The following is a 57,671-nucleotide window of genomic DNA, read 5'->3' on the forward strand; positions in this document are numbered from 1 at the left end:
GGCCGCTACCGCCGAACTCTTAGATTTGACGCCACCAGTGCAAGAGACACCCAAGCAAATTCCTGCTGAGGAGTCTCAATCCTCAGCACCAGTAAATCCCAAATTTGCGGAACAGGGATTTCAAGAACAAGCCAAACAAATTCGCCGCACCCTCGATCAATATCGCACCCTCCCCGACTACTACGGCCCCCCTTGGCAACTTCGCCGCACTTTTGAACCCATCCACGCGGAACGAGTTTCTAACTGGTTTTTCACTCAAGGAGGAAGGGGTGCTTTGCGGACTATGGGTTCGCGCTTGCAAAATATCTTGATTACTTCGACTATTATTTCTGTACTCAGAAGCGTCTACGGTGGACGGGTGCGGACTTTGGTACTCGCCAACAGTCCCGAACGTTTAGGAGAGTGGCGCCGGGGTTTGCAGGACTGTTTGGGCATTACTCGCAGCGATTTTGGCCCGGAACGGGGGATTATTATGTTTGAGTCTGCGGAAGCTTTAGCTCAAAAAGCCGATCGACTGGTGAAAGAGGGCAAATTGCCACTAATTGTCATTGATGAAACTGAGGATTTAATTAGTTTGTCACTGCTGCAATTTCCGCTGTGGTTGGCTTTTGCTTCTGACCCGCAAACTTTGACGACTGCTAAGGATTTTTGAGCAAGTCCGGGCGAATATAATTCGCTGCTATACAAACTTTCGTCCGCCTGCGCGGACTGAAGAAACTCAGAGGGAAATTAACCGGAATTGGTTGTTTCTTCTTCTTCCTTCTTCCTTCTTCCTTCTGCTGTACACGAAATCTCAAATTAAAAAATGGCTAGCTGGATAATTTTAAATGGGGCATTGCTAATAGCAGCTTATCTGCTGGGTTCGATTCCGACTGGGTACGCCTTGGGGAAATGGATGCTGGGAATTGATATTCGAGAGGTTGGTTCGGGTTCGACGGGTGCGACTAACGTACTGAGGACTTTGGGGAAGTGGCCGGGGTTGGGGGTGTTGCTGGTTGATGTTTTGAAGGGGGTAAGTGCGATCGTCCTAATCCGCTACATTTACTCTCTCAGTTTTACCCAGCAGCTAGCAACCGCGGCAGGTTTAGAAAATACTGCAACTGTCATCCCTTGGATGGCAACTTGGGCTGGTTTCTCTGCTGTTTTGGGCCACAGCAAATCAATCTGGCTGGGGTTTACCGGCGGTAAATCGGTGGCTACGAGTTTGGGAGTTTTGCTTGGTTTGTACTGGCCAGTAGGTTTGGGAACTTTCGGAATTTTTGGAATCGTATTTGCGGTATCGCGAATTGTCTCTTTAAGTTCAATTATCGGAGCAATTAGCGTTGCTGGATTGATGTTTGCTTTACATCAGCCGCTGGCTTATGTATTGTTTGGAATTGCGGGCGGTGTATTTGTAATTGTGCGGCATCGGAGCAATATTCAGCGGCTTTTGAACGGTACTGAACCGAGGATAGGAGAGAAATTGGAAACAGCAGCTAGCGAGTGATAATTAGTTTGATTGAAGTGCGATCGCGCCTTAAAAATCCCACAGTTTAGCGCGCGGGCGATCGCTAGCAGCATCTCCAATTAAGCTTTTATAGCAGGCATGGCAGCGCATTATATAGCTCAGAATCCCTGAACAGGGATAATGCTGTTTAGAATGCTGTTTTGCAGTTGCACAGGCGTTACACCCTCAACAAAACCGATTGCATCTCCTGAATTCCTGACTTTGATCAGAGTGCCGGAACTCACTATAGATACGGGTCTTAATAGCTGTGATTGCTCTGGCGTGACAACAGAACCCGCAACTTGCGGAAATTCTACCTGTATCGTAATTGGCACATTTGTCAAGTTTTCCAAAACTATATCATTCACAGTCAAACCGCCTGCTAATCCAATTTTATCAAAAGGTTGTCGGAAACCTACAATGAAATCGGCATTATTGATATCTCTAACTCCGGATTCTGCTTGAAGGACGTACAAGTTGCTGCCCCCGATTTTGAGTGAACCACTATCACCCAAACCTGTTAAAAGGTCGCGACCCAAACCTCCAACCAGAGTGTCATTTCCGCTACCGCTGACTAAAAAATCATTGCCTTTACCTCCCAATAAAATATCATTGCCACTCTCACCAAAAAGTACATCTCCATCTTGACCTCCGTTTAGAGAGTCATTGCCTTCATTTCCATTTATTGCGTCTTTCCCTCTTCCCCCAAGTAAAGAATCGTTGCCAAAATTCCCTCTGATAATATCTTCCCCTTCATTGCCATAAACGAAATCGTTAGCTGTTGAGCCTATGACTGAATCGTCACCTCCGAGCATCCATACTCCCGAGGGGAAATTAGTTACACCTCCGAATCGGGAATTAGCGACGGATAACTCAACAGATTCAGATGTATTGTCGCCAACTAAGCGAGGCACTCCTGATGGGTCTCTTTGTAAAGCCATAAAATATTTTGTCCCTAAAATCTCAGATGCCAAGATTATTAAATAAGCTACTCTCAAAATCAATTCATATATTCATAACTTTGAGTTCATAAAAGTCATAACTTTGAGTTCATAAAAGTCATATTTGTGGTACGATCGACCTCAACGAGTGCAGCGAGTTAAGGCATTGTAAAAATTTATGTGTCTGAATCCAGGGGATATTCTGCGCGATCGCTACCGAATTATCGCTAAATTAGGTGAGGGAGGGTTTGCTAAAACCTATAGGGCTAACGACGCTTTGGGCAGCCCCGAAAATCCCCTGTGCGTCGTCAAGGAAATTGGGCCTCCTCAATCGAACGATCCGGAGGTTTTGCAGGCGGCGCAGGTGCAATTTGAAAGAGAAGCTAGATCCCTGATATCTCTGGAAGAGTGCTCGCGCATTCCCAGGTTAATCGAGCACTTTCAAGAACAGGGAAAATTTTACTTAATTCAAGAATACATCGAAGGAAATCCGCTGAACGAGGAGATAGGTTCAGGCAGGCTGTTTAAGGAATCAGAAGTTATTGAGTTATTGCAGGACATTTTAGAAGTTTTAGATTGCGTCCACAAAAAACATATTATTCACCGCGATATTAAACCGTCAAACTTAATCCGGTGTAACCGCTCCGGCAAAATTGCCGTGATTGACTTTGGGGCAGTCAAAGGTATTAGCAATTTGGCGATTCAGGGCGGTCAAATAACTCAAACTCGCATCATCGGTACAGACGGTTATATGCCGGCAGAACAGTGGAAAAATCAGCCAAGATTTAACAGCGATATCTATGCTGTGGGAATCATCGGCATTCAAGCGATCGCAGGTTTAGATATTGAAGACTTTTTAAATCATAAAAAAACTGGCGAACTTGTCTGGCACTACTCAACTGACGATCGCCCGATGGTACAAATTAGCGACAAGCTGGAAAAAGTTTTAAATAAGATGGTGCGCTACCACTTTAACGATCGCTATCAATCCGCTGCTGAAGTGTTACAGGATTTGCGATCGGTGGTGCTATCGCCCTCACCGCCGATTGAAACTGCGACGCAGGTGGGAGTGGAATATTCGATCACCAGTGACAGCAGGACACCTGTGAGCTCAAACCCTGGTTTAGTCCTCCCAGATAATTTAAGTGCCGGAGAAAGAATTCTCTTTACCAGTTCTCGTCCTCGGTTAAAGCAAAGAGGAGTTGAAAAATTTGCAGCTTCAAATTCAGAGCAAGCTTTTAATTTATTCACACAATCGTGGCATAGAGAATACGGCAAAGATCCAGAAACTTTAGTTTACCTGAACAATGCTTTTCTGGAGGTCAGCAACGCTCCTTATTACACAATTGCTGTAGCCATTCCCATTTGTGGGAGAAGGCCGGACAGTTTTGCTCTGCTTGGTGCTCAGGCAAAAGAATTTCTGCGCGGAGTGGCTCAAGCGCAAACAGAAGTTAATTTGGGACTGTCCAATGCTAGCGATCGGGACTTTCCCGGTCGAGATTTTTTACCAAGTCAAGCCATTAACGGCAAAGGACTTAAGGTAATTATTGCTGACGATGGGAACGATGAAAGAAAGGCAAGACAAAGAGCAATCTCACTGGTAAATCAACCGGAGATTTTAGCAGTTGTCGGTCACGCTAGCAGCGAGATGACGATGTACACGGTAGATATTTACAATAACAATAATCTGGTTTTGATGTCTCCGGGTGCAGCCACGCAAGAGCTAACAGATGAGCCTAAAAAATATTTCTTTCGGACTCAATATACGAGCAGTTTAATCGCTAAAGATTTAGCGGACTACCTCCTCGCAAAAAATCAAACACAAGTAGCAATTTTATACAATCAGGAAAGCCCATTTAGCGCATCTTTTAAGGAAGAGTACACAACGTATTTTCGAGACCGCAAAGGGGGGGAAATAGTCTGCATTCGCGATTTCGATTTATATCAAACAGACTTCAACGCCCAAAGAGCGATCGAGGAAATCCAGGCCAACCCAGAAACTGCGATCGTGCTAGTTCCAGACCCTCATGTTAGGGGAGCCTTAAACAGCGCATTTGAGATAATAAAACTTAACGCCGATCGCAATTGGATTGCCGGGGCATGGATGCTGATGTGTCCGCAAATGTTAGAATTTGTATCTGGGCAACCGCAAATGTTGTTTGAAAAACTAATCCTTTCTGTCGGCTGGCATCCCTTAAACAGCCCCAACGAAGAATTTCCTCAACAGGCTCGATCGCTGTGGGGAGAAGAGGGAAATACTCGTATAGCTTCAGGTTACGATGCAGCGCGCGCACTCATAAAGGCATTGGAAATGCAGCAGGAACCCAGTCGCGAAGGAATGCAAAGAACGCTTTCATCTCCTGATTTTAGGGCTTGGGGAGCAACAGGAACCATTCAGTTTAACTCGCCGGAAAATGGCGATCGGAAAAATCATCCCAGCGATTTAGTACATATTGTAGAGTGTCCAAAAGAGCAGTTCGGCCTCGCTTTTGTTCCCGTCAAGTACCCGACAGCGGCAGCGGCAGGTTTAAATTGCGATTGAACTCGTTTCTGATTGATTCAATTTTCTTGCGTTAGCCGCCCTCGCTCGCGATACATGAACCGCCAGAGGGCGGCGTTACATACTCGTGAGTAAACTATATAAACCCGTTCCCGCCGGATGGTAAAATCAACGTCAACGAGTGCAGCCAGTCGGGGAATCGGAGAATTTATGTGCCTAAAACCAGGGGATATTCTGCGCGCGCGCTACCGAATTATCGCTAAATTAGGTGAGGGAGGGTTTGCTAAAACCTATACGGCTAACGACGCTTTGGGCAGCCCCGAAAATCCCCTGTGCGTCGTCAAGGAAATTGAGCCGCCTCAATCTAAGGATGCGCGGCTGTTGGAAGAAGCACAACAGCAATTTGAAAAAGAAGCTAAAACCCTGAAGTATCTCGATAAGTGTCCGCGCATTCCCAAGTTTATCGCTCGCTTTCTGGAAAAGGGAAAATTTTACTTAATTCAAGAATACATCGACGGAAATCCGCTGAATCAAGAACTAATTTCAGGCCAGCAGTTTCAGGAGTCAGCAGTTATTGATTTATTGCTGGACATTTTGTCAGTTTTAGAGTGCGTACACTCTCAAGGTATTATTCACCGAGATATTAAACCGTCAAACTTAATCCGGCGCAAGCTAGACGGCAAAATTGCGGTGATTGACTTTGGGGCGGTAAAAGCGATCGGCACTTTGGCGATCGAGAACGGTCAAATAACTCAAACTCGTGCCGTTGGTACAGACGGTTATATGCCAGCCGAACAGTGGACAAATCAGCCCAGATTTAATAGCGATATCTATGCTGTGGGAATCATTGGCATTCAAGCGATCGCAGGTTTAGATATTGAAGACTTTTTTAATGATAAAAAAACTGGGGAACTCGTCTGGCACTACTCAACTGACGATCGCCCGATAGTCCAAATTAGCGACAAGCTAAAAAAAGTTTTAAATAAGATGGTGCGCTACCACTTTAATGATCGCTATCAATCCGCTGCTGAAGTGTTACAGGATTTGCGTGAAGCGAAGCTATCCCGTAGGGAATCGCTAACAGCATTGCACTCACCTGCGCCCCCTCCACAACAACCTCTGCTGCCGAAGCCTCAGTGCCGGCAAGATACATTGAGAGTTTGCTTGCCGATCGCGATCGCAGGATTCCTCGGGCTAGCAGTATTTTTAATACACAAAATTTTTACACCTAAAACTTGTCCTTTAATCAAGGGAGATGCTGCGAGTTGTGGCGAGGAAATCCTGATAAAAACATCGGCTTCTCGCTTAAAAGAAAGGGGAATAGATGAGTTTTTTAATGCAAATTATCAATCAGCTTTTAATTTATTTAAGCAATCGTGGAACGAAGAAGAACGCAAAGATCCCGAAACTTTAATTTACATGAATAATGCCCTTTTGAAAGCAAAAAAAGCTGATTATTACACCCTTGCAGTTGCCGTTCCCATTAGCAACAGCGAAGGAGGTACTGTCAATTCTGATTTGGCTAGAGAAATGTTGCGCGGCATTGCCCACGCCCAAACAGAAGTCAACCTAGGACTCTTTAATTCCGATCGCAATAACGACTTTCCCGGTCAAGGTTTTTTAGCAGGGAAAGCCATTAAGGGCAAGGGTATTAGAGTCATTATCGCTGACGATGCCAATCTGAAAGCAGAGGCACAAGCTAGAGCCTCTTCACTCGTGAAGCAAACCGAGATTTTGGGCGTCGTCGGTCACTATACTAGCGAGATGACTGTGCATGCAGTCGATATTTATGACAAAAATAACTTAGTCTTAATTTCGCCGGGGAGTACAACGGAACAATTAACAGAAAAACGTCGGAAGTTTTTCTTTCGCACTGTCCCTAGACATCAAATTACTGCTGAAAACTTCAAGAACTATCTGATTGAAAAGGCAGGTTCCAAAAAAGCGGCGGGTTTCTATTGTCCTGAGATTCAAGCTACTTCTTCATTGTGGGAAGAATTCAGAAAAGAGTTTAGACAAGCAGGAGGAAATATTTTTAGCATCACTGAATTCGATTTATGTAAGAAAAATTTTAACGTTGAATTAGCATTACAAGAAATCGAGCGAACTGAGAAAACAGCGATTGTCTTAAGTACGAGTCATGTCCCGAATGCAGTCAAAAATGCGATGGCACTTATTAAAGCCAATGGCGATCGCAATTGGGTAGTGGGAACCGGGGGAATCTACAGCCAGAAAACCTTAGAAACTGCCTCCCAGTTACAGTCTTTTAATAAACTGGTGACATCATCCTCTTGGCATCCCTTAGCTGCTCCCAACCCCACATTTGCCGAAAATGCTCGAAAGCTTTGGGGAGGAAACGTCAACCACCGCACAGCTTTAACCTACGATGCAACTCGGACGCTAATTACAGCAATAGAAATGCAACAGCAACCCAGCCGCGAAGGGATGCAGCACACTATTGCGAGTCAGAATTTTAGCGCCACAGGAGCAACCGGAACTATTGAGTTTGATGCCAAGGGCGATCGCCAAAATTTTCGACCGGACTTAGTACATATTGTCAAGTGTCCAAAAGAGCGGTTCGGCCTCGCTTTTGTTCCCGTCAAGTACCCGACAGCAAAAGCGGCAGGTTTAAAGTGCGATTGAACTCGTTTCTGATTGATTCAATTTTCTTGCGTTAGCCGCCCTCGCTAGCGGTACATGAACCGCCAGAGGGCGGCGTTACATACTCGTGAGTAAACTATATAAACCCGTTCCCGCCCGATGGTAAAATCAACGTCAACGAGTGCAGCCAGTCGGGGAATCGGAGAATTTATGTGCCTAAAACCAGGGGATATTCTGCGCGCGCGCTACCGAATTATCGGTCAATTAGGTGAGGGAGGGTTTGCTAAAACCTATACGGCTAACGACGCTTTGGGCAGCCCCGAAAATCCCCTGTGCGTCGTCAAGGAAATTGAGCCGCCTCAATCTAAGGATGCGCGGCTGTTGGAAGAAGCACAACAGCAATTTGAAAAAGAAGCTAAAACCCTGAAGTATCTCGATAAGTGTCCGCGCATTCCCCAGTTAATCGATCGCTTCCAAGAACAGGGAAAATTTTACTTAATTCAAGAATACATCGAAGGAAATCCGCTGAATAAAGAACTCGCTTCTCTCAGGCAGTTTAAGGAGTCAGAAGTTATTGATTTATTGCTGGATATTTTGTCAGTTTTAGATTGCGTCCACTCTCAAGGTATTATTCACCGCGATATTAAACCGTCAAACTTAATCCGGCGCAAGCTAGACGGCAAAATTGCGGTGATTGATTTTGGGGCAGTAAAAGCGATCGGTACTTTGGCGATCGATAACGGTCAAATAACTCAAACTCGTGCCGTTGGTACAGACGGTTATATGCCGGCGGAACAGTGGAAAAATCAGCCCAGATTTAACAGCGATATCTATGCTGTGGGAATCATCGGCATTCAAGCGATCGCAGGTTTAGATATTGCAGATTTTTTCAACCATCAAAAAACTGGCGAACTCGTCTGGCATTACTCCACTGACGATCGCCCGATGGTACAAATTAGCGACAAGCTAAAAAAAGTTTTAAATAAGATGGTGCGCTACCACTTTAACGATCGCTATCAATCCGCTGCTGAAGTGTTACAGGATTTGCGAGCGATCACAGCATTGCACTCACCACCACCGAAACGCAGGCTGTTTTCTCGATCTATCTTTGGCTTGTTGCCATTGGCAGTTGCGGGAATGACAGCGGGACTGGCAGCCCCTATTTTTTTACGCACAATTACACCTAAAACTTGTCCTTTAATCCAAGGAGATGCTGTGAGTTGCGGCGAAGAAATCCTAGTAAAAACTTCTTCGCCTCGGTTAAAGCAAAGGGGAGTTGAGGAGTTTGCCAAATCTAATTATGAATCTGCTTTTAATTTATTCAAAAAATCCTGGAACGAAGAAGACAGCATCGATCCCGAAACTTTAATTTACATGAACAATGCTTGGCTTCAGGCTAAAAATGCTGATTATTACACAATTGCTGTTGCCGTTCCCATCCTGAGAACTCAGGAGGGTTCTGTAATTAATGCAGATTCGGCAAAAGAAATTTTGCGCGGCGTTGCCCAAGCCCAAACACAAGTTAATTTAGGATTAAGCGCTGCTAATGAGAGGAAGAAAAGCTTTCCCGGTCACAGCTTTCTCGAAGCCAAAGCTATTAACGAAAAAGGTCTGAAAGTCATCATTGCTGACGATGCGAATTTAAAAACAGAGGCCATTAAAACAGCAAATGCACTGGTTAAACAGCCGGATATTTTAGGAGTAGTCGGTCACTATGCCAGCGAAATTACCCTATCAGCGGTAGATATTTATGACCAAAATAACCTGGTTTTGATTTCTCCGGGAAGCACAACGGAAGAACTGACAGAAAAGCATCGAAAAATTTTCTTTCGCACATCCTATTCGAGTCGGTTTGCTGCTCAAACTTTAGCAAAGTATCTGCGGTCAGTAGGCAAAAATCAAGCGACAGTTTTATACAATCCCGGCAGTTCGTCTGGTTCTTATTTTACACAAGCTTTCAAACGGCAGTTTCAAGATGACAAAAAAGCAAAAATAGTCAGAAGTCGCGAGTTTGATTTATCCAAAAATGAATTCAACGCCCAAACAGCTTTAAATCAAATCCAGCGCACAGGGGAAACTGCGATCGTGTTATCTCCAGACGGTCAAATTACTAATTCATTAAATAACGCGATCGCAATGGTTAAAGCCAACGGCAATCGCAATTGGATAGCCGGAATTTGGGTACTCTACAAGTGGAGAACTTTGGAAGCCGTATCCCAGTTAAAATCTTTTGAAAAACTAATCGTCTCTGTCCCCTGGCATCCCTTAAGCAGTGTTAATAAAAAATTTCCTCAACAGGCTCAAAAGTTGTGGGGAGGAACGGTAAATACCGATACCGCCTTAGCTTACGATGCAACTATTGCACTGATTAAGGCAATGGAAATGCAGCAGCAACCCAGCCGCGAAGGAATGCAAAAAACGCTTTCTCTTCCGAATTTTATTGTGGAAGGAGGAACAGGAACTATTCAGTTTGATGCGAAGGGCGATCGCAAAAATTCCCCCAGCGAATTGGTGCATATTGTCAAGTGTCGAAAAGAACAATTCGGTGTAGCTTTTGTTCCCGTCAAGTATGCGACAGCAAAAGTGGCAGGTTTAAAGTGCTATTGAACTCATTTCTGATTGTTTCTGGGCGTCATTCGTGAGTTATTTCCCTAATTCTTGAGAACGCAAACAAGCTGCTTTCACTGCTTCGATTAGGGCCGATCGAAAGCCGCTACTCTCTAATTTCGCAATTCCCGCAATAGTCGTGCCGCCGGGACTTGTAACTTGATCTTTCAATTGTGCCGGGTGCATTCCCGTTTCTTGCATTAGCTTCGCCGTACCGAATACTGTTTGCAAAGCTAATTGAGAGGCGATCGCCCGTGGCAGTCCTGCACAAACTCCGCCATCTGTCAAGGCCTCAATTAAAATTGCTACATAACCAGGCCCGGAACCCGAAAGCCCCGTCACCGCATCCAGCATACTCTCAGGCACTTCTACCACTTCTCCCACGGCCTGAAAGATGCGCTTTACCAATTCTAAATCAGCCGGTTGCACGAGTTTTCCCGAGGCGATCGCGCTCATTCCCGCTCCTACCGTTGCTGGGGTATTCGGCATCACACGCAGCACTCCCCGCCCCGGGAAGGCTGGTTCGAGCTTGCTCAGTGGCACTCCTGCCAAAATCGACACTACCAGCGCTTCTGGCTCAGAATTAGCCGTTTCTCCATTATTGCCCTGTTGGCGATCGGCAGCCACGGCCAACTCCAAAGCTACCGTATCAAAAACTTGCGGTTTAATCGCCAAAAACAGCACTTCTGTAGCGGCAGCAACTTCTAGATTGCTGGCTGTTGTTCCAATCCCGTAGGTTTCCGTCAAAAATTGGCGGCGTTGAAGTTGTGGGTCGCTCACCAATATTTCTGAAGGCAAATAAACTTTTTGTGCAATTAAGCGGGATAAGAGAGCTTCTCCCATTACCCCGCCGCCGATGGTACCAAATTTTATGTTAGTCATTAGTCAGTTGTCACTTGTCACTTTTGAGTTATCAGTTGTCAGTTGTCAGTTGTCAGTTGTCATTGGTTACTTAGTTGTTAGCTAATGTTATTAATCCGCAGTGTTTATTCCACAGTTATTAGTTGTTAACTATTGACTACTGACTACTGACTACTGACTACTCACCACTGTCAACTGACTACTAACTACTGACTACTGAGCGATTGGAGCTTGTTCTGCAGGCCAGACTGTTGGTGCAGGAGCAGCAGCACGAGGGCGTCCTTGAGCAGGAGGCACTTCGTGAACCACACCAGACTGAGTTCTCACCTGCACGCAGCTAGGCGTAAACAAGAAAATACTTTCGCCAATTCGCTCTTGATGACCGTCAAGGGCATAAGTACCGCCCGCCACAAAGTCCACAGCTCTTTGCGCTTGGTCTGGGTCCATCACCGTCAGGTTCAAAACCACAGACTTCCGTTCCTTAAGCGCTCGAATTGCTGCCGGCATCTCTTCAAAAGTGCGCGGCTCCATTACTACTACTTCCGAAATCCCGTTCATAGCTCCAGGCATTCCAATCACGTTATTCATTACTGACCCTACTCCCCCGGTTGGTGCAACGACATCCATACCTGTCGATCCTACTACTGACCGCTCTCGCATTCTACGATTTTGACGACGTTCTTCTTCGGCTGCTGCGACTGCAGCGGGGTTCGGTTCAGGCGCTGGGTAGAAGTTCTGATAGCGCTCCCCTTCGGTTTCGTCGTACACGTCATCGTACTCAGGCTCATTGTTGATGCCTACAAAATCTCGCAGTTTAGAAAAAATATTCATGATTCACTCTCCTTCACGACTTTGCTGCCCCGACTATACTCGCGTCGCGCGTTAGTCGCGGGTGGCTGACTACTATATATTTAACCTAAATTGTCTTTATTAGAAGATTTGAATTATTTATCCCCTCCTAGAGCCAAATAAGGTTTGTCCTAGCCGTACCATAGTAGCACCTGCTTGAATGGCCAAATGATAATCTCCCGACATCCCCATCGAGAGCTGCTGCATTTGAATGCAGGACAAATTTTGCTGTTGGATTTTGTCAGCAAGTTCGCGGGTGCTGTTAAATAATTCTAGGATTTGCGAGTCATTTAACCCCAGTGGGGGTATTGTCATCAAACCTTGAATTTTGATATGCTGACATTTGTTGAGTTCTGGAAGGTCTGCAAGCAGTTCTGGAACGCTCCAGCCGTATTTGTCCGGGTCGGGCAACATTTTGACTTGCAGGCAGACTTGGGGAGAGCAGGACTGTTCGCCCGCCAAGCGCGAAAGTCGCTGAGCGATTTTTAAATTGTCGAGAGAATGAATCCACTGGAAGATCTCTAGGGCTTTGGCGGCTTTGTTGGCTTGCAAGTGGCCGATCAAGTGCCAGTTGATATCCGGTAAATCTTGCAGTTGCCTTTGTTTGTCGGCAGTCTCTTGAACCTTACTCTCGCCAAAATCCCGGATACCGGCGTCGTATGCTTCCCGGATAGCATCAGTTGGTACCTGTTTGGTAACGGCAATTAACCGCACTGATTCCGGCAAGTGTTGGCGAATGCTGTTAATTCGAGAGGCAATGCTCATGGGTGCTCAACGCTGGGAAGGGGAGGGAAGGAAAATTAAGACAGTTACCAATTACCAAGTTACTGATTTTCGCTATTGAAACGTGCGCTGGTGAATGGTCTGCAATTGGTCGTACTCCTGATATTGACCGCTGCGACGCAGGGTTCGCAGGCGAATTTCGACCATGAGGCGAGCGTCGGAGCGGCTGATTGGTTCAAATCTCAGCCCGCCTGGGCCGTTTGTCACCAAAAAAAACAGGCGCTGGGCGTATAGGGTGGTAAATAATTCTTGGCTGTCTTCAACCTGGGATACTCTGAAGAGGAGGCCAAAGTTTGGATGATTCAGGTAAGTTTCGGTAGTCATTAACGCTCACAATCGATCCATTTTAGATTAAAGATTTAGATTTTAGTTTCGCTCGATCGCCCGACGGCGTTGTTTGACGGCGGGGTACAAAGAGCGATCGCCGTAGCCGTGCAATAGTCTCCGTCGTGGCTGAGGCTCAATTGCCACTGGCAATTTCCCCAAACAGAGGCCTGTGCTGCTGCGGTTCCGTGCAGTTGCACGTTTGGAGCACCGTTTTCGGAGCGCCGAATCTCCACATCTGCATACCGTATTCCCCGCCATCCCGTGCCTAGAGCTTTGACAACGGCTTCTTTTGCTGCCCAGCGCCCCGCTAGTTGGTTGCAGGAAACTCGATTCATTTTACCTTTAATGCTGCTGTGTTGAGAATTTAGTGACCTACAATCCCTTTGTTCGGCGGGCGTGTAAACTTTTTCGAGGAAGCGATCGCCAAACCGGTCTAATGCGGCTTGTATGCGCGGAACATATACGATATCTGTCCCAAGATAGATGTTCAAGGTCTTGGTTCTCTAAATATTTGTCTCCATTACTTTAGCAGGACTGTCGCGCACCAGACAAAACTTACTCAAATGTAGGCCAGTGCTCAAAACGACGAGCTTCATCAGTCATTCCCAATTCTTTAATATTCTTCAATCTCAAATCTAATCAATAAATCTAAAATCTAAAATCTAAAATCTAAAATCTTAACTGTCCCAACCCCAAACCAAGCGGGCGCTCCAGAGGACGAGCAAGCAGCCGAGGGCGATCCAGTCTCGGATTTTCAAGTGCAACTGGTGCCATTCTACACGGTGTCGATCGGGACTGGTGAAGCCGCGAACTTTCATGGCGCTGGCTATTTGTTCAGCTCGCAGGAGCAAGTTTTCTAACAGTCGCTCGGCTATCATCAACCACACTTGAGCTGCGCTGCGAAATCCGAGTTTTTTCCAGTTTATCGCTCGGGTTCTGACCGATCGCACTAGATTTTGTATTTCTTCCAATACTAGGGGAATGAACCGCAAAGATAAAGTTAATGTTAGCGCTATTTCGGTGACTGGCCAGTTCAAGCGGCGCAGAGGCTGCATTAAGTTTTCAATCGCGGCGGTGATTTCTTCGCTGGCTGTGGTGAGAAGGTAGAGGTTGGTGCTGTAAATTACTGTGAAAAATAGGGTACTGACGTTGATAGCTAAATCTAGGGATTGGCGGGTGATTTTAATCGGGCCTTGTTTGAATACAACGTAACGGTAGTTTGTGGGTTGGGGGAGTTGATTTGGGCTTTGGGCTTTGGGATTGGGGATTGGGGAGTTTGAGCCTAAGTTAAAAGGTTTGTACCAGGGTTTGGGTTCTTGACGGGGTGGAAGGGTTGCGGGCTGTTGGGAAAAGGTTAATTCGTCGGCGGGGATGCGGGGCTGGTGTTCTGAGCGGAGTCCGTCGGGGGCGATCGCGCTGAGACCAAATACTAATAGACAGAATAGCAGCAGCAGTCCCATTTGCTGTTTCCACACGCGCAAGGGAATTGCTGCTGTTAGTGTCAGTACGATTAACATTCCTACTAGCATCAACCGCCAGATGGGATTGGCGAGTATTGGCGCAATCAAAAATGTCATCAACCAAGCTAGTTTTACGCGGGAGTCTAGCCGGTGCAGCCAGGTTACTGGTTGTTCTAGGTAGAGTCCTATCGGGAGCGATCGCAATAAATCCATTTTGTCGATTTGAGATTTTTAATAATATAAATTTATTGAACCGCGAAGACGCGTTAGGCGAAGCCGCGCGTAAGCGCTAGGACGCGAAGGAAGAGAAAAGAAAGAAACGCAATTTGCTTTGATTATTAAACTGCGTTTTTTCTTTAATATAAAGTCTAGAATTACTTCACGCGCAGTGCTCTGTTGGTTGTGCTGATTTCGCTGGCGCGAACTTTTTTGCCTCTCCAAAGCAGCCGCATTGGTGTACCGGTAAAGCCTAGATGTTTGCGGAATTGGCTTTCCATGTAGCGGCGGTAATTTTCGGTGAAGCGTTTGGGATCGTTGACAAATAGGGCGATTGTCGGTGGCTGCGATCGCACTTGAGTACCGTAATAGATTTTGCCTTGTTTTCCTTGGCGGGTAACTGGGGCTGAGTGCCAGCTTGTGGCTTCTTCTATGACTTCGTTAATCACGGCGGTAGGGACGCGACGTTTGTGTTCGTCGGAGGCTTTGTCTACTAATTCAATGATTTTTTCAACTCGCTGTCCACTCATGGCGCTAACAAAAATCATTTCTGCCCAGTCGAGGAAATAAAGTCGGGTTCTTACTTCTCTTTCGTACTCGTAGATGGTGTCGGAGTCTTTTTCTACGGCGTCCCATTTGTTGACGACTATGATGCAGGCTCGACCTTCTTCGCTGATGCGATCGGCTAATTTTTGGTCTTGGTCGGTAACGCCGTCAATTGCGTCAATTACTAGCAGTATTACGTCGGCCCGGCGGATTGCTTTGAAAGCGCGGTTGATCCCGAAAAATTCTGCACCGTATTCGACGTTTTTCTTTTTGCGTATTCCGGCTGTGTCGATCAGGCGGTAGGTTTTACCGTTGCGTTCTACTAAGGTGTCGATCGCGTCGCGGGTTGTGCCGGAAATCGGGCTGACTATAGCGCGGTTTTCTCCGAGAAATGCGTTTAACAAACTCGATTTGCCGACGTTGGGACGACCGATAATTGCTACTTTAATTTCCTCAACTTCTGGTAATACTTCGGTGGGAAGATAAGTTATTAATTTGTCAAGCAATTCGCCGGTACCGTTGCCGTGAATGCCGGAAACTGGGTAAGGTTCTCCGAGTCCCAATTGCCAAAAGTCGGCTGCTTGGGTGAGTCCTGTATTTTCCGATTCGCATTTGTTGACGGCGAGAATGACGGGGACTTTTTGCAGTCTCAGCCAAGATGCGATCGATTCGTCGCCGCCGGTGAGCCCGGTTTGTCCGTCTACTACGAAAATGGCTGCGCTGGCTTCTGCGAGGGCCGCCATTGCTTGTTCGCGAATTAAAGGCAGAAATTCTGTCTCGTCGTCGAATACTAGCCCGCCGGTGTCTACGACTTGATATTCCCGATCGCCCCAGTATGCTGGTCTGTAAGTGCGATCGCGCGTGATTCCTGGTTCGTCGTGGACGATCGCGTCTTGGGTATTGGCTAAACGGTTGACGATCGTCGATTTGCCTACATTGGGGCGTCCAATAATAGCAACTATAGGTAGAGACATAAAAGTAGCAGCAATGAGGCTGCGCCGTAATTTTGAGGTTTAGCCTTTTATTGTAAGCCAAACTGGCTGGGATTGTATGCGATCGGGCTGCATCGTGTATTATACGCCCTCCGGGGCTGTGCTGCCCGCGCCGCGAACTCATGGCGACCTCCGGAAACGAGATAAAGTACCATCGGACTGTTAATTTGGATTACCAGGCTCTGCCTGGTAACGATAAATGCTTGCTGCCCATTCTCTAAAAATTGCTAAATGGAACGACTTATTTCTGTATTCGGGTTAGCTGTTTTTGTCGGTTTGTCCTACGCCTTTTCAGTCGATCGGCGCGCTGTCAAGTGGCCGCCCGTATTGTGGGGAATTGCTTTACAGCTAATTTTTGCTATTTTGATTCTCAAAACTGCTCCTGGTTTGGCTGTCTTTAAATTTTTGGGAGATTTGGTGACGCAGTTTCTCAATTTTTCTGATGCGGGGGCAAAGTTTATATTTGGAGACAATTTTGCCGAACACTTTATCGCTTTTAAAGTGCTGCCGACTATCATTTTTTTCTCTTCGTTTATCAGCCTACTTTATCACTACGGCATTTTGCAGCGAGTTGTGCAAGCAGTGGCATGGTTAATGATGAAAACCATGAAAACTTCGGGCGCAGAAACGCTTTCTTGTGCTGGGAATATCTTTATCGGGCAAACAGAAGCTCCTTTGTTAATTAAACCTTATTTGGCGGCGATGACGCTCTCGGAACTCCATGCTGTCATGACGGGAGGATTTGCCACAATTGCCGGCGGAGTCATGGCAGCTTATATTTCTTTTGGAGTACCGGCTCAACATTTAATTGGGGCGTCGGTGATGTCTGCACCAGCAGCTTTGGCTATTTCTAAATTGCTGTACCCAGAAACTGAAAAGTCGCTGACTGCTGGGGGGGTGGAGGTGAAGGTGGAAAAGGTTTATGCTAATGCGGTGGATGCGGCGGCTTCGGGTGCTAGCGACGGGTTGAAATTGGCGGCGAATGTGGCGGCGATGCTGATTGCTTTTTTGGGTTTGTTGGCTTTTTTTAATGCGCTTTTGGGGTGGTTTGGAGGGCTAATTAGTTTGCCTGAGTTGTCGCTAGAATTAATTTTAGCTTATTTGATGGCTCCGGTTGCTTGGCTGATGGGGGTGCCTTGGGCTGATTGTGCAGAGGTGGGGATTGTTTTGGGAAAAAAAACGATTTTGAATGAGTTTGTTGCTTATTTAGATTTGATGGAATTGGTGAAACAACAGGCGATTTCTGAACGATCGCAAATTATCTCGACTTATGCTTTGTGCGGGTTTTCTAACATTGGTTCGATCGGGATTCAGATTGGGGGAATTGGCGCGATGGCTCCTTCGCGGCAAGGCGATTTGGCGAGGTTGGGCGTGAGGGCGATGATTGCTGGCTCTTTGGCTTGTTTTATGACTGCTTGTATCGCGGGAATGCTGATTTGAAAGTTTTGAGTTTTTAGTTAAGCTTTGCGGTGCTTATGGTGCACCTTATATTAACTCCAGTAAATGTTATTAAATAAAAGTTAAAAAACCCACCAAATTATTTGATGAGTGGTATTGCTTTGATGATTGGCGAGGCAGGACATGGAATTTTAGCGATCGGCTATTATTGAAAATAAGCAGGAGTTTAGTTTTTGACCAAAGCTTAAAACAGCAGCTTAAAAATGGAAACTAAATTTCCCTCAAAGCTCAACACATTAGGTGGTAATATGGCTGTTCTGCAACTAGAAGACGGTAGAACATATACGGATATCCGGGCAATCGCGAGTCAACTGGCCGTTTTAAATATTGAGATCGATTCTCTGCCCACCAACGAAAATCCGGCGTTTCAAGAACTGCTCGTTCAAGACATTCTCAATGTTACAGAAAAACAGCAGATTCTCGCAGCATTTAATAGCGAGTTTGAACAGTTCAAGCGCGCCAGCGGATATCAGTGGTGCGACTTAAAAGTGCTGCATCCAGGTTCGCAGCAGATTTACGCGCTGATGACTCAAAGCGATCGCACTCACACCCACACAGATGCAGAAGTTCTTCACATTTTAGCTGGGGAATGCGTTTTTGGGTTTGTGTACTCTAACGGCTCTCAGGTACAATTAATGATGCAAGCTGAAGAATACATTAAAGTGCCTGCCAATACCGAACATTGGTTTTATCTCACTCCGTCGCTGTACTTGAAAGCCTTGCAGTATTACACCAGTGCTCAAGGCTGGGTTCCTCAGTATACTAACAGGAAACTAAAAATTAAAAACTAAATTTAGGGTGCGCTTCGGCGCACCTTCCTCTATCAAAATAGACGCTTGAAATGGCGAATTAACAAACAAAATCTCTCTCTAATAGCCTAGGATTAAATGCTCTCTACTTCATTAGGAGGGGCCATTTCAATTTCTTCGCAACGCTGCAAAAGCGCTTCTATTTCCTGGGCTAAAAAAATTACTTCCGGCCAAGAAGAACCGTTAATTAAATCTTGAGCGTGAGCTAATTTGTTTCTCAATGCTTCTGCTGACTTTAAAAAACGCTCCCCGTAGCGTTTGGATTTGAGCCCCAGTCGATCGACTATTTCAGCAGAAGTGAGGATTAAATCTCGCTTGTCGCAGAATTGCAGGTAATCGATTAAGTCAATCGCTTCATTTCGCGATCGCCCCAATTCCCAAAGGTGTTTGGCGGCTAAAATGCGATCGCCCTTAAGGAATTTTTGCCAAGAATCTTGGGGAAAGTAAATCCGCACGATTCGCAATAAATTCATTTCGAGAAGCGTCACCAATCCAAACAGCAGCATCCGCACCGGTGCTTTTTGCAAATCGCCGCAGGTAACGATACCGTTGATCCTGTTGCTTTCTAATACAAATAATCTCGGTTTTTCTCGCAGCAGCGGCAGCAATTCCATCAAAGGAGTGGCAGCGGCGATTAATTCTGAGGGATGAAAAATTTGCTGGTAGTCGCTGCACTTGCCTGTGATTAAGTGCGATCGTTCTACATAGCCGCAAACCGTACCGTTTTCTTCGATACCGAGTACGTCAAAATCGCGGGCCTCCATCCACGATCGCAATTTGACCGCATCTTCGCAAGCGGGGACAGCTTTCAGCGGTTCCGCGAGGTATTTAACTGTAATGCTGTCTTTGAATAAATCCCGCAAGTCGGCGGAACTTGATTTTAAATGTTTCATGTCCGGTAATTTCATGGATCGTTGCTGCAAGTAGAGACGCGGCATTACCGTGGGAAGCATCTCAGTTTTGTAACAAGTATTTTTTAGGAGTGGGAGGCGGACGATCGCACACGGATAGTAAAAGCAAAACTGAGATGCTCGCTTAGCGTGTCTCTCCAAATTTCATGATATTACTTACTGGCTAACTCCGGGCAATAATGGTTGGCGGCAAGAGTGGTAATAATATCGGCATCCGCCAGAAAACTTTCTTTGACAGTGGGATTTTCGATACTGACAGCTTGCCCGATCGCCCTTAATTTAACTTCCGGCAGAGAAACTCCCGCTTTTGCTTCCGCACACATTCTTTTAGCGGCCGCAATTTTTTGACCAGGTGCCCTTTGGATTGCTTGCAATAAATTATCCGTTGCTTCGGGAGAGTAGCTTTTTGCTAAGCGTTTGTAGTCTTCGACAAATTTCCCATCGTTTCCTGTCAGCTTAATGTCGGATTCTTGAGGCGAACACAACAAATTTAAGTTAATTACTTCTCCCACTGAATTAACAAGAAAACATCCTTCGCGTTCTTGGGCGATCGCGCTTTGGTTGCTGGGTACAAATTGTATAATAACGGCGGACAGAACAGCAGTTAAACGCAAGTATTTTAGCATGGGAATTACGTGATATATTGGGAATTTTTAACCGACGAATGCGGAGCAATGCGGTATTTTTGAGTTAGAGCGTGTCCGGTCAATTAACCGACGAAATACTTGGCAAGGCTAGTTTCACCCACACTCTATAATTTCTACTAAAAATCGGCATACATAAACCAGCCCCGACTAAGCGAAAATAAATCATTGCAGGAAAATCAACCGACATAATATCAGACGAACATTTCGTTGTCTAGGGAAGTTTTCATTAACAGCAAACATCCCCGTTGTGTGAGGGGCGAATGTGTGGAACCTGGAACCGATCGAATGTAGTCGCCTTGATGGCAAATTTCCCCTTCTACAATTAAGTCTCCTTCTAATACAAGCACTTCCTCCGAGGCAGCGTGTCGGTGCATGGGAAATGTTACTCCCGGTTCTAATCGCATCAAGCAGGTAATTTCGCGCTTTTTTTTGTCAATGTAAAGCTTGCCAAACGAGACTCCCGGAACTCCATAAGATTTCCATTGGACATCGTTCGATCGCACGATTAAAGATGGAGTATTGTTCTCCGTTGGGGAGGTAACACTCGGCTTTAAATTGACTGATTCTGCCGGGGTTAGTGGCAGTTCGGCTATGCGCTGTAACACGCGGTTTTTGAGGTCGGGGGCGACGGGAACTGGGGGGGCTGTGTAGGCGATCGCGGCAATTGTTGATTCCAAAGCAGCTAATTCACTTTTAAGTTCTGCGGACTCTTTCAATTTCTCTGCAAATGCGCCACGTTCTGACTCGTCGAGGATATCGAGAGCTTGAAGGGCTGCAAGGATGTTATATTCCTCGTCTGGCATAATTTCCCTCTGTTTTTCGCCAATAATTGTAATTCCGCCTAAGTTGATTTTAAATTTGAGATTGTCTCCTGCGCTCGCACTCAAGATGGATGATTGGAGATGCCACAATTTTAGATTGATGTTAAACAACTTAAATTTTGTTTTTTGAGAATCTAAAATTGTTCGCTCAAAGCCTGACGCAATTTGGAAATACCCAACCGAATTCTGGTTTTGATTGTACCTGTCGGGATACCAGTTTTAGCTGCGATCGCCGCGCAAGTCAATCCTTGGTAGTAGGCGAGTTCGATCGCCTGTTGCTGTTCCTTTGGCAGTTTTTCTAAGGCCGCTTTGACTTGTTCGCGGCGTTCTTTAAACATTGCATCTTCCATCGGTTCTGCAACGTTAGAGATGGGTACTTTAGCCTCTTCCAGACAAGCTTCAGCAGCCCGGACTGTTCGCTGCACAGCTCGCAACCGATCGAGGGAACGACTGCGGGTCAGCATGAACAACCAGGTATCTGCTCGACTGCGAGAAGGATCGTAAGTTGCTGCTTTTTGCCAAATTTGGGAAAAAACATCGAGTACCACTTCTTCAGCTTCTTCTACCGAACCCAGGATTTTGTAAGCGAGAGCGTAACTTGGGCGACCGTAGCGATCGTAAAGTTTAGCTAATGCCGTTTGGTCTTTCCGGGCAATCTGCACTAAAAGCAGCGATTCATCGCCTGACTTCTGGCCTGTCATCTCAGTGTACCGAAAATTTTTGTTTTGACTGCACAGATCCAAAATTAAAAATTCGGCGTATATCACTACAGAACATAATTGTAAGTTTGAAGTTGGGGGTACAAACTGGAGTATGCCTTTTCCGGCCAATTTTGTCGTGCTTTGAATTGTAAAAATCCCAAGTCATCTTGAATTTTACCACCTAATTAGTTATTTTCTTGAGACTTAGCAATCCGCTTTATGCAGAACGAAGAAATGCCCGGAGCCTGAACAGTCAAAACAACGCCATTTACTCGTTCCTAAGCTCTGTCTGCTCACTCCCAAGAAGAGCCGGGGAACCCATATAAGCGAGGCTCTGTCTCCTAGCACGAATTCCCAAGAATAGCCCGGGAATGAATAAATCCTCAATAACGCACTTTTTTGCATAAATTAATCTTGTAGCACAGATCCAAAATTGCCAAACCTTCGTATACCACCAATAGGGGAAGGCTCAGCAACAGCGCAAAAGCCCGACATGTTGAGTGATTTCAACCTGTTGCTCCCAAAGTAAAACCTGCGAAGGCGGGTTATTTACCATTGATTTGTGCAAAAATATCATTGAAATACAGGTGCTAAGAGTGAAGCTCACAAAAAAAATTCGCCGAACCATACTAGCTATTGAAGTAGCTCTAATTGCTCTATTAACTCCAGGGATAATTGTTGCTTCAGACCACGACGACGGCGAAGTAGATATCAAAGGTCGCGCTGTCAATTTAACTGACGTGTTCGTCTATCGCGAAAAAGACCAAAACCCCGGTGCTGCGGAGGGGGATTTAGTATTTACCATGAATTCCAATCCCAGGTCTGTAGCCCGCTTTCAATATTATTTCAGCACTACAGCCCTCTACCAATTTCACATCACGCAGGTAGGTGACGTGAATTCTACACCTACTGGACGTTCGGATATTATCTTGCGGTTTGCCTTTAGTCCGCCTAATAATCAAGGTATGCAAGCGGTAGCTGTAACTGTTGTTCGCGGTGGCTCGGAGACTGTTTTTAAGACTACAGTTAACGGCGGGCTAATTGCCACAACTCCCCTGAACTCTAATGCTGTTGTGAATACAGTACCTGTGGGCGGTTCTAACTTGACTGTATTTGCCGGTTTACGCGAAGACCCGTTTTTCTTTGATGTGGAACAATTTTTCCGAGTTCGCGCCGCAGCTTTAGGCACTGGGCCGCGCACTGCTTTTAAAGAAGCGAATCAAGCGATCGACTTTACTAAAGGTTACAACGTCAATACAATTGCTGTCCGCGTTCCGAAAGCGTTTTTGCAAGCAGGAACTGGGGCGAATACTTTTGATGTTTGGTCAACAGTTGCGATCCGGGATGGAGCTGGCGGTTTCAAACAATTCGAGCGTTTGGCGAGACCTGCAATTAATGAGGGTTTGATAGTTTCTTCCGCTTATCTGGAGGCATTTAATAATATTCCTCCGAAATTGGATTTGAGCGCTGCTGCTGCTCCGGTGCGGCAGGAAGCTGTTGCTACTTTGAATGCTGTGGATCTTTTGGACGGTCGGGATAATGTCGATCCAAATGCGATCGCCGGAGCTTTCTTACCCGATGTCATGCGGATTGATACCACAAAAACCAGCGGCTACGCTAGCGCTACAAATGCTCAAGGAAGCTTGATCGGAGGTCGTATGCTGATGGACGACGTTATTGATATCACTCTGGGAGCTTTGGTGGGTTCTCCGGTGGGCGATAACGTTTCATATAACGGAACTCCGGGAAATCCGGCTCAGGGACACAAACCTTTAGAACCCACTTTTCCTTATTTGGCTTTGCCTAATTAGTGATTAGTCATTAGTCATCTGTCATTAGTCAGGGTTTACTGACTAATGACAGATGTAAAATCCTTTTTTTAACCGCAGATGAACGCTGATTAACGCGGATGTATGAAAACTAAGACTAAACTGGAAATAAAATCGGATATTTTCTCGTGGTGGCTGCTGATAGTAGTTCCTTTAGTTGGGATGGTAGTAGTGAATTTACCTCCTAATTTGCGTTTTATTTCAGATAAACTTTATAACGATAGTCCGGCCAATCTAGACGCTAATTACCGCTATCATTTCTCGGAAAGTTTGAGAAATAATCCCAATCAAAAGGAAGCAATTAAGCAAGAGATTGCTTTTTACCAGCAGCGGTTGGCCGTTGATTCCCGCAGCGGTTTGAACCGGGCGTCACTGGCGGGATCTTATTTGAAAATGGCTCGCGGTACTGGGGAGGGAGGTTGGTTTTTATTGGCAGAACAGGCGGCTCAAAGGTCGATCGCCGATTTGCCTTTTGACAACCAAGGTGCGCTGTTAGTTTTAGCTCGAATTGCTGAGGCGAGACACGATTTTGCTACTGCTTTGCGCTTTGCTAAACAGGTGGGTTCTGACAATGAAGATGCGATCGCCCTTTTAGTTACATCTCACTTAGCGATGGGTAAAGTGAGCGAGGCAAATGCAGCCGCAGAAGCCTTAGTTAATCGGATTCCTAACTTGGGTTCCCTCACTTTGAGAGCTTTAGTGAGAGAGTCTCAGGGCCGAGATGCTGAGGTTTTGCAGGATTACCGCCAAGCAATGGCCGCGGAGGAACCGGGAGAGGTTGCTGGTTCGGCGCGGGCCCGATCACTCTTGGGTCGATTTTACGCGCGTCGCGGGCAGTTTGTGCAGGCGAAAGCGCTGTTTTTGGAGGCGCTGCGGTTGGTGCCGCGATACCCGCTGGCGCTGATTTATTTGGCGGATTTGGAGACGCGGCAGGGCAATTATCGGGAGGCGGAAGGCTATTACAGCAAGGTTTCTGCGTATTCGGGCGGGGTTGAGACTGTGTTCGATCGCATTGTCGATCGCGGTATGGCGAGGGTTAAGGAGTTGCAGGGAGATGCGAACGAATCCCGGCGACTTCGCGACAAAGCAGAAGCTGGGCTGCGACAGGAACAGGTTTCTGGATCTGGCGGTTTCGGGCACCGCAGGGATTTGGCGAGTTTGCTGCTGGAAAAAGGTCGATCGCAGGATGTCACGGAAGCGCTGGCGTTAATGCAGGAGGAGGTGAAAATTCGCCGGGATGCAGTGACCCTAGATACTTTGGCTTGGGCGCTTTCGAGTGCTGGGGAATGGCAAAAGGCCGATCGAGTGATGGCCGAAATAGTGCGATCGGGGATTCGGGATGCGGGTATGTTTTACCGGGCTGGTGCGATCGCCCGGACTTTAGGTAAGGATGCTGAATCTCGCGCTTATTTTCAAAAGTCCAAGGAAATTGACCCGAGTTTTGACGATCGATCCCGCCAAGCATTGGGTTTGGGAAGTTATGAATTTTGAGATTAGCTAATAGCAGCCATTCGGCAAAGTTCGCCATTCCGTCAATCCGCCAGGGGTTTCAACCCCTGGCTCAAAGCTTAAGTCCTCTTGCATAGGACTGAAATGCACAATTGTTGAATTTGATTAGCTATTCAGTCGGTTTTAACCGACTTTCGCTATGAGACGGGGATTTCAATCCCCGGCGGGCTTGCGGGTAAGCGCGCTGGAAAAATCACAACAAAAACAAATAATTCATCCGAAAATCACTAAAAGAACAGGGATTTATGCAGTACAAAATAAACCGAATTACCCAATTATTTATCCTATTTTTTCTGACACTTTCATTGTTACTAACAACCTCAACCAGGCCCGTTTACTCGCACTGGTCAGACTTATCCGTAGCAGAAATAGTAGTCAACGATTTACAAACCGAAATAACATTAACTTTCCCAACAGGCTTAACAAACTTCGCCGACGACAATCGAGACAGCCAGCTACAACCTGCTGAAGTTCGCAGCCACCAAACACAGCTAGAAAAGTTTTTTAGCCAACAAATCCGCCTCACCAACAGTAGCAACATTCAAGGCTCCGTAGCAGTAAAACCGCTAGAAATAGCAGCTAAAAGCGCGAGTGTTATCCAGCAGCCCAATACCCACAGCACCTTAATTTTAGACTACACCTGGCCCCTACCTTCTCAAGATAAAACCCCCGGTTTACCTGACTCAATTTCCATCTCCAAACCAGAGAAATTGCGGATTAATTACAATCTGTTTTTGCCCGAAGTTCCGACAGCTAGCTGCCAAGCTACGATTGTACAAGCGGGTGCTGTAAAAAGCTTTGTGTTTACACCGCAAAACCGCGACTTTTTGTTAGCAGGAAAGGAATCTATCTGGGATTCAGGTTGGAGTTTACTGCTAGCAGTAGCGGGAGCATTTGCTTGGGGATGCGTGCACGCGATGTCGCCCGGACACGGAAAAACCATAGTCGGCGCTTATTTAGTTGGTTCGCGGGCTACTCCAGTACACGCTTTATTTCTAGCAGCGACCACTACAATTACTCACACTGCCGGCGTGTTTGCTGTGGGCGGAATTACTTTGTTTGCTTCTAACTTGATCGACCCGGAAAAATTAGATCCTTGGCTGAATTTAATCTCTGGTTTATTAGTAGCCGTAATCGGGTTCAACTTACTCTTATCAAAAATTAAGACTAGGTTAGTAGTGAGGACTGAAGTTCTCAAAAAAATCAAAACTAAAATTTTTAATAAAAACTGGTTTTTAAGGAGTAAAGTCCTTACTGCGGAATGTGAAGAACCAGTGAATCTTTTGAGTAGGGGAAGTTGGGAGAGAGAATTTAAACCTGTAAAACCAGATATATCTCACCACTACCACGATCACGGAGACGGCCGCCTTCACTCGCATTTGCCTCCCGGTGCTGACGGTTCTGCTATTACTTGGAAAAGCTTATTAGCGTTGGGAATTTCCGGCGGTTTGTTGCCTTGTCCTTCCGCTTTGGTGATGCTGTTGAGCGCGTCGGCTTTGGGCAATGTTGGTTTGGGAATGACGCTAGTGGTAGCGTTTAGTTTGGGATTAACTTTAGTGCTGAGTGCGATCGGATTAATCTTAGTTTATGCCAAACGAAATTTTGATAAACTGCCCAAACAGATAACAGCAGTCAAATTTCTGCCGGCGATTAGTGCGATGTTTGTAATGTTATTGGGGTTGGGAATTACCGGACAGGCGATCGTGAAAATATTGGGGGCAAATCAGTGGGTAATTGGCAATGGATAAGCATAAAATTAGGACTCTCCCTCCTAACTACAAACTTACGAATAAGTCGGATTTTAGATACCCGATTTATTGAAGAAGCCGGGTATCAGGGTATTGTGTTTTTTAGCCGTTGCTCACTGATCAGGCCGCGCTATGTTTCTTAATAATTTCGGCTAAATCCGGTACTCCCTTTTCTACATAAGTCTTAGCTGAGGGGCGGAGTTTGGCATAGGCGCCTTTAACCATCGATCTGGTGCTTTTCTCGACCCTTTTGTCACTTATTTGGAGCAATTCGTCTGCTACTTCACCTTTTCTTTGAGCAAAATATTCGACTGGGTTGCCATTGTTTACCGCTTCAGTCCACATCGGATCGAGTGCGATCGAGATTTCTGGCAGAAGTTGATCGACGACTTGGGCGCAATAGTCAGCCCGTATCCCCTTGACAGTAGAGTAGGCAGCTTTAAGAGCCATACCACCCAATCCGGGCGCTGCTGCAACTTGTTGGTCTATCAACTTTACACAGTCATCAACAAAAGTTTCTCTGTGGTTTTCATTCAAGAGAATATCACTAAGTCCCATTTTCACTTTCCTTGATTTAATAGTCAATGTGCTTATTAGCTTTGAGCTCAATCTGACATCATATATCTATTTTGAGCCTTTATTCAAGGTTTCCCAAGTTTTTTAAGGTTTGAATGTGTCTATGACACAACCTAATGTTGAGATTTGTTTAGTATGTTATGGGAATTAATGTTCTATCTGCTACTAATTATTTGGCTGCGGTTTGTAGTAAGGGCTTTAGTCCTTATTAGGTGATATTAATGAGGACTAAAGCCCTGACTACAAACTGATGAGTTGTGAACAGTCACATAAAAAATAGAACAGCTCGAAAAAAATATTAGAAAGGTTCTGCCTAAGTCCGATCGCACTTGCACGTATGAGCTGGCACGTATCATTAGGATTGGACGTTGGGCTTGAGGGCCGCAGGTACTGCAACGATGGGAACTTTCTGGGTTTGAGCCGGGCGATCGCTCGATCGCAATACCAAATTTTTCGGTAACGGCGCGGAAGTGCTGAGTCCGGGAAATACTTGAAGCGATAAGGTTAAGCCAGCAGCTAATAATACTTTTTCTAACATGGCACTGTCTCCAATTACATATGCCCTAAGGCATAATTCCTCTTACACCTACAACATATAAACATCCTCAGTCGCTTGGTGCGATCGCACGGGCATAGTTTAAGTGACATCTATCACCACGGAGAAGGGGGTGATGGGAATAGGGGGTGTGGGGATAGGGGGTGATGGACCCTAGGGAACTGGGGGAGAGTGGGAAATCTTTCCTGGCACTTGTACCGTCAACATCGGTTGAACGTGTTAAATTCCTTACATCGGTTCGTTGCCGAACTTCCCCCCAAATCAAGAATTGTCCTAGAGAAAGAAGCCGTTGAGTCTCTCTCAAAGGTAGAATTAGCGCGTAGAAGTTATTTGACACAGCGGAGGTACCGACAAGATGCTTGCATACATTCTGGCGTTGGCGGTCGGTCTAGGCAGCTTCAGTATTTACATGGCGGCCTTCTTTTTTCCAGAAGTACACCGCAAAAGTGATTTTACCTGGAGCGGGGTAGGGCTTTTTTATGCGTTAATTTTATGGGCTTGTGCGGGACGAATTACTGGTGCTCTCCTGCTTGGTCAAATGGCGGGCGTGGCGATGTTGGGCTGGTTTGCCTGGGAAACTCTGACTTTGCGCCGGCAAGTGACACCCGTTGCTGAGCAAACGCCGATTCCTCAGTCGGCGAATTTGGCTGCAGCAGGCGTGCCGTTGGCTGCCTTGTTTGCCAAGAAAAAAGAACCCGCAGCGAAAAAACCTAAGTTTGTTCGATCGCCCAAACCGAAAACTGATGTGGTTCCAGCACCCACTCTGGATAAGGGCGAGGTAAAGCTAGAGGAACAGCCGCCGATTCCCCCCATAGCTGAAAGTATTGCTGAAAGTTCGATCGCTCCGACGACTGAAAGTGCGATCGCCCCTGACTGGACAATTCCCGACTCGAAACCACCTGCAATTGCAGAAATACCAGTGTTTTCAGTCGAAACTCCTGCTGCTGAGACTTCACCAACCCCAGCAGAATTAGCCAGCAGCTTCACTCCTCTACCTCTACCTCTAGAAATTTCTGAAATAGCCGTTCCACCAAGTGTGGAGCCAGCAGAGGCTCAGCCAGAACCTCCACAGCAGCTAGAAGCCGATGATTTTGACGAGGAAACAGAATGGAGGACAGCCGTTAAAGAGTCGCAGGCGGCAGCAGCGGTGGCGGCGGCGGTGGCCCCAACTCCTCCTACTCCTCCTAAACCCGCTAAAAAATCCGGCGGTTTCGGAAGTCTGTTCGACAATATCAAAAATAGTCTCGGCGGTATGTTGGGAAGAGGTGCGGGTAAAAACAAGTCTGATGCAACTCCCCAGACGCCAAAACCTTCAGCGACTCCAGAATCGATCGCACCTGAATCTAAAATAACGGCAACTCCTGCAGCGGGTATCGACCAAATTCTCGAATCCGAATTAGCCGAGGTGGCTGCGGAAGTGGCAGCCGAAAGTAGCAACACTGCTGTTGAAACAAGCCAAGGAGTGCCGTTTCCCAACGATGTTGAAGCAATGGCCTTTTTGATGGCCACAGAAACCGCGAGTTCTGACAAAATAGGGGAAACTCCGATCGAAGATCGATCGTCCGCTGACACCCAGACACCGCTGGCGGCTGTTGGTGAACCGGAAGCAGCAGCAGGCGTACTAGAAGCAGAAGCCCCTGCTGTATCTCTGGAAACCCAGACACCGCTGGCTGCGGTTGGTGAACCGGAAGCAGCAGCAGGCGTACCGGAAGCAGAAGCCCCTGCAGCATCGATAGAAATGACTGTGGTGGAAATGGCAGAGCCTGTAGAGATAGAAGTACCGGGAGAACCTGGGTTGAGCGTGCAGGTGGAAACGGTTTCAGTATCAGTGATCTCGATCGAATCCACAGATAAAAAACCATCTTCTGAGGGAGAACAACCGGAATTGATTCGCCCGAATCCCCCCCCTCCGGATCTAGTAGAAGCTGCTCAAGCGGCCCATGAATCCAAGTCTGAGAATGTATCCGGCGAAGATAAGCCGTTATCTTGAGGCAAAAAGCAAAAGGTAGAAACCAGAATTTTTTTGATTCTGTTTTCTGCCTTCTTACTTCTTACTCCTTACTTCTTACTTAGGCCCTCTTCCTTCCTCCTTATTCACGCTTGACTTCGGCTCTCAACATCCATCCGTTAAATCCGTTAAATCCGTTATATCGTTTCCGGTTGCATCGGAATAATAAAATCGAGTCAACAGTTAACACTCAACCATTTAGTTTTTAGACTCCGAGTCAGCAGTTTACACTCAACAATCAACAATCACGGACGGTGGAACGGGAATAGATATTAAATCCCTTACACTGCGCGTTGCCGAACTTCCTTCTCCCTTAATATTATGAAAGCAATTATGGTCGTGGGAACAACCTCTCACGCAGGGAAATCTTTACTCGTGGCAGCTTTGTGTCGAATCTTTTCTCGGCGAGGCTGGCGGGTAACTCCGTTTAAAGGTCAGAATATGGCACTGAATTCCTATGTCACAGCGGCCGGCGGAGAGATTGGTTACGCTCAAGCAGTGCAAGCTTGGGCTGCGGGCGTCGCACCTTGGGTAGAAATGAATCCGATTTTGCTCAAGCCACAAGGAGACATGACTTCTCAATTGATTGTGAAGGGCCGGGCGATCGCCAATGTGCGAGCATCTCAATATTACGAGCAGTATTTCGATATCGGCTGGCAAGCTATTCGGGACTCTTTAGAATTTCTCGGCCAAGAATTTGACATGATTGTTTGTGAGGGAGCCGGTAGCCCTGCTGAGATTAATCTCAAACACCGCGATTTAACAAATATGCGGGTAGCTAAATATTTAAAGGCTCGAACTTTGCTAGTAGTTGATATCGATCGCGGCGGTGCTTTTGCTCACATTATCGGTACTTTGGAATTGCTCGATCCCGACGAACGAGCTTTAATTAAAGGATTCATTATTAATAAGTTCCGAGGACAAAAATCGATCTTAGATCCGGGCCTGACTTGGCTAGAAGAAAGGACGGGAATCCCGGTAGTTGGGGTGATTCCTTGGATAGACGAAGTGTTTCCCTCAGAAGATTCTCTGGATTTGCTCGATCGGCGTTCTCCCAATGCTCAAACCGACATCAATATTTCCGTCATCCGCCTGCCGCGAATTTCCAATTTTACAGACTTTGACCCCCTAGAGTCGGAAACTTCCGTCACTGTCAAATATGTCAGCCCAAAAGACAATTTAGGCCATCCAGACGCCGTGATTTTACCAGGCTCTAAAACTACAATTTCCGATTTGCAAGTGCTGCGCCAAACAGGTATGGCAAAAGCTATTCAAAATTATTTAGTAGCTGGCGGTACAGTCATGGGAGTTTGTGGGGGCTTTCAGATGCTGGGACAAAGTATCACGGATAAAGAAGGGGTTGAGGGAGAAAAGGGAGAATTTCCAGGATTGGGGTTGCTGCCTTTGAAAACTGCGATGGCACCGAACAAAATTGCCCGCCAACGAATCGTAACCTCTAACTATCCTCAACCGGGTTTGCCAGTTTCCGGTTACGAAATTCATCAAGGAAAAACGCAAATCCTAGAATCAGATTTGACTCAACCGCTATTTGACGATGCTAGTTTAGGCATTGTCAATACTTCTCAATCAATTTGGGGCACATACCTGCACGGCATTTTTGACAACGGAGCTTGGCGGCGAGCTTGGTTAAATCACTTGCGACAGCAGCGGGGACTCCGCGCATTGCCTACAGGTATTCCTAATTACCGGGAACACCGAGAAACTCTGTTAGACTCTCTAGCAGATACAGTGGAAAAGCATTTAGATATCAAGCATATTTTAGGTTAATTAGTTAACTGTTGACTGTTGACTGTTGACTGTTGACTGTTGACTGTTAACTGTTGATTATTGTTTGTTAGAGTTGAGGTTCAAATTCAATGACAAAAGTTTGTTTTTTACCAGATAACGTGACAGTTGAAGCTGAACCAGGAGAGCTTTTGCTAGACGTAGCCAAACGTGCAGGGGTTTCTATTCCTACCGGCTGTCTCATGGGTTCTTGTCACGCTTGTGAAGTAGAAATTGATGGCGGAGATACGATTTGTGCTTGTATTTCCGGCATCCCTTCGGGGAGAAAGCAAGTGACAATTAATCTGTATGTTGACCCGACTTGGTAATTTGTCACTTAGCAGTTGGCAGTTGGCAGTCAACAGTCAACAGTCAACAGCTAACACTGCCATATTTCCGATTCCAAACCTTTAATTTTTTTGCCATTCTTGCTGTTTTTTGCGAGCAGATTGCAGCCATTTTTGGGATTCGGGATAAACAGTTGTCCCGGGTTTCACGGATTCTAATTGATTGATAATTTGTTGCAACTGGCTGAGGGAGTAACCGGGATTTTGAGAATTCACATCTTTTTGCAAGTTGGCAAACAAGTTTTTAGCTGCTTGCAAAGCTGTGGTAGAATCTTTTTCTGCTTGCAGTCTAATCTGGGTGATTCCTAAATTTTTTTGATATTCAGCGAGTTTGGTTTGAGCATCGAGATAGCCCGGATTATCGAGGGAAATTAATTTTAGTCGGTTAATTCCTTCTTGCCACAATTCTGCTATTTGCTCCCACTGTGCGGCGGGATGGGGAGGTTTTTGGGAGGCGACGGCGGCGGAGAGAGCAAATTCTTTGGCAGCTTCAATTAAGTTGTCAGCCTGCACAGAACCGGTGGCGACGCCGCCCATTGCTTGAAAGTCTCTTTCTGCTGCTTTGAGTGTTTTCTTAGCCGTTTCTCCCGCGAGGGTTTCGGCGGGAATTTGATTGAGTTGGTCGATCGCACTTTGCCAATTTACCGTCGCTTTTTGTCTATCCGCAGCCGTTTTGGCTTGCTGATACTCCTGTTTCGCGGCCTTTAGCGTTTGTTCGACTTGATTTAACTGAGTAAAAGCATTTTTTTGCTGGAAAATCTGAGCTTCCATCCGCCCGACATTTTTGCGGGCGGCTTCAAATTCATCGAATGTAAACTGCCAACTGCACCTAAAAAAAGAGCAGTACCTCTTTGGGTAATAGCCGAGGAACCACACCGGCAAGGCGTCGAGGTGTTTTTGCGCTTGTTTTGCTTTTATTTCGCCCAAGTCAAAATCAGCGACAGCCGTGGCTTTATTCACCAGTTGATCGGATTGTTCCACAAGGGCGATCGCCTGCCGGTAATTGTGATCCATACTCATAAAACTCGGCAGCAATAATATCGGCATTGTTTTCGCCACGGGCCAGCGAATCATCGGAAAAGGTAGATTTAGCAACCAAACTATCCCCGCAGCACTTCCCAGCAAACTCCCAGCAAAGATGATTTTACCGAACAATCCGGGCGGGCGGTTGGCTTTGACGGCTGCTTTGAGAGCTTGTTCGCTGAAGTTGGGAAATTCGTCTTTGAAGGTATCGCGGATTTCTTCTCTTGAGGCGAAAGTGCCGTTTTGCAAGCGTAATTTCTCCAACCGCTTGATTACCATCCGTCGGTAGACATCACCGGCTACACTATCAGCCGCCGCGCACTTGTCAACTTCGGCCCGCAAAATTTCAAAAGCTCGATCGGTAAGACGCGCCATAAAACTCACCTATTCCCTTTTAATTATTTTACAGGTTTCCAGTCCAAATAATTGTTAAAATATATAAAGTTTATATCAAATAATCCGAATTAATTTCATGCCGACTGCTTTAATCACTGGTGCTTCTGGCGGAATTGGTGCAGCCTTTGCCGCCGAATTAGCCAAACGCCAGCACAATCTAATCTTGGTAGCTCGTTCCGAAGACAAATTGCAACAGCTAGCTGCTAAACTGCAACAGGAATTCAATATTTTAGTCGAAATTATCGTTCAAGATTTGACCGCACCCGGAGCCGCAACTGCTGTATTTGACGCGGTTGTTAAAAAAGGTTGGACGGTGGATTTGTTGGTGAACAATGCGGGTTTTGGCGATTACGGTGTTTTTGCCGATCGCCCGCTTGCGAAACAACTAACAATGGTGCAACTAAATATTGTTGCATTAGTTGAACTTTCGCACTTATTTTTGCAGGGAATGCGGCAGCGAAAATCAGGAAGTATCATCAATGTTGCCTCCATCGCAGCTTTTCAACCGATGCCTTACTTGTCGATGTATGCAGCGACTAAAGCTTTTGTTTTAAGTTTCAGCGAGGCGCTTTGGGCGGAAAACAAAGATTTAGGAATTGGCGTTTTATGCCTTTGTCCAGGGCCGACAGAATCGGACTTTTTCGCAGTAGCTGAATTCCCTCAATCAATGGCATCCAGCAGCGGGCAAAAACTCGTTCCCGCAGCGGAGGTAGTGCGAGATGCTTTGAAAGCTTTAGAGAAAAATGAGTCTAATGTTGTGACAGGGGGAATTCCCAATCAAATCATCGCCAATATGCCTCGATTGATGCCGCGAGAACTTTTGGTGAAGTCGGTAGAAAAGGTGTTTCGGGCGAAAGAGGAATAGTTCGCCCGGGGTTTCTATCCCCGTCTCATAGGGAAAGTCCTCTCAAGAAGACTGAAAAGCAAATTAAATAAACAATTAAATATTTGTCACCATTCTTCAGTCGGTTTCAACCGACTTTAGCTATGAGACAGGGGTTTCAACCCCTGGCGGAATCGCGGACAAACAAACGGCCCCCTGCTGGACAAATCATCGCACCTACAGACAGATGAACGTTCGCCAATTTTACCAAAAGGTCGATCGTACATTCGCGCCACCAAAATCCCCGCCACCAAAATCCCCGACACCAAAATCCCCTACGCTACCCCACAAGTCCGCCGGGGGTTTCAACCCCCGTCTCATAGCAAAAGTCCTCTAAAAGAGGACTGAAAAGCAAATTAAATAAACACTCAAATATTTGTCACCATAATCGATTATTTCTCACCATTATTCAGTCGGTTTCAACCGACTTTAGCTATGAGACAGGGGTTTCAACCCCTGGCGGAATCGCGGACTCGCGGACAAACAAACGGCCCCTTGGACAAACCATCGCACCCACGGACAAACCATCGGGCCGACGAATAAACGATAAATCCCCGTGGTGTTGCACATATTGTCGCCCAAAGGCGAGAACCCCTACAAAAAACTTGGCATCGCCAGCCCCGAAGCGATGAGTTCCACCGATAATAAATTAATGGATCGCAGAATCCCAAATCCCAAATCGCAATGAAGTCAGAACGCGAACAAGCCTATCTCAACCTGATAAATCAACTGCTAACCTGTCGCAGTGGCGAAGAAGCGGAGGTATTGAAAACTCACCCGGAATTGCTGGATGATGCCTGGGTGGCGGCAATGCTAGAAGAGGCAGAGAATCTTAGAAGATTTGGGCAACTAAATAACGCTAATCGGTTGATGAATTGTGCCGGGATACTGCTTGGGATGAATGACAACACCTCAGTGGCAGTCACCCGAAAAGCAGAAGCAGACAGACTCTTTGAACAAGGTCATCAGCAGGCTAGAACCAGTCAATTTCGAGTGGCTTTGGAGTCTTGGGAACAGGCATTAACTATCTATAGGGAAATCGGAAATCGCCAAGGAGAAGCCGCTTCCCTCGGCAATTTGGGCGCTACTTACCAATCCCTAGGGCAATTCCACAGGGCGATAGAATTTCACGAACAGTCTTTAGAGATTTCACGGGAAATCGGATATCGCCAAGGAGAAGCCACTTCCCTCGACAATTTGGGCAATGCTTACCAATCCCTAGGGCAATTCCACAGGGCGATCGAATTTCACGAACAGTCTTTAGAGATTAAACGGGAAATAGGACATCGCCAAGGAGAAGCTTATTCCCTCGGCAATTTGGGTAATGCTTACCAATCCCTAGGGCAATACTACAGGGCGATCGAATTTCACCAAAAGTTATTAAAGATTTCAAGGGAAATCGGAGATCGCCAAGGAGAAGCTGCTTCTCTCGCCAATTTGGGCTTAGCTTACAATTTCCTAGGACAATACCAGAAGGCAATCGAATTTCACCAACAGTCTTTAGAGATTGCACGGGAAATCGGAGATCGCCAAGGAGAAGCCGCTTCCCTCGGCAATTTGGGCGCTGCTTACCAATCCCTAGGGCAATTCCACAGGGCGATCGAATTTCACGAACAGTCTTTAGAGATTGCACGGGAAATCGGACATCGCCAAGGAGAAGCTATTTCCCTCGGGAATTTGGGCAATGCTTACAATTCCCTAGGGCAATTCCACAGGGCGATCGAATTTCACCAACAGTCTTTAGCGATTAAACGGGAAATCGGATATCGCCCAGGAGAAGCTGCTTCCCTCGGCAATTTGGGCGCTGCTTACCAATCCCTAGGGCAATACCAGAAGGCGAGCGAATTTAACCAACAGTATTTAGAGATTTCACGAGAAATTGGATATCGCCGAGGAGAAGCGGCTTCCCTCGGCAATTTGGGCACTGCTTACCAATCCCTAGGGCAATACCAGAAGGCGATCGAATTTTACCAACAATATTTAGAGATTTCACGGGAAATCGGAGATCGCGTGGGAGAGTCAAGCTCTCTCAACAATTTAGGAAATACTTTCCTAAAAACTCACCAACTTGCTGAAGCTGAAACAGCACTTCGCGCCTCGATCGCAATTCATGAAACTCTGCGTTCTGAATTAGTAAGTAATGACCACAAAGTCTCAATCTTTGAAAACCAAATATCTACCTATCGCCTGCTGCAACAAGTCCTAGTCGCCCAAACTAGATTTGATGAAGCCCTAGAAATATCTGAAATGTCGCGCACCCGTGCCTTCGTCGAGTTATTGCGGCAAACCTTATTAACAACCCCCCCTCAGTCCCCCCCTTATCAAGGGGGGGAAGAAGAGTTATCTCAGTCCCCCCCCGATCAAGGAGAGGAAGAAGAGTTATCTAAATTCCTCCCTCTTAAGCCCCCCCTTAGCAAGGGGGGGTTGGGGGGGTTATCAAGATTTGAGGAAGAAGCAAACCTCTCAAAGCCCCCCCTTAGCAACGGGGGGTTGGGGGGGTTATCAATTCCCAAAATCCAACAAATCGCCCGCGACAGAAACTCTACAATAGTTGAATATTCGATTATCTTTGATGACATTTACATCTGGGTAATCCAAGCAAACGGCAACATCACCTATCGCGCCGCCAACCTCGAACCCCTCAACCAACAAAACCAATTCCTCAAAGAAATCATCCTCAAAACCCGCGTCTCCATCGGCACCGATGAAACCGACGACGAAGGCAACAAAATTAAGCTAGAATCCCAGTACAAACGAGACGAAACAGGCTGCTTTCCCCTATTGCAACTCCTCCATCAAATCCTGATCGAACCGATAATCGACTTGCTACCCACCGATGCCAATTCCCCCATCATCTTCGTCCCCCACTACGACTTATTTTTAGTTCCCTTCGCCGCCTTGCAAGATAGCAACAACCGCTACCTAATCGAAAATCATACCATCCTCACCAGCCCATCCATCCAAGTATTAGAAATCACCCGCGAACATCAAAACCGAGTGCGAGGATTGAGACAAGCCGCCCTAATTGTCGGCGATCCAACCATCGCCCCAAAATTCAACAAAACCCCCTACAAACTCCGCCAAATTCCCAGGGCAAAAGAAGCCGCCGAAGCCATTGCCGCAACTTTAGTAACCCAAGCAATTAGCGGAGAAAATGCCACAAAAGTCGCCATTTTAGACAGAATGCTAAACACGCGCATCGTCCATTTATCCGCCCACGGACTCCTCGACGATTTCCAAGGTTCGGGCATTCCAGGCGCGATAATTTTAGCACCATCAGGAGACACCGACGACGGCGCGCTTAACGCCGCAGAAATCCTGCAATTAAAACTCGATTCCGAACTCGTAGTATTAAGCGCGTGCAGCACCGGAGGCGGTAAAATCACCGGAGATGGAGTCATTGGATTGTCGCGCTGCTTCATCCTCGCCGGAGTCCCCAGCATCATCGTTTCCCTGTGGAATATGGGAGCGATTTCAGCCAAATTACTAATGACTGAATTCTACCAAAATTTAGCACGGGGCGAGAATCGAGCAGCCGCCTTGCGGTGTGCTATGCTAACCACAAAAGCTCGATTTCCGAGTCCCATAGCTTGGGCTGCATTTACCTTAATTGGCGAAACCGAAACTTTACCGCTGTCAACTGAAAAGATTGATTTAAGGAGATTAGTAATGTCACTTCCCGATGAGGCCACACCCGAAGAAATTGTGGCTGCTTTCAGTAAGTTATTGAAAATATCCGAGCCGCACTTTGTCAAACAATTATCCGCGATTGATGTTGGTTCGACCGATAATATCAATATTATCGCTCAAACAATCAAGGATTGGTGCGAAACTAGACCTCAAATAGAAGAGAATTTAGAGAACGAAATTTATGAAATGGGTGCGGGCGGTACAGATAGCGATGCACCGGAGGAAATCGTCAGGGAGTTTTACGAAACGCTGAAGGAAAATCAGATTCGACTGGGTTTGCCTCCGTCGTCTGCGCCGCCTGCACCGCCAACAAATAATCCACAAACACCTTCCTAGGATAGAAACCATAAAAATCTTGTAGGCTGGGCATCTTGCCCGCCCCAAATATCTGATAGAAATACTCGAAAACATATCAAAAACTTGATTATGAGCCAAGAATGGCAAATTAAAAATCCCAGCATTAGCCTCTATCCTTTCCACCTGCGGGATGATAGGGACGAAGGCTATAAGCAAGTAGCAAAAAATGCCCAAATTTTGTGGGAAAATCTGGCAGATAATGTCGGCAAAGAATTTAACATCAACGAACTCAAATCCCTCAGAGACCAGCTAATTTGCTACAAAAACGGCGTCTATTATCCAGACGGCGAAGAGGAAAATCTGACTCCGGAAAAATTGCTGATTCCCGATGGAAAGACTTTGAAGTTCCAGCCAATTACTCAGCCAGATAACCAGAAACTTGATGGTTCTATCAATGCTCTGCGAGTTCAGGATACTTACATCGCAGACTTGACATTTTGCTATAAAGATGTCACAATTAAAGTAGCTGACTTAACTCGATTAAATCCCGAAGGTTGCTTGTTGCCAAAGGCGATTCAACCGTCTCTGGGACAGACATTATTATTCTACGCCGCACCAGCAGTTTATGATACTTACCGGAAACTAGCTGACGAATCTGTTAAAGCTTTTGTACAGGATAAACAGCCACAATCAGTAGACTTTCGCGCCGAAGGAAAGTTATTCGGGAGTCCGATTTTTGAGTATGACAGCCGAGAAGATGATGTGCGTCAGCGGTGTCACATTCTAGTATGGTTGCAAGAAAATCCCCGAACTTTGGAATTCGCAACCTCGACGTTTAACTTTTACTTGATGAATCTGCTGTGTTCTCGCGCTAAAATTGTATTTATGTATGGCGAAACTCGGAAAAAGTATCGCAAAGCACAGCAAATAGTGGGCGAGTTAGAAAAGAAGCTTCCCGACTTGGATGCAATAGAAAGCGAACAAAATCGACAAGTTAAGTTGCAGAAGTTAAAGGAGTTGCTGGCTCAAGTTCGCACTAAAATGTTGGCTTTTGCTCAGCAGGTGCGGTATTTGCAAGAAGACAGAAATACTATTGATACTAATGCTGAAAATTATGGTGAGGCGTTGACAAGAATTAGAGGTTTGTGCATCCCAGGCGACAATCTGGATTTTTGGCAGAAGTTTCTAGATTTAGCTGAGGATAAGTATCAGGGGCAAATTGAAATAGATTTAAACTACCTGATTGCTAGTCAAAATTTGTTCCAGCAGTCGATATCCACTGTGCGCGGGATGGTGGAAATCGAACAGGTGGAATTGGACAGGGAACAGATGGAATTATACAAGCAACAGGAAGACAGGGAGAAAAAGCGATCTCGCCAGCTTGAGAATATCATCTTTTTTGTCGGAACTGCGATCGGCGGCGGACAAATCTTTTCGGCCGCCTATCCTCTAATCAAGGATACACCGATTAAATGGCAACCCGATTTTTCTCTACCGCTGCATCCCTTTGCTGCGACTATTGTCTGGAGTCTGCTGTTTGGCTTACTATTTGGCTTGTTAATGCTGGGTATCGCCGTGTTGATAAGGAAAACTTTTCCCCGATAATTTGGATTTAGGACTTACGCATAAAACCAAAGAAACCTGGTTTTTTGCAGTTTTTGCGTGGTATAACTCATAGGTTGCAGCATTCTTAAGAACAGGCAAGATGCCTGTTCCACAAAGAGTCAATTTTTTGGTGGGAGTAGGGGTTGGGCCGAAGATGCCGCCCATAAATTACAAATATCGAGTTAACTGCACTCGATAGCGTTCCTTCTTAGTAACAGCAACTTCCCCAATTTCCAATCTTCCCTTGCCCGTAACAGCAATTAAATCTCCAGACTTGACATTATAACTAGCTTGAGTAACGTCTTTCCAGTTAACTCGTACGTCGCCACTATCAATTAAATCGGCCATTTTGCTGCGAGACATTGCGAATCCAGCCGAGGCGACAGCATCCAATCTCATGGATGCTTCAACGGTTGTCATTTCTTTCTTTTTGGGTTCTCTAATTTTGAGTTCGCTCAACTCAATGCGCCGCGTTTGTACAGGAACGGATCGCACTTGCTGCAAACTCATCTCCAAATACTCTACCATCTCGGGCATGACAATGGCTTGCGCGCCGCGTTCTCCCAAAACAATCACATCGCCCGTTTTCTCGCGGACAATTCCCGTACCCAACATCGCCCCCAAAAAGTCGCGGTGAGAAGCTGTATCGAACAAGAAATTGCCAGCGATTTCTACTGCAGCAACGTTAACGCTAGCAGAGTCGATCGGGATATCCGATCGCGCGATCGCAATCCTTTGTCTTTCAGCTTGCGGGTAGCCGCCCCAAGCCACTAATTCCACATCAGTTAAGCGCTTAAATACTGTCAGAGTGTCCGCCAATTCTGGAGGCGACAGAAAATCAGTCAGAGTAACTTCCCAAGTTTTAATTGCTTGTTCCGCTTGGTCGATCGCCCGTGCCACACAGTCGCGGTTTTCGATGCCTTTTAACAGTTCTTCTCTTTGTAACATCAGTCAATTTTAGATTCTAATTTGAAATTGCCAAAGCTTGCTGTAACTAAAAAGTCTACTTTTTTAACAGTCGCACTACTTTAATTATAGTCTAAGATAATCCTATAACGAACTTATGATTTTTGGGACTCGCAAACCTGATATGATGAACATGATTATTGTAGCAAATGTATGAAGTCCTCGAGTTTAAGCAAGGTTAATATTTCAACGCGGTTGCTGTGCCAGGAAGCAGCCGAACCGTTGAAACAAGCGCTACAGGATAAAAGCCTTGTACCCGAGGAAGCAACGGCATTACTAACAGCAGACGAGCAACGCGCCATTCCTGCCATCAGCAAAAATAAGGCGTTGATCCAGGAAATTCAGAATCGGGTGCAGGGGTTGCCATCTTTCCATTCCTTGCTACAGGGCGATAGCCGAAACTTGACACATATTCCCGATGAAAGCGTACATCTGGTAGTCACATCGCCCCCGTATTGGAATTTAAAAGAATATCTCCAAAATCTCAACCAGCTTGGCCAAATAGCAGACTATGAAAAGTTTTTGCAGGAGCTCGATCGAGTATGGCAGCAGGTATGGCGGGTTTTAGTCCCCGGCGGACGGCTGGTGATTGTGGTGGGCGATGTCTGTGTTGCCCGCAGGCGGTTTGGCAGGCACATGGTATTTCCCCTGCACGCAAGTATTCAGGAACACTGTCGCCATCTGGGATTTGATAACCTCGCACCGATTATCTGGTACAAAATCGCCAATGCTTCCTTGGAAGCAGCGGGGAATGGCACGAGTTTTCTCGGCAAACCTTATGAACCCGGAGGTGTCATCAAAAACGACATCGAATTTATCCTGATGCAGCGCAAACCGGGCGGCTACCGCAGTCCCACCCTCACAGCACGGGTATTGTCCGTAATACCGGAAACTCTCCACCGACAGTGGTTTCAACAGATTTGGCAGGATATCAAAGGTGCTTCCACCAAGCAACACCCCGCCCCGTATCCTTTGGAACTGGCAGAACGACTGGTGCGGATGTTTTCTTTTGCAGGGGACACGGTACTTGACCCATTTATGGGGACAGGAACAACCTGCGTCGCCGCTGCCAACTGGGGGCGCAACAGTATCGGGGTAGATGTTGAGCCAACTTACCATCACCTAGCGCTGAAACGGATGCAGGAGACGTATGGCTTGCGCGTAGTCTACGACAGAACGATGGGGGAGGTTGCTGAATGACGAAACAGACACCCACTATCCCCGATGATGTCTTCCGGGAGGCGGTGCAGGGTTTCTGGGATACCCGCATCGCCCAGGCACAAGCCCAGGTGCTAGCTGGCAAGGTTGACCAGGGGAACCGCAGTGCGGTGACAGGCGGCAAGCAGATGGACGGTTTCATCCTGACGCTGACTAATTTCTTGCTCGCTGTAGGTGTTCCTCAAAACCATATCCATGTTAAAAAAAGCCTAACCGTTATACCGGGGTTCTTTCGCCCGACCAAGATGTACGACTTTTTGGTGGTAAACCGAGAAAAACGGCAACTCAAGGTAGTCATCGAGTTGAAGAGCCAGGTTGGTAGCTTTGGCAACAACTTCAACAACCGCACAGAAGAAGCGATGGGGGCTGCTCTCGACATCTGGACAGCTTACCGGGAAGGGGTGTTTGGCGCAGCACCTCCGCCACCGTGGTTAGGATATCTGTTTGTTTTGGAAGACAGTCCTGCCTCGCGCACCCCGGTACAGGTTGCTGAACCGCATTTCGCGGTTCTGCCAGAGTTTAGAGGGGCCAGCTATGCTAAACGCTAGGAACTGTTTTGTCAGAAGATGGTGCGGGAAAGGCATTTCACGGCTGCTTGCTTTTTAGTGACAGGTCGCGAACAGGCAGCACAAAATCCCAACTATACGGAGCCCTGTCCAGACTTGTCGGCCGTCAATTTTTTGCAGCAGCTTATCCGGCACGCGCTGTAGAGTAAGTAACAGATTTTATAGAGCCGCCACAGCACAGGAAAATGCTTTTTTAAAATTACAAAATATCACTTAAATCCAAAACAAAACCGGGCAATACATCTTCGCCTGACAGAGTTGCAGGCGCATCTAAAATTTCTACTTCTCTACCTTGACGGGAGATTTCAACTTTTCTATTTTTGCGATCGAGCAACCATCCCAACCTCGCTCCATTTTTCACATACACTTTCATTTTAGCCCGCAATTTTTCTAGGGAGTCAGTGGTCGATCGCAATTCCACCACAAAATCGGGACAAATCGGCGCAAATTTCTCTTTTTGTTCGGGAGTTAAAGCATCCCACCTATCGCGCCGCACCCAAGCAGCATCGGGAGAAATATCTGTACCGTCGGGGAGTTTAAATCCCGTTGAAGAGTCAAAAGCAATTCCCAAATGCTTATTTTGACGGCTCCAACCTTCGAGTTGAAAACTTTGATCCGCATTCCGTCTGCCAGTATCCCTACTCGCAGGCGGCATAATAATTAATTCTCCCGTTGCAGTGCGCTCAAATCTCAAATCCCGGTTGTCTATACACAACTGAAAAAACTGCTCGTCTGTTAATTCGAGCGTTAATTCTAGGGGAGAATGTAGGGGTATAGTTTGTGATTCCATAACTGCCTCCACATATTACACGAGTTTACTGTCAACAGTTAACAGTTAACCGTCAACAGTTGACAGTCAACTCTTAACTAAGTCTCTGTATAACCTTGGATATTTTCCGGTTCAAACTGCTGCAAAATCTTCGCAGCTTTCCCAGTCAAATCATCAGTACCCTTAACCGCAATCAAAAATTTACCCGCATTCAAACGGTTGCGGTAGGGCAAAGCATCGCCGCTGCCAAAAGCCATGCCCCCGGCTCCGCCAACAACAAAGCTGCCCATCCCGCCGGCGATCGCACCTAGCACTCCGCCGATCGCGTGATCGCCAATTTCGCCCGCCCACGCAAAAGTCTTCAACTGAGTCATCAGACTGAAAGTAACGCCAGCAATAAAGCCAAACGGCACCAGCCAAACAGCCATGAGTTTAGCTTGTTTATTCGCTTGCTGGTTGGGGTCGATCAAGCCAAATTCATCAGCAGTTTTGTAGCCGCGGCCCAAAATGCTCACTTGCTTCATGGGCAAGCCTTCTTTTTCCAGAGCACTGTAGGCAGCTTCGGCTTGAATTCGATCGGGCAGTACGGCGATAAGATAATTCATAAAAAATACTCGGTAAGTGGGAAACGAGCGTGGCTTTAGCCCGCTCGTGGAAAACGACCAGGCGATTTCAATCGCCTTAATTCCCCTTACGGGGCGGAGAGGGAATTTAATACAACCTCTCCGATTTTTTGAGGTATGGTTGCCTCAACTCCCTTGCGGGGTAAAGTTAGCTTCGCCAATGTTATAAAGGCTTGTTAGGCTGGCAGCACTGTTTCAGTGACTTTAAAACTGTTTAACCACCAGCGACAGAGCGGGGGACTAGCTTCGCATCCCAGGGTGTCATGACCTAAATAACGTAGTCAGTTAAGACTGAGGCTGGTCAGTACAGCTTGCTTTGATTGCTCTTACAAGCGAGCGTGGCTTTAGCCCTGAGTTACTGACTAGAAAACAATTCCTGATAGTTAGGCTTGAATAGCCAAAGTCTATTATAGACCGAAAAGACATACTAGCTAAGCACTTGCGGGATTTTGAGACGGTCAGAGAGTCCGATCGCCCGCAAAGCTAAAATATTTCACGGAAAAAACGGCCGACCTTGACCGAATACAGATACAATTCAAACTGCACAAAGGCAAGCTTGAGCTGAGCTGTTAGATACTGCTCTAAGTCATAAGTCTCAACTTTGAGCTCGCCAACGCTCGGTCTATTTTTACTATTGCACTCAATTGCTTGCTATGCCTAAAGTTCTAGTATCCGATCCGATCGACCAAGCCGGAATTGACATCCTCTCCCAAGTCGCGCAAGTAGACGTAAACACAGGACTCTCAGCCGAACAACTGGTAGGAATTATTGCAGATTACGACGCTTTAATGATCCGTTCAGGCACCCAAGTTACCAAAGAAATCATTGAAGCCGGGAATTCACTCAAAATCATCGGCAGAGCCGGCGTCGGCGTAGATAATGTCGATGTACCCGCCGCTACCCGCAAAGGAATTGTAGTCGTCAATTCCCCCGAAGGCAACACGATCGCCGCCGCCGAACACGCGCTCGCCATGATGCTCTCGATGTCCCGCCACATCCCGGAAGCTAACGAATCCGTCAAAGGTGGTAAATGGGAACGCAACCGCTTTATCGGCGTAGAAGTTTACAAAAAAACCCTCGGCATCGTCGGTTTGGGCAAAATCGGTTCCCACCTCGCGGCCGCAGCCAAAGCAATGGGCATGAAACTGCTGGCCTACGATCCCTTCATTTCGACCGAAAGAGCCGACCAGTTGGGCTGCCGCTTGGTAGAACTAGAACTGCTGATGCGCGAATCCGACTACATCACCCTGCACATCCCCAAAACGCCGGAGACCCTGCACTTAATTAACGCTGAAGTGCTGTCGAAAATGAAGCCCACGGCCCGCATCATAAACTGCGCCAGAGGCGGGATCATCGACGAAGCAGCCCTCGCAGAAGCCATCAAAGAAGGCAAGATCGCCGGTGCCGCGATCGACGTTTACGAACACGAACCGCTGGAAGCCGATTCCCCGTTGCGGACTGTCGGCCAGAACATCGTGCTGACGCCCCACTTGGGAGCATCCACAGCGGAAGCTCAGGTGAATGTGGCGATCGACGTGGCTGAACAAATTCGCGACGTGCTGTTGGGGCTGCCCGCGCGATCGGCTGTCAACATACCCGGCATTTTCCCAGACTCGATCGAAAAACTCAAACCCTACCTGCAACTCGCCGAAACCCTCGGCAACCTCGTCAGCCAGCTAGCCGGAGGCCGAGTCGATTACCTCAACGTTCAACTGCAAGGCGAATTGGCCACCAACCAAGGTCAGCCCGTAGTCGTCGCCGCCCTCAAAGGCCTGCTCTCCCAAGCCCTGCGAGAGCGCGTTAACTACGTCAACGCCAGTATTGAAGCAAAAGAACGCGGAATTCGCGTCGTCGAAACCAGAGACGCCTCAATTCGCGACTACACCGGCTCCCTGCACCTCTCGGCCAAGGGAACCCTCGGCGAACACACCGTGACAGGTGCAGTGCTCGGCGAAAGCGAAATTCGGATTACCAGTGTTGACGATTTCCCGGTCAACGTTTCGCCCACTCACCATATGCTGTTTACCCTGCACCGCGATATGCCGGGGATTATTGGCAAAATTGGTTCCCAATTGGGCAGTTTTAATGTCAATATTGCCAGTATGCAAGTAGGCCGTAAAATCGTGCGAGGCGATGCGGTGATGGTTTTGAGCCTCGATGACCCTCTACCAGAGGGGATACTGGCTGAGATCCTAAAAGTTCCGGGAATTCGGGATGCTTACACGGTAAATCTTTGACGGATTTTGGAGTTTAGATTTTGGATGCAAGGGCTGATAATTGGTAATGGGTAATTGGTCATTGGTCATTGGCAAGAAAGCGGGAATTTTTCTATTAGCCAATCCTCCTTCCTCACTCCCCTGTTCCCAGTCTCCAGTTCCCCTAGGCCAATCTAAAATCTAAAATCTAAAATCTAAAATCGTTATGGCACATAGCTGGTGGGAAATTAGAATTCTTTGCGATCCGGCGCTGGAAGATATCATCTTTTGGCGTCTGGAACGATTTAACTGTCGGGGAACTGCTACTGAGATCAAAAGCAATTCCTGCCTGATGTCGGCTTATTTGCCCGAAGAACAGGCAGGATTGCTGGATTTGGCCGCTCTGTCTCTGTGGCTGCGCCAAGATGCTCTGTGTGCAGGTTTGCCCCTACCTGCGATGCAGTGGGATTTGATTGAAGACGAAGACTGGGGCAGCACTTGGAAGGAGCACTGGCAGCCTCAAGAAGTGGGCGATCGCTTTTTAATTAATCCGGCCTGGCTGCCCCCACCGACTGATACCGATCGCCTCATTTTGCGTTTAGATCCGGGTGTGGCCTTCGGTACCGGTGCTCACGCTACTACTCAACTTTGTCTGGAGTCGCTGGAAATGCGGCTAGGTTTTGATGACAGCAAGTCCGTAGTTGCCGATATCGGCTGCGGATCGGGTATTTTGTCGATCGGCGCCGTGTTGTTGGGCGCTACAAAAGTTTATGCTTTGGATACAGATCCTTTGGCAGTGCGATCGACCATTAGCAACAGACTACTCAACCGCGTTAATTCTCAGCAGTTAGTTGCAGAGCTCGGAAGTATCGATCGTTTGAAAGAAATGGTAGATGAGCCGATCGACGGTTTGATCTGCAACATTTTAGCAGAAGTAATCATTGATTTAATCCCGCAGTTCACTGCAATTAGCAAACCAACTACTTGGGCCGTGCTCAGCGGCATTTTGCTCGAACAAGCTAAGCCAATTGCCGACACTCTAGAACAGCACGGCTGGATAGTGGCTACTCTATGGAAGCGCCAAGATTGGTGTTGTTTTAATATTCGGCGGAATTAACAATATGGTAATTGCTAATTCCTAATTGCTAATTGGTAATTTTGAGTTCATGTTTCATCTTTGGGAAGTGAATTTAAATAAATCTCGCACCTGAAAATAAACCGCGCCAGCCCAGTAAAAACTATTCACCAAAATTAACAAGGTTTTTCCAGCATAAGAATTAATAAAACCAAAAACGCGGTAAGTTGACAGCAGCACTAACAACATTTCAACCATAGAAACAATTGCCCCGTAGTGCTTCCTATCCCAATAAGAAATCGGACTGATAAAACGGTAATGGCTGAACGGAAAAAAGTGTCGGTGAGCGTCGTCATTGTGGACAGGCAAATCTCCCAGAGAGTGTAGTATCATGCTGATAAACAGAATTTGCACACTTGGCCAGCCAAAGTAATAAGCAATTAGCAAACCAATAACCGCAAGGGGAATTGAATGAAACAGAGCCACAATATTTTGCACAAAAGGCTCATAATATGCTTTTGACCAAATTGTAGCTGCGGGCAAGCGAGCAATGTATTTCGCCCAAAAGTAAAATAAAAATATCGGAATATCCGGCAAAATTCCGCCGATAACAATAATTAGATTAGCTTGCGGCAGTTGCGGTTTGCCGAGAATTGCGAGATTGATAATAGCGTGGCTGGGAGTCTTCATAAGTAGGGTGCGTCAACTAGGATTATCTTATTCATAATTAATCAGATATGAGCTGACACACCCTACGCGTGAAATAATTGGCTCGTGCTACAAGTGAGGTTGCAGTCGATCGATCAACTGCGCCGGTTGCATAACTCCCTCAATGCGATCGACCTCAGCGCCATTTTTGAACAGCACCAAAGTCGGCAAAGCATAAATGTGATGCTGCGACGCCAAGTGTTCGTACTTATCCGTGTCAATTTTGACAACCATCAGCTTGTCTTTCATCTGACCGCTCACTTGCTCCAAAATCGGTGCCATCATCTGACAAGGCCCGCACCAAGTAGCGTAAAAATCTACCAACACGGGCAAGTCAGAGCCCGATAGTAACTCTTCAAAACTGCTGAACTGTTTTTGAACTGCCATAAGACAAAATAATTTTTTGGGTTCTGGCTCGATTTTAGTGCAAAATTCTCTGGTAGATTGCGAGGATACAATTATGGAATTATTGCCAGAGAATTTTCAGAGATTGCGGGGTCAAGTTGCTGTCGTGACCGGTGCGTCGCGGGGAATCGGCCGCGCCGTTGCTTTAACCCTAGCGGCAGAAGGCGCCAAAGTCGCCGTCAACTATGCGAGTTCGAGTGCTGCTGCTGATGAGGTGGTAGCAGAAATAGTCGCTGCTGGAGGAGAAGCTGTGGCACTTGCAGCAGATGTCTCGAAAACTGACCAAGTAGATTTACTCACCAGTAATGTCATGGAAAAATGGGGACGGATTGACATTTTGGTGAACAATGCAGGCATTACTCGCGATACTTTGCTGCTGCGGATGAAGTTGGAAGATTGGCAAGCGGTAATTGATTTGAATCTAACCGGCGTGTTTTTGTGTGCAAAAGCGGCCAGTAAAATCATGCTGAAACAGCGAAGCGGCCGAATTATTAATATTGCTTCGGTTGCTGGGCAAATGGGCAATCCGGGACAGGCTAATTACAGTGCGGCAAAGGCTGGGGTAATTGGGTTTACTAAAACTGTGGCGAAAGAGTTGGCCAGTCGCGGGATTACTGTGAATGCCGTTGCACCGGGTTTTATCACTACAGATATGACTAAGGATGTCAAGTCTGATGAAATTTTGAAGTATATTCCGCTGGGGAGATACGGGGAAGTTGAGGAAGTTGCGGGGATGGTGAAGTTTTTGGCGGCGGATGCGGCGGCGGCTTATATAACGGGGCAGGTTTTTAATGTGGATGGGGGGATGGTAATGGCTTAGGATTTCGGGATTTTTTTAACCGCAGATATCGCACAGGCAAGATGCCTGTGCCACGATGAACGCGGATATTTGCGGTTAATAATTATTTTAAGGCGGCACACAACTGACTGAGGACTTTTTTGTATTTGGCAATGCGTTGAAAATCTGCCTCTGTGGGATTGGCGATGCGACGAATATCGAGGTTATGAGTAACATCAGCGATCTTGACTCGCAGTGCGATCGGGTTGGCAATCACACGTTCTAAATAAGCTGCATAAGCTTCTCCTTCTATTTTGGTAATCGCCGCGAGCGCCGAGACTAGAACTTCAGGAAAACCTTCGCTTCTAAGTTGCTCAAATGTAAGTTCAGAATCTTCCACGGCATCATGTAGAACCGCTACGATTTTCTCCTCTATAGAGTTTACATTTTCCATTACAAATAGCGGATGATCGAGATAGGGATTGCCTGCCTTATCAACCTGCCCCTCATGAGCTTTTGCGGCGATCGCGATCGCCCGTTGTAGTAATGATTCGTACTCTGAATTCGTATTTGACAACATCGTAAACAATTTCTATATTAAAGTTTCAGTGCCCTCGCGGGGAAAAGGTAGTGTGTGACTTCGGAGTTGAACGTTCATCGTCGGCTATGCGTTGTCGGCAGTGAATTTGAGCCGCAGCAATTCGTTGCCAGTTTGTTCGTGAACTTTTTCACTTACCATTTTAAAGCCATAGCTTCCGTAGAACTTCCGACCGATGGAGTTTGCTTTGAATACTTCAACTTCCAAGTCACCGCGTAATTTCTGTGCATGATCCATCAATGCCCTGCCGGCACCAGTACCCTGGAACTCCGGCTTCACGAATATTCCCCCCACTTCGTTGCCGAGTAAGGCTATGAAGCCGAGAACCTGTCCTTTTTGTTCCACAACCCACGTTTCTGCATTTGGTAAATATATATTAAGAATATTGTAACGCTCTTGTTCTATGAATTCTTTTGTTAAAAAAGGATCGGCTATCCTTGAGGCATTTTCCCAAGAAGACAAGACCTCGTTTAAATCTTTATCTTCATACTTACGAACAATATGTTCCATGATAATTTCTTGATTTTCTGGTTCAGCGAACACCGCAGAAGTTGGCAAAGCCAAAGTTCGCTCTGCCCTTAAAGCCAAAGTGTCGCGGAATTAGCCCGATTAAAATCCAAAAGGGCGATGGGAACTAAATTAATGGCAGATATGAGCGCCTTATCAGACTCTAACTCCGCCTAAAATTATTTGCTTAAATATTCGTCTAGTTGTTAAAAAACCTTACTGTTTTAACTCTATATTTTCCTAATCCAATTGTACACCACAGCATACAAAGCCAGCAACTTATTGACAAAACTTTGCCAGAGAGAACCTTCCCCTTCCTCAGAAACTTCTTCGATTTTCACGGGGAGCGGCGGCATCCCGACTACTTCATAGAGCGGATATTCGCCACTTTTCCCCGGAATTTGCACGGATACGCACTGATTGACGATCGCCAATTCCTTCACTTCCTGATAAGTCTCCTCGGAAATCAATAAACTCGTTCCTACTTGCTTATTAGCCGCCTCGATCCGGCTGGCTAAATTCACTGCATCCCCGATCGCCGTCACTGTCTGATTTTTCAAAGCCCCCAAATTCCCCACAACCACCCAGCCGCAGTGAATCCCAATCCCAATCCGCAATTGGTGACGGTACAAATTTTCAAAATAGGGATTGAGTTTCTCTAGTTCCTCCAGCATTTCCACCCCAGCCCTTACCGCTTGTTCGGCCGCCTTGTCAGGATTTTCCAACCCAAACAGGGCCATTAAACCGTCACCCATATAATTATTAATCATCCCGCCATTCCGGTTAATCGCAAAACCCATTTTTTGGAAATAGCGATTTAAAACATAGATTACGTCGTAGGGCAACAGCGATTCTGCAAAAGGCGTAAATCCTCGAATATCCGCAAACAAAATCGCAATTTTTTTCTCTTGACCCACAGGAGGAGAAATCAACTTTCCCGACATTTCGTCGTTAAATGATTCCAAGTCTTCAGAATCGATCGCCAATCGGCGCAAAATCACCTTGCCGCCCGCAACCTGCGTCTGACAAGCCAGCCTAATTTCCGGCTCTAAACGCAATTTTTTCGCGAGTTCCTCTTCCGGCGAAGTGCGCGGAGAGCAAAATTCCAAACCTTCGACAATCAATACCCGGCAAGTCGAACACCGGGCGCTACCGCCGCAGATGTGGGTGTGCGGAATGCCGGCACGCAGAGAAGCTTCGAGAATTATATCGTCGTCGTCTATCTCGATCGTGCGATCGTCCGGCAGATAGTGAATCTGTGGCATATGTGGCGCGTCTAGCTCATTAGCGAAGAATCTCGCGGACATCTGTTATTGCAGGGAACCTGTATGCAAACCCGGTTTCTCGGCATTTTTTCTGCGTCCCCTGATTCCTTAACTATAAGTCGCGATCGGCATTTGCTTCTCGTTGTGTCAGCTCAACCCCCCAACTGACAACAGTTTAAAAAAAGAAAGCAACTCTAAGCAATAGTCCAACTCTTAGCTCATCATTCATTCTAAATTCTAAAATCTAAAATGGTATAACTGAACACTAAAATCTTCATAGCACCGTGAAAATACCCCCATTCAAGCTGGGGAGTTAATCTAAAATCTAAAATCTAATATCTAAAATAGACTGACATAATTCTTAATAAAATTATTATCGCCCAAACCCCTATAAATCCGTTATCAAATCCCCTTCAACCGCCATATATTTTTAGGATTTTGGGGAGTTTTGGTATGCAAACCTTACTTGGCAATAGTTTCAGCTTTTTTGCTCTCTAACAACCAGCTAATTTTCGTGAGATAGAATAGCAGCATCTTTAAAACCAGTATAGCCATGACTTCATCAACAGCCCTACAAAGCATCGAAAAACACATTCCCATCGTGGGAAATATCCATACCAAAAGTCCGATCGCCTACGGAGCAACCCGCCTCGCAGTCAGTGCAGTTAACGCGGCCCACATGGCAGTAGCAGAGTCTTATATCAACGGCTTAGAAGTACCGGATTCTGTATTGCGATCGCTTTTTGATACCTGTATGCCCGTATTGTTCCGGCACTTTCCCTCTCTGCTTACGGCCTACGAATGGGTACTGACAGAAACAGATCGTACCGCCGAAGGGCCGCGGGATTTAATGAAGATTCAGTACGACTTACCTCAAGCTATGCTGAATCCGATGTTAGGCGACGGCAAACTCATTTATCCTAAATACAGCATGGGATTGTGGGAAAAAGGAGCGGCCAACCTTGAACAATCGCAAATGCACATGATTGATGATGTGATTGAGAAGCTAGAGATTCAAGATGGCGACAATATTTTAGACTTTGGCTGCGGTTGGGGTTGTGTTCCCAATTACATTCTTTCCAAATTCCCCAATGTCACCTTTACCGGGATTAACTTGAGCCACCAGCAATGCGAGTATATGCGTCAGAAGATGCAAGACCCCGAAAGCTACCTTAGTTCTGGTCGATTTACCCTATATGAAGGAGATTTGAACGAGGCCCAATTCGAGACAAAATTTGATAAAATTCTCTCCATCGGAGTTTTTTGTCATGTAGGCAATTTAACGAAAGCTTTCCAAAAGCTGGCATCTTTCCTGAACGATAATGGCAAAGTTTTTATTCACATCATCACAGTTCGCACTCCGAACAATATATCCAGCGTTTTCACCCACAAATACATTTTCCCCCACGGCCGTTACTGGAAATACGATGCAGTTCCCAGCCACAACAAAGACCTCAAAACCATAAAAAACTGGTATCTAAACGGATACAATTACTCCACAACTTTTGCTAACTGGCTGAAAAACTTTGACGATTCTCAGGCAATAGTCAAAGATTTAGACTACGGCATCGACTATGCCAAGTTTCCCCGCATCTGGCGGTTTTACCTGATTTGGTTTGTGGCTAATTTCGCGAGTTGCGACGGCGAATATAACGGCAACGGCCAATATTTAATGGTTGGTGCCTAACCGCTAATGAGTAGACCCACCTCAAAAAACCGAACACCCCGAACCCCGACATCTCAAAGAAGTCGGGGTTCTTGAGTGCGAGCTACTTATCTGGATAATGAAACCGCCCTATGTGGATTGAGGGCGCTCTAGAAGCGTTGCATTCTTTTGAGAAATTTGTCTGAGTTTAAAAAAGTCCGGAATCAGATGATCGATCGGTGAATAAGACCTATATCAAGCGTGAGCCTGCACAATACTTTTTAAATTCCATCCTCGATCGGTAGTGATGATATCCGATATTTTACTACAAAAAAAGGGTTAATTTATACAATGGTACAGAATATGAAACCTTCTCTTCCTCAAGACGACCCGAACCAAGAACAGCGCAAAGATTCCTTGAATCGTCAGCAACAAGCTTATCAGTTTGACCATGACAGTTTATCACCTTTGGCATTATTGAAAGATCTGCCACCAGTCGAGAACTTTTCGAGCAAGTATATTGGAGAGCGGATACTAGCAACATCGGAACTGCCAGCAAATATGTTGGCGGCCGATTCGAGAAGTTTTCTCGATCCTCTCGACGACCTCCAAGACTATGAAGATTTCTTTACTCTGCTGCCGCTACCTGCTGTTGCCAAAATCTACCAAACCGATCGCTCTTTTGCAGAACAGCGGCTGTCTGGAGCAAATCCGATGGTGCTTCGTTTGTTAGATGCCGGCGATCCTCGGGCGCAAACACTGGCACAAATTTCCAGCTTTCACCCATTATTCGATCTGGGCCAAGAGTTGCAACAAAAAAACATTTACATTGCCGATTATACGGGTAGCGACCAACACTATCGCGCGCCTTCAAAAATTGGAGGCGGCAGCTATGAAAAAGGCAGAAAATTCTTGCCAAAACCGCGAGCTTTTTTCGCTTGGCGGTGGACGGGAATCCGCGATCGCGGTGAACTGGTGCCGATCGCCATTCAACTAGATCCGACCCCAAATAGCCATCTTTACACCCCGTTCGATCCTCCTGTGGATTGGCTGTTTGCGAAACTCTGCGTGCAAGTAGCAGATGCCAATCACCACGAAATGAGTTCGCATTTAGGTCGAACTCATTTGGTGATGGAACCAATCGCGATCGTCACCGCCCGACAGTTGGCTAAAAATCACCCCCTTAGCCTGCTGCTGAAACCGCACTTTCGGTTTATGTTGACTAACAACGAGCTGGCGCGTTCTTATTTGATCGCTCCGGGCGGGCCAGTCGATGACTTGCTAAGCGGTAGCTTGCCAGAGACAATGGAAATAGCTAGAGAGGCTTGCAGTAACTGGAGTCTGGATCAATTTGCCTTCCCAACAGAACTGAAAAATCGGGGCATGGACGATCCAAATCAACTGCCTCACTATCCTTACCGAGATGATGGATTACTGCTGTGGAATGCGATCGAAACCTTTGTATCGGGCTATCTCAAATTCTTTTACCCGACAAATGAAGCACTCGTCCAAGACGTGGAACTGCAAACTTGGGCCCAAGAATTAGCCTCGAATGAGGGCGGTAAAGTCAAAGGAATGCCCAGCAAAATCGACACAGTTGAACAATTAATTAAAATTGTCACAACCATAATTTTTACCTGCGGCCCGCAGCATTCAGCCGTCAATTTTCCCCAGTATGAATACATGAGTTTTGCCGCCAATATGCCCTTGGCAGCATACCGGGACATTCCCAAAATTAATGCTTCTGGGACTCTCGAAGTGATTACGGAAAAGGACATTTTACGGTTGCTTCCTCCGTACAAGCGAGCGGCTGAACAACTGAAAATTATGTTTATTTTGTCAGCTTATCGATATGACCGTTTAGGTTTTTACGATAAATCTTTCCGAGAACTCTACCGGATGAGTTTCGACGAAGTTTTTGCGGGAACGCCGATCCAACTTTTAGCCAGACAGTTCCAGCAAAATTTGAATATGGCAGAACAAAAGATTGATGCCAACAATCAAAAACGAGTCATCCCTTACTTGGCTCTCAAGCCTTCGTTGGTACTAAATAGCATCAGTATGTAGGAGTGTATTTGTTGGGTGGGTGTTTCGCCCACCCCACAATAAAATTCATTATTTGTGGAACAGGCTTTCTGGCCTGTTCTTAAGCATCGTAGAAGATGTAAGAGCCCCTGCACATTCTCAGCTTTTGTATTCTTCAGCGATCGAGCAATTCACGCACATTGTACCCGACGAATCGGTGAAGGTCACTTCATCTTGATAATGCCGGGGTGTTTGCATCAGCAACCGCCAAGCTTCACCAGCATCGATTAAATTCATGCGATCGGGATAGTGAATTTGCAACAACTCTTGCACCATCGGATAATAGTCTGAGTTGATGCTGGGGAAAATATGATGCTCTGTGTGGTAAGAAAAATTCAAGTGCAACAGGTCAAATATTTTAGGAACCCGCACTGAAGCACTGTTGATCAGCGGGTCATTAATGCTGGTCATCCGGCAACCCATGTGATTGGTATAGATGTAAAACATTGCCCCTGCATGACCAATCGCGATTGGCAAAAAGTAGGCTAGGGCAATTTTGAGGGGATGAAAATTTAGGTAGAACAAAATGCTGGCATGAATTCCTAAAATTCCCACACATTCAAAGGCGATAGCCATTCTATCTTTAGCACTAACTGTAAAAGCAGCCGGTACATAATCAACTGATTTATCATTAAATAAAAGTACCGAGGTTAGATTGCGGAAATTATGCACTAACCACGAACCGGCCATCCCTACAATTAACCACAGCGGATTGACTTCAACTGACGGTACAAACAGATTTTGAATCCATTTTCCCCAAGTATCTGGTTGCTGGTACAGATAGTTGCGATCGGGGTCTGCCAAAGAATTCGTGTTATTGTGATGTACGAGGTTGTGCAGATTTTTCCACTGAGTAGGTGGCATGAACAGCATACTTAGACCCAAAAAGGCGATCGGATAAGTCAGGCGAGACTTTTTCTGAACGCTGCCGTGCATCAAATCGTGGGAGCTAAATAGCAAAACTATGATACTATTGCCCATAATCGCGGCTAAAGGTAAGTAAAGCCATAAAAGATAGACAGGCCAGCGATCGAGATTAGCCGCAATTCCCCATCCTAACAATAAAATCCCGATATTTATCAGCAGTATCCCTAACTTGCTTGAATTCGGCTCAAAGGCATCGGATGGCAGTAGCGGACGCAATTTTTTAACATATACTGAGTGGTGAATTAGCGTTTCTGCGCCTACAGTCGGCGTTGCCGTCTTGTCTAGAGTATGGAGTAATTTTTCTGATTTCATGTGCTCGCTAAGAGGATTTTCATGTGACTTAATAAGTTTCTAAATTTAATTAGATCCCGTACCCAATTTAGATGGAACCCACACATAAATCCGGCGGCTTATTGTCAGGCGGCGGAGATTTTATCTGTCTCCACTGCGGCTATCCGGGAGCTTGTGATCAAATTGCTTTAGATCAAGGCTGCCTGATTTTTGTACCAAGATATTATTGTATCCTATAAAAATAATTTTGGAACACCTCTTAAAGGCTTACCTATCGATAATACTCTCCCACTTTTCAGTTGGGTTTAATCTCAATAACCAATCCTAAATAATCTATAAAATTAAAAAAGTCCGTTTCCTTGAACAATTTCTTTGATTGTCGTCAGCGTATCTAACCCGATCAATCCTCGACGATAACCTTTTTGGTTGGACATTCCCAAAAATATCGCATCTCCACGATTTTGATAGCGCCAAAACCGAGGTGAGGCATTAATAAAAGTTGAGGCGCTGTTAACATCCAGAGCAAATTGGCGACTTTCTAAGTAAGATTCAGTGGCGATGCAGTCAGCGTGGCCGCTGCTGTAGCGGTTGATCCAGCCGATCGCAATCTCTAAACTATCGACAACTTTAAACGCTATGGTTTTGTTTAAATAAGGTTGAGTCCACTCGTATGGTTCCGCCAGCTTCAAGTCTGGGAAATCTGCTACAAGATCCGCATCAGCGCTAATTTGAAAACCTTTTTCTTTTAAACTGTTCCACAACCTGACTAAGGAAGAAGGCTTTTGGTTGCGATCGATGAGCACTTTCTCGATCGCATTAACAGGATCGGGCACGCTTTGATGGCTGTCCAAAATCATCCACCTTGCCATCTCCAAACTGCCAGTCGGTGACCAATAAAGGTAACAATTTCCCATGGCCGACCTCAAAACGGGTGCTGTGCACAACCTCACCACCTGCTGCACCAAACTTGGCCTGCCGTAGGGAATAATTAAATTGAGATATTGGTCTTGAGTGACCAATTCTCGGATCGAAGCGCCCCGATCAGGCGGCAGTACCTGCAAACATCCCGAGGGCAAACCGACCTCATCGAGCGCCGAAACCAAAGCTTCTCCAATTACTGTATTAGTTTGCCAGCTTTCGCTGCCACCTTTAAGAATCAAACTGTTAGCGCTTTTGAGAGACAAACCCGCGGCGATCGCCCCCAACTCGGGAAACGCCTCGTAAATTAGAGCGATCGCCCCCAGCGGCAGCGACTGACAGTAAACCTGACACCGATCGACCT

At 46.4% G+C, this 57,671-nt stretch carries 49 protein-coding genes (2 of these 49 running past the window's edge); 23 read left to right on the forward strand and 26 right to left on the reverse strand.

Annotation, left to right across the window (positions count from 1 at the left end; translation table 11 throughout):
- A protein-coding gene (locus QUA71_RS07980; protein ID WP_333283856.1) for a DUF3086 domain-containing protein crosses the window boundary here: on the forward strand, window positions 1-652 show its final stretch. The gene continues 680 nt to the left of window position 1, outside the view; only the last 652 of its 1,332 coding nucleotides appear in the window; the start codon falls outside the window, past its left edge; its stop codon occupies window positions 650-652.
- On the opposite strand, the gene QUA71_RS07985 is transcribed toward QUA71_RS07980, so the two are convergent.
- Window positions 639-797, reverse strand: a complete 159-nt coding sequence (locus QUA71_RS07985) for a hypothetical protein (RefSeq protein WP_333283858.1) — start codon at window positions 795-797, stop codon at window positions 639-641. The two genes, QUA71_RS07980 and QUA71_RS07985, sit on opposite strands and share 14 nt — an antisense overlap.
- A gap of 8 nt (window positions 798-805) precedes the next feature.
- On the opposite strand from QUA71_RS07985, the gene plsY reads away from it, so the two are divergent.
- Entirely contained in the window at window positions 806-1,486 is a 681-nt protein-coding gene (gene plsY, locus QUA71_RS07990; protein ID WP_333283860.1) for a glycerol-3-phosphate 1-O-acyltransferase PlsY, read from the forward strand.
- Window positions 1,487-1,605: 119 nt separating this feature from the next.
- Here plsY and QUA71_RS07995 read toward each other — a convergent pair whose 3' ends face one another.
- Entirely contained in the window at window positions 1,606-2,427 is an 822-nt protein-coding gene (locus QUA71_RS07995) for a calcium-binding protein (protein ID WP_333283862.1), read from the reverse strand.
- 178 nt (window positions 2,428-2,605) lie between these two features.
- Between QUA71_RS07995 and QUA71_RS08000 the strand changes: the two genes are divergently transcribed.
- From QUA71_RS08000 to QUA71_RS08010, 3 genes are all read left to right on the forward strand, one after another.
- Entirely contained in the window at window positions 2,606-4,969 is a 2,364-nt protein-coding gene (locus QUA71_RS08000) for a bifunctional serine/threonine-protein kinase/ABC transporter substrate-binding protein (RefSeq protein ID WP_333283863.1), read from the forward strand.
- A 168-nt stretch (window positions 4,970-5,137) separates the two neighbouring features.
- On the forward strand, window positions 5,138-7,570 hold the full coding sequence (locus QUA71_RS08005) for a bifunctional serine/threonine-protein kinase/ABC transporter substrate-binding protein (RefSeq protein ID WP_333283865.1): 2,433 nt from the start codon (window positions 5,138-5,140) through the stop codon (window positions 7,568-7,570).
- A 168-nt stretch (window positions 7,571-7,738) separates the two neighbouring features.
- A complete protein-coding gene (locus QUA71_RS08010) occupies window positions 7,739-10,135 on the forward strand; it encodes a bifunctional serine/threonine-protein kinase/ABC transporter substrate-binding protein (RefSeq protein WP_333283868.1) in 2,397 nt (798 codons plus the stop codon).
- Window positions 10,136-10,171: 36 nt separating this feature from the next.
- Here the strand turns inward: QUA71_RS08010 and proC are convergent, their stop codons facing one another.
- From proC to der, 7 genes are all read right to left on the reverse strand, one after another.
- Window positions 10,172-11,017 carry a pyrroline-5-carboxylate reductase gene (proC, locus tag QUA71_RS08015; protein ID WP_190656554.1) on the reverse strand — a complete coding sequence of 282 codons (846 nt, stop codon included), beginning with the start codon at window positions 11,015-11,017 and terminating at the stop codon, window positions 10,172-10,174.
- A 192-nt stretch (window positions 11,018-11,209) separates the two neighbouring features.
- Window positions 11,210-11,827: a cell division protein SepF gene (locus QUA71_RS08020; protein ID WP_190656556.1), complete on the reverse strand. Its 618-nt coding sequence runs from the start codon at window positions 11,825-11,827 to the stop codon at window positions 11,210-11,212.
- 117 nt (window positions 11,828-11,944) lie between these two features.
- Entirely contained in the window at window positions 11,945-12,610 is a 666-nt protein-coding gene (locus QUA71_RS08025; protein ID WP_333283871.1) for a YggS family pyridoxal phosphate-dependent enzyme, read from the reverse strand.
- Window positions 12,611-12,682: 72 nt separating this feature from the next.
- Window positions 12,683-12,952: a transcriptional coactivator PipX gene (gene pipX / locus QUA71_RS08030; protein WP_006634205.1), complete on the reverse strand. Its 270-nt coding sequence runs from the start codon at window positions 12,950-12,952 to the stop codon at window positions 12,683-12,685.
- 35 nt (window positions 12,953-12,987) lie between these two features.
- Complete coding sequence (gene acpS, locus QUA71_RS08035) at window positions 12,988-13,446, reverse strand: holo-ACP synthase (protein ID WP_333065641.1); 459 nt, start codon at window positions 13,444-13,446, stop codon at window positions 12,988-12,990.
- Window positions 13,447-13,632: 186 nt separating this feature from the next.
- Window positions 13,633-14,628 (reverse strand): energy-coupling factor transporter transmembrane protein EcfT, encoded by a 996-nt coding sequence (locus QUA71_RS08040; RefSeq protein WP_333283873.1) that lies wholly within the window; start codon window positions 14,626-14,628, stop codon window positions 13,633-13,635.
- A 161-nt stretch (window positions 14,629-14,789) separates the two neighbouring features.
- Window positions 14,790-16,151 (reverse strand): ribosome biogenesis GTPase Der, encoded by a 1,362-nt coding sequence (gene der / locus QUA71_RS08045; RefSeq protein ID WP_006634202.1) that lies wholly within the window; start codon window positions 16,149-16,151, stop codon window positions 14,790-14,792.
- A gap of 249 nt (window positions 16,152-16,400) precedes the next feature.
- Here der and QUA71_RS08050 point away from each other — a divergent pair, with 249 nt between their 5' ends.
- Complete coding sequence (locus QUA71_RS08050; protein ID WP_333283875.1) at window positions 16,401-17,609, forward strand: NupC/NupG family nucleoside CNT transporter; 1,209 nt, start codon at window positions 16,401-16,403, stop codon at window positions 17,607-17,609.
- Between the two features lie 221 nt (window positions 17,610-17,830).
- Window positions 17,831-18,418: an acireductone dioxygenase gene (locus tag QUA71_RS08055; protein WP_333283877.1), complete on the forward strand. Its 588-nt coding sequence runs from the start codon at window positions 17,831-17,833 to the stop codon at window positions 18,416-18,418.
- A 92-nt stretch (window positions 18,419-18,510) separates the two neighbouring features.
- Here QUA71_RS08055 and QUA71_RS08060 read toward each other — a convergent pair whose 3' ends face one another.
- The 4 genes from QUA71_RS08060 to QUA71_RS08075 all read right to left on the reverse strand — a co-directional run bounded on the left by QUA71_RS08060 (window position 18,511) and on the right by QUA71_RS08075 (window position 21,516).
- Window positions 18,511-19,329 (reverse strand): hypothetical protein, encoded by an 819-nt coding sequence (locus tag QUA71_RS08060; protein ID WP_333283879.1) that lies wholly within the window; start codon window positions 19,327-19,329, stop codon window positions 18,511-18,513.
- Window positions 19,330-19,499: 170 nt separating this feature from the next.
- A complete protein-coding gene (locus QUA71_RS08065; protein ID WP_333283881.1) occupies window positions 19,500-19,973 on the reverse strand; it encodes a DUF732 domain-containing protein in 474 nt (157 codons plus the stop codon).
- 212 nt (window positions 19,974-20,185) lie between these two features.
- Window positions 20,186-20,881 (reverse strand): cupin domain-containing protein, encoded by a 696-nt coding sequence (locus QUA71_RS08070; RefSeq protein ID WP_333283883.1) that lies wholly within the window; start codon window positions 20,879-20,881, stop codon window positions 20,186-20,188.
- A 68-nt stretch (window positions 20,882-20,949) separates the two neighbouring features.
- Entirely contained in the window at window positions 20,950-21,516 is a 567-nt protein-coding gene (locus QUA71_RS08075; protein WP_333283886.1) for a sigma-70 family RNA polymerase sigma factor, read from the reverse strand.
- A 596-nt stretch (window positions 21,517-22,112) separates the two neighbouring features.
- Between QUA71_RS08075 and QUA71_RS08080 the strand changes: the two genes are divergently transcribed.
- The 3 genes from QUA71_RS08080 to QUA71_RS08090 all read left to right on the forward strand — a co-directional run bounded on the left by QUA71_RS08080 (window position 22,113) and on the right by QUA71_RS08090 (window position 26,602).
- A complete protein-coding gene (locus QUA71_RS08080; protein WP_333283888.1) occupies window positions 22,113-23,327 on the forward strand; it encodes a DUF4331 domain-containing protein in 1,215 nt (404 codons plus the stop codon).
- Between the two features lie 102 nt (window positions 23,328-23,429).
- Window positions 23,430-24,836 (forward strand): tetratricopeptide repeat protein, encoded by a 1,407-nt coding sequence (locus tag QUA71_RS08085; protein WP_333283889.1) that lies wholly within the window; start codon window positions 23,430-23,432, stop codon window positions 24,834-24,836.
- 263 nt (window positions 24,837-25,099) lie between these two features.
- Complete coding sequence (locus tag QUA71_RS08090) at window positions 25,100-26,602, forward strand: HoxN/HupN/NixA family nickel/cobalt transporter (protein ID WP_333283891.1); 1,503 nt, start codon at window positions 25,100-25,102, stop codon at window positions 26,600-26,602.
- Between the two features lie 120 nt (window positions 26,603-26,722).
- Here QUA71_RS08090 and QUA71_RS08095 read toward each other — a convergent pair whose 3' ends face one another.
- Together QUA71_RS08095 and QUA71_RS08100 are read right to left on the reverse strand one after the other, a co-directional pair.
- Complete coding sequence (locus QUA71_RS08095) at window positions 26,723-27,160, reverse strand: DUF6918 family protein (RefSeq protein ID WP_190657148.1); 438 nt, start codon at window positions 27,158-27,160, stop codon at window positions 26,723-26,725.
- A 373-nt stretch (window positions 27,161-27,533) separates the two neighbouring features.
- A complete protein-coding gene (locus QUA71_RS08100; protein WP_333283893.1) occupies window positions 27,534-27,716 on the reverse strand; it encodes a hypothetical protein in 183 nt (60 codons plus the stop codon).
- 373 nt (window positions 27,717-28,089) lie between these two features.
- Here QUA71_RS08100 and QUA71_RS08105 point away from each other — a divergent pair, with 373 nt between their 5' ends.
- From QUA71_RS08105 to QUA71_RS08115, 3 genes are all read left to right on the forward strand, one after another.
- The gene (locus QUA71_RS08105) at window positions 28,090-29,724 is read left to right on the forward strand and encodes a Ycf66 family protein (protein ID WP_333283895.1); all 1,635 of its coding nucleotides are present in this window, start codon (window positions 28,090-28,092) and stop codon (window positions 29,722-29,724) included.
- A 339-nt stretch (window positions 29,725-30,063) separates the two neighbouring features.
- Window positions 30,064-31,530 carry a cobyric acid synthase CobQ gene (gene cobQ / locus QUA71_RS08110; protein ID WP_333283897.1) on the forward strand — a complete coding sequence of 489 codons (1,467 nt, stop codon included), beginning with the start codon at window positions 30,064-30,066 and terminating at the stop codon, window positions 31,528-31,530.
- A gap of 89 nt (window positions 31,531-31,619) precedes the next feature.
- A complete protein-coding gene (locus QUA71_RS08115; protein ID WP_333218903.1) occupies window positions 31,620-31,856 on the forward strand; it encodes a 2Fe-2S iron-sulfur cluster binding domain-containing protein in 237 nt (78 codons plus the stop codon).
- Between the two features lie 81 nt (window positions 31,857-31,937).
- On the opposite strand, the gene QUA71_RS08120 is transcribed toward QUA71_RS08115, so the two are convergent.
- Window positions 31,938-33,272 carry a hypothetical protein gene (locus QUA71_RS08120; RefSeq protein ID WP_333283899.1) on the reverse strand — a complete coding sequence of 445 codons (1,335 nt, stop codon included), beginning with the start codon at window positions 33,270-33,272 and terminating at the stop codon, window positions 31,938-31,940.
- 97 nt (window positions 33,273-33,369) lie between these two features.
- On the opposite strand from QUA71_RS08120, the gene QUA71_RS08125 reads away from it, so the two are divergent.
- From QUA71_RS08125 to QUA71_RS08135, 3 genes are all read left to right on the forward strand, one after another.
- Window positions 33,370-34,158, forward strand: coding sequence for an SDR family oxidoreductase (locus tag QUA71_RS08125; RefSeq protein WP_333283901.1), 789 nt, complete (start codon window positions 33,370-33,372; stop codon window positions 34,156-34,158).
- Window positions 34,159-34,860: 702 nt separating this feature from the next.
- Window positions 34,861-38,202 (forward strand): tetratricopeptide repeat protein, encoded by a 3,342-nt coding sequence (locus QUA71_RS08130; protein ID WP_333283903.1) that lies wholly within the window; start codon window positions 34,861-34,863, stop codon window positions 38,200-38,202.
- Window positions 38,203-38,292: 90 nt separating this feature from the next.
- On the forward strand, window positions 38,293-39,768 hold the full coding sequence (locus tag QUA71_RS08135) for a hypothetical protein (RefSeq protein ID WP_333283905.1): 1,476 nt from the start codon (window positions 38,293-38,295) through the stop codon (window positions 39,766-39,768).
- Between the two features lie 168 nt (window positions 39,769-39,936).
- Here the strand turns inward: QUA71_RS08135 and QUA71_RS08140 are convergent, their stop codons facing one another.
- Window positions 39,937-40,716, reverse strand: coding sequence for a photosystem II S4 domain protein (locus QUA71_RS08140; protein WP_333252879.1), 780 nt, complete (start codon window positions 40,714-40,716; stop codon window positions 39,937-39,939).
- A gap of 171 nt (window positions 40,717-40,887) precedes the next feature.
- Between QUA71_RS08140 and QUA71_RS08145 the strand changes: the two genes are divergently transcribed.
- Window positions 40,888-41,934 (forward strand): site-specific DNA-methyltransferase, encoded by a 1,047-nt coding sequence (locus QUA71_RS08145; protein WP_333283907.1) that lies wholly within the window; start codon window positions 40,888-40,890, stop codon window positions 41,932-41,934.
- Window positions 41,931-42,500, forward strand: a complete 570-nt coding sequence (locus QUA71_RS08150) for a PaeR7I family type II restriction endonuclease (RefSeq protein ID WP_333283909.1) — start codon at window positions 41,931-41,933, stop codon at window positions 42,498-42,500. The genes QUA71_RS08145 and QUA71_RS08150 overlap by 4 nt, the downstream gene beginning before the upstream one ends.
- Window positions 42,501-42,717: 217 nt before the next feature.
- On the opposite strand, the gene QUA71_RS08155 is transcribed toward QUA71_RS08150, so the two are convergent.
- Both QUA71_RS08155 and QUA71_RS08160 read right to left on the reverse strand, forming a co-directional pair.
- Complete coding sequence (locus QUA71_RS08155) at window positions 42,718-43,308, reverse strand: Uma2 family endonuclease (protein ID WP_333283911.1); 591 nt, start codon at window positions 43,306-43,308, stop codon at window positions 42,718-42,720.
- Window positions 43,309-43,385: 77 nt separating this feature from the next.
- Window positions 43,386-43,892: a hypothetical protein gene (locus QUA71_RS08160; RefSeq protein ID WP_190663783.1), complete on the reverse strand. Its 507-nt coding sequence runs from the start codon at window positions 43,890-43,892 to the stop codon at window positions 43,386-43,388.
- A gap of 671 nt (window positions 43,893-44,563) precedes the next feature.
- Here QUA71_RS08160 and serA point away from each other — a divergent pair.
- Both serA and prmA read left to right on the forward strand, forming a co-directional pair.
- Window positions 44,564-46,147 (forward strand): phosphoglycerate dehydrogenase, encoded by a 1,584-nt coding sequence (gene serA / locus QUA71_RS08165; RefSeq protein ID WP_333283914.1) that lies wholly within the window; start codon window positions 44,564-44,566, stop codon window positions 46,145-46,147.
- A gap of 184 nt (window positions 46,148-46,331) precedes the next feature.
- Window positions 46,332-47,222, forward strand: coding sequence for a 50S ribosomal protein L11 methyltransferase (gene prmA, locus QUA71_RS08170; RefSeq protein ID WP_333283916.1), 891 nt, complete (start codon window positions 46,332-46,334; stop codon window positions 47,220-47,222).
- 54 nt (window positions 47,223-47,276) lie between these two features.
- Here prmA and QUA71_RS08175 read toward each other — a convergent pair whose 3' ends face one another.
- The gene (locus QUA71_RS08175; RefSeq protein ID WP_333283918.1) at window positions 47,277-47,870 is read right to left on the reverse strand and encodes a hypothetical protein; all 594 of its coding nucleotides are present in this window, start codon (window positions 47,868-47,870) and stop codon (window positions 47,277-47,279) included.
- Window positions 47,871-47,957: 87 nt separating this feature from the next.
- Window positions 47,958-48,275: a thioredoxin gene (gene trxA, locus QUA71_RS08180; protein WP_006634176.1), complete on the reverse strand. Its 318-nt coding sequence runs from the start codon at window positions 48,273-48,275 to the stop codon at window positions 47,958-47,960.
- A 73-nt stretch (window positions 48,276-48,348) separates the two neighbouring features.
- Between trxA and fabG the strand changes: the two genes are divergently transcribed.
- Complete coding sequence (fabG, locus tag QUA71_RS08185) at window positions 48,349-49,113, forward strand: 3-oxoacyl-[acyl-carrier-protein] reductase (protein ID WP_333283920.1); 765 nt, start codon at window positions 48,349-48,351, stop codon at window positions 49,111-49,113.
- A gap of 82 nt (window positions 49,114-49,195) precedes the next feature.
- Here the strand turns inward: fabG and QUA71_RS08190 are convergent, their stop codons facing one another.
- From QUA71_RS08190 to QUA71_RS08200, 3 genes are all read right to left on the reverse strand, one after another.
- Window positions 49,196-49,651, reverse strand: a complete 456-nt coding sequence (locus QUA71_RS08190; RefSeq protein WP_333283922.1) for a GTP pyrophosphokinase — start codon at window positions 49,649-49,651, stop codon at window positions 49,196-49,198.
- A gap of 84 nt (window positions 49,652-49,735) precedes the next feature.
- A complete protein-coding gene (locus tag QUA71_RS08195) occupies window positions 49,736-50,233 on the reverse strand; it encodes a GNAT family N-acetyltransferase (RefSeq protein WP_333283924.1) in 498 nt (165 codons plus the stop codon).
- Between the two features lie 173 nt (window positions 50,234-50,406).
- Complete coding sequence (locus QUA71_RS08200; RefSeq protein ID WP_333283926.1) at window positions 50,407-51,483, reverse strand: adenylate/guanylate cyclase domain-containing protein; 1,077 nt, start codon at window positions 51,481-51,483, stop codon at window positions 50,407-50,409.
- A gap of 511 nt (window positions 51,484-51,994) precedes the next feature.
- On the opposite strand from QUA71_RS08200, the gene QUA71_RS08205 reads away from it, so the two are divergent.
- Complete coding sequence (locus QUA71_RS08205; RefSeq protein WP_333283929.1) at window positions 51,995-53,128, forward strand: class I SAM-dependent methyltransferase; 1,134 nt, start codon at window positions 51,995-51,997, stop codon at window positions 53,126-53,128.
- A gap of 321 nt (window positions 53,129-53,449) precedes the next feature.
- Window positions 53,450-55,153: a lipoxygenase family protein gene (locus QUA71_RS08210; protein ID WP_333283931.1), complete on the forward strand. Its 1,704-nt coding sequence runs from the start codon at window positions 53,450-53,452 to the stop codon at window positions 55,151-55,153.
- A gap of 117 nt (window positions 55,154-55,270) precedes the next feature.
- Here QUA71_RS08210 and QUA71_RS08215 read toward each other — a convergent pair whose 3' ends face one another.
- Both QUA71_RS08215 and QUA71_RS08220 read right to left on the reverse strand, forming a co-directional pair.
- On the reverse strand, window positions 55,271-56,410 hold the full coding sequence (locus QUA71_RS08215) for a fatty acid desaturase (RefSeq protein ID WP_333283933.1): 1,140 nt from the start codon (window positions 56,408-56,410) through the stop codon (window positions 55,271-55,273).
- Window positions 56,411-56,730: 320 nt separating this feature from the next.
- Window positions 56,731-57,671, reverse strand: partial view of a glutamate-5-semialdehyde dehydrogenase gene (locus tag QUA71_RS08220; protein ID WP_333283935.1) — the 3' portion only. It continues 325 nt past the right edge of the window; only the last 941 of its 1,266 coding nucleotides appear in the window; the start codon falls outside the window, past its right edge; the stop codon is at window positions 56,731-56,733.

This window comes from Microcoleus sp. MON1_C5 (assembly GCF_036701875.1).
In the GTDB taxonomy this organism is placed as follows: domain Bacteria; phylum Cyanobacteriota; class Cyanobacteriia; order Cyanobacteriales; family Microcoleaceae; genus Microcoleus.

Coding starts and splice junctions, on each gene's coding strand:
- fabG (WP_333283920.1), top strand. CDS start 48,349: ATGGAATTATTGCCAGAGAATTTTCAGAGATTGCGGGGTCAAGTTGCT.
- QUA71_RS08040 (WP_333283873.1), bottom strand. CDS start 14,628: ATGGATTTATTGCGATCGCTCCCGATAGGACTCTACCTAGAACAACCA.
- QUA71_RS08125 (WP_333283901.1), top strand. CDS start 33,370: ATGCCGACTGCTTTAATCACTGGTGCTTCTGGCGGAATTGGTGCAGCC.
- QUA71_RS08075 (WP_333283886.1), bottom strand. CDS start 21,516: ATGACAGGCCAGAAGTCAGGCGATGAATCGCTGCTTTTAGTGCAGATT.
- QUA71_RS08145 (WP_333283907.1), top strand. CDS start 40,888: ATGAAGTCCTCGAGTTTAAGCAAGGTTAATATTTCAACGCGGTTGCTG.
- serA (WP_333283914.1), top strand. CDS start 44,564: ATGCCTAAAGTTCTAGTATCCGATCCGATCGACCAAGCCGGAATTGAC.
- QUA71_RS07995 (WP_333283862.1), bottom strand. CDS start 2,427: ATGGCTTTACAAAGAGACCCATCAGGAGTGCCTCGCTTAGTTGGCGAC.
- cobQ (WP_333283897.1), top strand. CDS start 30,064: ATGAAAGCAATTATGGTCGTGGGAACAACCTCTCACGCAGGGAAATCT.
- QUA71_RS08135 (WP_333283905.1), top strand. CDS start 38,293: ATGAGCCAAGAATGGCAAATTAAAAATCCCAGCATTAGCCTCTATCCT.
- QUA71_RS08155 (WP_333283911.1), bottom strand. CDS start 43,308: ATGGAATCACAAACTATACCCCTACATTCTCCCCTAGAATTAACGCTC.
- pipX (WP_006634205.1), bottom strand. CDS start 12,952: ATGACTACCGAAACTTACCTGAATCATCCAAACTTTGGCCTCCTCTTC.
- proC (WP_190656554.1), bottom strand. CDS start 11,017: ATGACTAACATAAAATTTGGTACCATCGGCGGCGGGGTAATGGGAGAA.
- QUA71_RS08115 (WP_333218903.1), top strand. CDS start 31,620: ATGACAAAAGTTTGTTTTTTACCAGATAACGTGACAGTTGAAGCTGAA.
- QUA71_RS08095 (WP_190657148.1), bottom strand. CDS start 27,160: ATGGGACTTAGTGATATTCTCTTGAATGAAAACCACAGAGAAACTTTT.
- QUA71_RS08150 (WP_333283909.1), top strand. CDS start 41,931: ATGACGAAACAGACACCCACTATCCCCGATGATGTCTTCCGGGAGGCG.
- der (WP_006634202.1), bottom strand. CDS start 16,151: ATGTCTCTACCTATAGTTGCTATTATTGGACGCCCCAATGTAGGCAAA.
- QUA71_RS08090 (WP_333283891.1), top strand. CDS start 25,100: ATGCAGTACAAAATAAACCGAATTACCCAATTATTTATCCTATTTTTT.
- QUA71_RS08175 (WP_333283918.1), bottom strand. CDS start 47,870: ATGAAGACTCCCAGCCACGCTATTATCAATCTCGCAATTCTCGGCAAA.
- QUA71_RS08130 (WP_333283903.1), top strand. CDS start 34,861: ATGAAGTCAGAACGCGAACAAGCCTATCTCAACCTGATAAATCAACTG.
- QUA71_RS08060 (WP_333283879.1), bottom strand. CDS start 19,329: ATGAAACATTTAAAATCAAGTTCCGCCGACTTGCGGGATTTATTCAAA.
- QUA71_RS08205 (WP_333283929.1), top strand. CDS start 51,995: ATGACTTCATCAACAGCCCTACAAAGCATCGAAAAACACATTCCCATC.
- QUA71_RS08215 (WP_333283933.1), bottom strand. CDS start 56,410: ATGAAATCAGAAAAATTACTCCATACTCTAGACAAGACGGCAACGCCG.
- QUA71_RS08055 (WP_333283877.1), top strand. CDS start 17,831: ATGGAAACTAAATTTCCCTCAAAGCTCAACACATTAGGTGGTAATATG.
- QUA71_RS08050 (WP_333283875.1), top strand. CDS start 16,401: ATGGAACGACTTATTTCTGTATTCGGGTTAGCTGTTTTTGTCGGTTTG.
- QUA71_RS08000 (WP_333283863.1), top strand. CDS start 2,606: ATGTGTCTGAATCCAGGGGATATTCTGCGCGATCGCTACCGAATTATC.
- prmA (WP_333283916.1), top strand. CDS start 46,332: ATGGCACATAGCTGGTGGGAAATTAGAATTCTTTGCGATCCGGCGCTG.
- QUA71_RS08190 (WP_333283922.1), bottom strand. CDS start 49,651: ATGTTGTCAAATACGAATTCAGAGTACGAATCATTACTACAACGGGCG.
- QUA71_RS08120 (WP_333283899.1), bottom strand. CDS start 33,272: ATGGCGCGTCTTACCGATCGAGCTTTTGAAATTTTGCGGGCCGAAGTT.
- QUA71_RS08160 (WP_190663783.1), bottom strand. CDS start 43,892: ATGAATTATCTTATCGCCGTACTGCCCGATCGAATTCAAGCCGAAGCT.
- trxA (WP_006634176.1), bottom strand. CDS start 48,275: ATGGCAGTTCAAAAACAGTTCAGCAGTTTTGAAGAGTTACTATCGGGC.
- QUA71_RS08020 (WP_190656556.1), bottom strand. CDS start 11,827: ATGAATATTTTTTCTAAACTGCGAGATTTTGTAGGCATCAACAATGAG.
- QUA71_RS08210 (WP_333283931.1), top strand. CDS start 53,450: ATGAAACCTTCTCTTCCTCAAGACGACCCGAACCAAGAACAGCGCAAA.
- QUA71_RS08010 (WP_333283868.1), top strand. CDS start 7,739: ATGTGCCTAAAACCAGGGGATATTCTGCGCGCGCGCTACCGAATTATC.
- plsY (WP_333283860.1), top strand. CDS start 806: ATGGCTAGCTGGATAATTTTAAATGGGGCATTGCTAATAGCAGCTTAT.
- QUA71_RS08140 (WP_333252879.1), bottom strand. CDS start 40,716: ATGTTACAAAGAGAAGAACTGTTAAAAGGCATCGAAAACCGCGACTGT.
- QUA71_RS08025 (WP_333283871.1), bottom strand. CDS start 12,610: ATGAGCATTGCCTCTCGAATTAACAGCATTCGCCAACACTTGCCGGAA.
- QUA71_RS08005 (WP_333283865.1), top strand. CDS start 5,138: ATGTGCCTAAAACCAGGGGATATTCTGCGCGCGCGCTACCGAATTATC.
- QUA71_RS08105 (WP_333283895.1), top strand. CDS start 28,090: ATGCTTGCATACATTCTGGCGTTGGCGGTCGGTCTAGGCAGCTTCAGT.
- QUA71_RS08085 (WP_333283889.1), top strand. CDS start 23,430: ATGAAAACTAAGACTAAACTGGAAATAAAATCGGATATTTTCTCGTGG.
- QUA71_RS08065 (WP_333283881.1), bottom strand. CDS start 19,973: ATGCTAAAATACTTGCGTTTAACTGCTGTTCTGTCCGCCGTTATTATA.
- QUA71_RS08200 (WP_333283926.1), bottom strand. CDS start 51,483: ATGTCCGCGAGATTCTTCGCTAATGAGCTAGACGCGCCACATATGCCA.
- QUA71_RS08100 (WP_333283893.1), bottom strand. CDS start 27,716: ATGTTAGAAAAAGTATTATTAGCTGCTGGCTTAACCTTATCGCTTCAA.